This window comes from Planctomycetota bacterium (assembly GCA_039182125.1).
Taxonomy (GTDB): Bacteria; Planctomycetota; Phycisphaerae; order Tepidisphaerales; family Tepidisphaeraceae; genus JBCDCH01.
Genome location: JBCDCH010000020.1, coordinates 1 through 56,270, shown reverse-complemented (window position 1 = coordinate 56,270; position 56,270 = coordinate 1). Strand labels below are relative to the sequence as shown.

The 56,270-nt window shown below is 63.8% G+C and carries 59 protein-coding genes (1 of these 59 running past the window's edge); 20 read left to right on the top strand and 39 right to left on the bottom strand.

The genetic code is table 11. The features are described from left to right. A protein-coding gene (locus tag AAGD32_07395; GenBank protein ID MEM8874070.1) for an endonuclease/exonuclease/phosphatase family protein crosses the window boundary here: on the bottom strand, window positions 1-479 show its 5' portion. Its footprint begins 451 nt before the window's first position; the window shows 479 of its 930 coding nt (coding positions 1-479); the start codon lies at window positions 477-479; its stop codon lies off the left edge, out of view. 60 nt (window positions 480-539) lie between these two features. Here AAGD32_07395 and AAGD32_07390 point away from each other — a divergent pair, with 60 nt between their 5' ends. Beyond that, entirely contained in the window at window positions 540-1,454 is a 915-nt protein-coding gene (locus AAGD32_07390) for an HAD-IIIA family hydrolase (protein ID MEM8874069.1), read from the top strand. A 58-nt stretch (window positions 1,455-1,512) separates the two neighbouring features. Here the strand turns inward: AAGD32_07390 and AAGD32_07385 are convergent, their stop codons facing one another. Continuing rightward, a complete protein-coding gene (locus tag AAGD32_07385) occupies window positions 1,513-2,241 on the bottom strand; it encodes a thioredoxin family protein (protein ID MEM8874068.1) in 729 nt (242 codons plus the stop codon). 38 nt (window positions 2,242-2,279) lie between these two features. Continuing rightward, on the bottom strand, window positions 2,280-3,116 hold the full coding sequence (locus AAGD32_07380; protein MEM8874067.1) for a protein-disulfide reductase DsbD domain-containing protein: 837 nt from the start codon (window positions 3,114-3,116) through the stop codon (window positions 2,280-2,282). Window positions 3,117-3,284: 168 nt separating this feature from the next. Here AAGD32_07380 and AAGD32_07375 point away from each other — a divergent pair, with 168 nt between their 5' ends. Together AAGD32_07375 and AAGD32_07370 are read left to right on the top strand one after the other, a co-directional pair. Further along, the gene (locus AAGD32_07375; protein ID MEM8874066.1) at window positions 3,285-3,959 is read left to right on the top strand and encodes an HNH endonuclease; all 675 of its coding nucleotides are present in this window, start codon (window positions 3,285-3,287) and stop codon (window positions 3,957-3,959) included. Window positions 3,960-4,134: 175 nt separating this feature from the next. Continuing rightward, the gene (locus AAGD32_07370) at window positions 4,135-4,932 is read left to right on the top strand and encodes a hypothetical protein (GenBank protein ID MEM8874065.1); all 798 of its coding nucleotides are present in this window, start codon (window positions 4,135-4,137) and stop codon (window positions 4,930-4,932) included. A gap of 79 nt (window positions 4,933-5,011) precedes the next feature. On the opposite strand, the gene metK is transcribed toward AAGD32_07370, so the two are convergent. From metK to AAGD32_07335, 7 genes are all read right to left on the bottom strand, one after another. Beyond that, window positions 5,012-6,220, bottom strand: coding sequence for a methionine adenosyltransferase (gene metK / locus AAGD32_07365; GenBank protein MEM8874064.1), 1,209 nt, complete (start codon window positions 6,218-6,220; stop codon window positions 5,012-5,014). Between the two features lie 89 nt (window positions 6,221-6,309). Continuing rightward, window positions 6,310-7,347: an ADP-ribosylglycohydrolase family protein gene (locus tag AAGD32_07360; protein ID MEM8874063.1), complete on the bottom strand. Its 1,038-nt coding sequence runs from the start codon at window positions 7,345-7,347 to the stop codon at window positions 6,310-6,312. 8 nt (window positions 7,348-7,355) lie between these two features. Continuing rightward, complete coding sequence (locus AAGD32_07355) at window positions 7,356-8,570, bottom strand: LL-diaminopimelate aminotransferase (GenBank protein MEM8874062.1); 1,215 nt, start codon at window positions 8,568-8,570, stop codon at window positions 7,356-7,358. A 15-nt stretch (window positions 8,571-8,585) separates the two neighbouring features. After that, on the bottom strand, window positions 8,586-9,347 hold the full coding sequence (locus tag AAGD32_07350; GenBank protein ID MEM8874061.1) for a glycosyltransferase family 2 protein: 762 nt from the start codon (window positions 9,345-9,347) through the stop codon (window positions 8,586-8,588). 21 nt (window positions 9,348-9,368) lie between these two features. Further along, complete coding sequence (locus AAGD32_07345) at window positions 9,369-9,920, bottom strand: gamma-glutamylcyclotransferase family protein (protein ID MEM8874060.1); 552 nt, start codon at window positions 9,918-9,920, stop codon at window positions 9,369-9,371. Between the two features lie 18 nt (window positions 9,921-9,938). Then, complete coding sequence (locus tag AAGD32_07340) at window positions 9,939-10,622, bottom strand: LON peptidase substrate-binding domain-containing protein (protein MEM8874059.1); 684 nt, start codon at window positions 10,620-10,622, stop codon at window positions 9,939-9,941. A 172-nt stretch (window positions 10,623-10,794) separates the two neighbouring features. Beyond that, window positions 10,795-11,400, bottom strand: coding sequence for a response regulator (locus tag AAGD32_07335; GenBank protein MEM8874058.1), 606 nt, complete (start codon window positions 11,398-11,400; stop codon window positions 10,795-10,797). Between the two features lie 219 nt (window positions 11,401-11,619). Here AAGD32_07335 and AAGD32_07330 point away from each other — a divergent pair, with 219 nt between their 5' ends. After that, a complete protein-coding gene (locus AAGD32_07330) occupies window positions 11,620-12,993 on the top strand; it encodes a glycosyltransferase (protein MEM8874057.1) in 1,374 nt (457 codons plus the stop codon). Between the two features lie 188 nt (window positions 12,994-13,181). Beyond that, a complete protein-coding gene (locus AAGD32_07325) occupies window positions 13,182-13,892 on the top strand; it encodes a hypothetical protein (GenBank protein MEM8874056.1) in 711 nt (236 codons plus the stop codon). A 68-nt stretch (window positions 13,893-13,960) separates the two neighbouring features. Here AAGD32_07325 and AAGD32_07320 read toward each other — a convergent pair whose 3' ends face one another. Further along, the gene (locus tag AAGD32_07320) at window positions 13,961-15,457 is read right to left on the bottom strand and encodes a DASS family sodium-coupled anion symporter (protein ID MEM8874055.1); all 1,497 of its coding nucleotides are present in this window, start codon (window positions 15,455-15,457) and stop codon (window positions 13,961-13,963) included. A gap of 201 nt (window positions 15,458-15,658) precedes the next feature. After that, window positions 15,659-17,479 carry a phosphoenolpyruvate carboxykinase (GTP) gene (locus AAGD32_07315; GenBank protein ID MEM8874054.1) on the bottom strand — a complete coding sequence of 607 codons (1,821 nt, stop codon included), beginning with the start codon at window positions 17,477-17,479 and terminating at the stop codon, window positions 15,659-15,661. Window positions 17,480-17,742: 263 nt separating this feature from the next. Between AAGD32_07315 and AAGD32_07310 the strand changes: the two genes are divergently transcribed. From AAGD32_07310 to AAGD32_07295, 4 genes are read left to right on the top strand one after another with little or no spacing between them, the layout of a single operon-like run. Then, window positions 17,743-18,201, top strand: coding sequence for a hypothetical protein (locus AAGD32_07310; protein ID MEM8874053.1), 459 nt, complete (start codon window positions 17,743-17,745; stop codon window positions 18,199-18,201). A gap of 20 nt (window positions 18,202-18,221) precedes the next feature. Next, window positions 18,222-18,797: a Maf family protein gene (locus AAGD32_07305; GenBank protein ID MEM8874052.1), complete on the top strand. Its 576-nt coding sequence runs from the start codon at window positions 18,222-18,224 to the stop codon at window positions 18,795-18,797. A gap of 10 nt (window positions 18,798-18,807) precedes the next feature. Then, window positions 18,808-19,176 carry a hypothetical protein gene (locus AAGD32_07300; GenBank protein ID MEM8874051.1) on the top strand — a complete coding sequence of 123 codons (369 nt, stop codon included), beginning with the start codon at window positions 18,808-18,810 and terminating at the stop codon, window positions 19,174-19,176. Then, complete coding sequence (locus AAGD32_07295; protein ID MEM8874050.1) at window positions 19,173-19,676, top strand: DUF192 domain-containing protein; 504 nt, start codon at window positions 19,173-19,175, stop codon at window positions 19,674-19,676. The genes AAGD32_07300 and AAGD32_07295 overlap by 4 nt, the downstream gene beginning before the upstream one ends. On the opposite strand, the gene AAGD32_07290 is transcribed toward AAGD32_07295, so the two are convergent. The 3 genes from AAGD32_07290 to AAGD32_07280 form a co-directional block, all read right to left on the bottom strand. Continuing rightward, window positions 19,677-21,557: an ATP-dependent DNA helicase RecQ gene (locus tag AAGD32_07290; GenBank protein MEM8874049.1), complete on the bottom strand. Its 1,881-nt coding sequence runs from the start codon at window positions 21,555-21,557 to the stop codon at window positions 19,677-19,679. It abuts the gene before it with no gap. Between the two features lie 61 nt (window positions 21,558-21,618). Continuing rightward, the gene (locus AAGD32_07285) at window positions 21,619-22,641 is read right to left on the bottom strand and encodes a family 43 glycosylhydrolase (GenBank protein MEM8874048.1); all 1,023 of its coding nucleotides are present in this window, start codon (window positions 22,639-22,641) and stop codon (window positions 21,619-21,621) included. Between the two features lie 19 nt (window positions 22,642-22,660). After that, window positions 22,661-23,800: an ATP-binding protein gene (locus AAGD32_07280; protein MEM8874047.1), complete on the bottom strand. Its 1,140-nt coding sequence runs from the start codon at window positions 23,798-23,800 to the stop codon at window positions 22,661-22,663. Between the two features lie 63 nt (window positions 23,801-23,863). On the opposite strand from AAGD32_07280, the gene AAGD32_07275 reads away from it, so the two are divergent. Together AAGD32_07275 and AAGD32_07270 are read left to right on the top strand one after the other, a co-directional pair. Continuing rightward, the gene (locus AAGD32_07275) at window positions 23,864-24,529 is read left to right on the top strand and encodes a hypothetical protein (GenBank protein MEM8874046.1); all 666 of its coding nucleotides are present in this window, start codon (window positions 23,864-23,866) and stop codon (window positions 24,527-24,529) included. 47 nt (window positions 24,530-24,576) lie between these two features. After that, window positions 24,577-25,044 carry a polymer-forming cytoskeletal protein gene (locus AAGD32_07270; GenBank protein ID MEM8874045.1) on the top strand — a complete coding sequence of 156 codons (468 nt, stop codon included), beginning with the start codon at window positions 24,577-24,579 and terminating at the stop codon, window positions 25,042-25,044. A gap of 7 nt (window positions 25,045-25,051) precedes the next feature. Here AAGD32_07270 and AAGD32_07265 read toward each other — a convergent pair whose 3' ends face one another. From AAGD32_07265 to AAGD32_07225, 9 genes are all read right to left on the bottom strand, one after another. After that, window positions 25,052-26,140 (bottom strand): PilT/PilU family type 4a pilus ATPase, encoded by a 1,089-nt coding sequence (locus tag AAGD32_07265; GenBank protein MEM8874044.1) that lies wholly within the window; start codon window positions 26,138-26,140, stop codon window positions 25,052-25,054. A gap of 87 nt (window positions 26,141-26,227) precedes the next feature. Then, window positions 26,228-26,956: a hypothetical protein gene (locus tag AAGD32_07260; protein ID MEM8874043.1), complete on the bottom strand. Its 729-nt coding sequence runs from the start codon at window positions 26,954-26,956 to the stop codon at window positions 26,228-26,230. 78 nt (window positions 26,957-27,034) lie between these two features. Further along, the gene (locus tag AAGD32_07255) at window positions 27,035-27,691 is read right to left on the bottom strand and encodes a nitroreductase family protein (protein ID MEM8874042.1); all 657 of its coding nucleotides are present in this window, start codon (window positions 27,689-27,691) and stop codon (window positions 27,035-27,037) included. 9 nt (window positions 27,692-27,700) lie between these two features. Next, the gene (locus AAGD32_07250; protein MEM8874041.1) at window positions 27,701-29,044 is read right to left on the bottom strand and encodes a hypothetical protein; all 1,344 of its coding nucleotides are present in this window, start codon (window positions 29,042-29,044) and stop codon (window positions 27,701-27,703) included. Next, on the bottom strand, window positions 29,037-30,110 hold the full coding sequence (locus AAGD32_07245; GenBank protein ID MEM8874040.1) for a polyprenol monophosphomannose synthase: 1,074 nt from the start codon (window positions 30,108-30,110) through the stop codon (window positions 29,037-29,039). Before AAGD32_07245 ends, AAGD32_07250 begins: the two co-directional genes overlap by 8 nt. A gap of 64 nt (window positions 30,111-30,174) precedes the next feature. Continuing rightward, complete coding sequence (locus AAGD32_07240) at window positions 30,175-30,498, bottom strand: Rieske (2Fe-2S) protein (protein ID MEM8874039.1); 324 nt, start codon at window positions 30,496-30,498, stop codon at window positions 30,175-30,177. Next, the gene (locus AAGD32_07235) at window positions 30,498-31,541 is read right to left on the bottom strand and encodes a Gfo/Idh/MocA family oxidoreductase (protein ID MEM8874038.1); all 1,044 of its coding nucleotides are present in this window, start codon (window positions 31,539-31,541) and stop codon (window positions 30,498-30,500) included. Before AAGD32_07235 ends, AAGD32_07240 begins: the two co-directional genes overlap by 1 nt. Before the next feature lie 21 nt (window positions 31,542-31,562). Beyond that, complete coding sequence (locus AAGD32_07230) at window positions 31,563-32,756, bottom strand: Gfo/Idh/MocA family oxidoreductase (protein ID MEM8874037.1); 1,194 nt, start codon at window positions 32,754-32,756, stop codon at window positions 31,563-31,565. A gap of 126 nt (window positions 32,757-32,882) precedes the next feature. Then, on the bottom strand, window positions 32,883-33,461 hold the full coding sequence (locus tag AAGD32_07225) for a thioredoxin family protein (protein MEM8874036.1): 579 nt from the start codon (window positions 33,459-33,461) through the stop codon (window positions 32,883-32,885). 18 nt (window positions 33,462-33,479) lie between these two features. On the opposite strand from AAGD32_07225, the gene AAGD32_07220 reads away from it, so the two are divergent. Next, a complete protein-coding gene (locus tag AAGD32_07220) occupies window positions 33,480-34,571 on the top strand; it encodes a glycerate kinase (protein MEM8874035.1) in 1,092 nt (363 codons plus the stop codon). Window positions 34,572-34,574: 3 nt separating this feature from the next. Here AAGD32_07220 and AAGD32_07215 read toward each other — a convergent pair whose 3' ends face one another. The 4 genes from AAGD32_07215 to mutS all read right to left on the bottom strand — a co-directional run bounded on the left by AAGD32_07215 (window position 34,575) and on the right by mutS (window position 39,278). Then, a complete protein-coding gene (locus AAGD32_07215; protein ID MEM8874034.1) occupies window positions 34,575-35,285 on the bottom strand; it encodes a heme-binding protein in 711 nt (236 codons plus the stop codon). A gap of 98 nt (window positions 35,286-35,383) precedes the next feature. Further along, window positions 35,384-36,040 carry a methyltransferase domain-containing protein gene (locus tag AAGD32_07210; GenBank protein MEM8874033.1) on the bottom strand — a complete coding sequence of 219 codons (657 nt, stop codon included), beginning with the start codon at window positions 36,038-36,040 and terminating at the stop codon, window positions 35,384-35,386. Further along, on the bottom strand, window positions 36,037-36,693 hold the full coding sequence (locus tag AAGD32_07205) for a hypothetical protein (protein ID MEM8874032.1): 657 nt from the start codon (window positions 36,691-36,693) through the stop codon (window positions 36,037-36,039). The genes AAGD32_07210 and AAGD32_07205 overlap by 4 nt, the downstream gene beginning before the upstream one ends. Then, a complete protein-coding gene (mutS, locus tag AAGD32_07200; protein MEM8874031.1) occupies window positions 36,690-39,278 on the bottom strand; it encodes a DNA mismatch repair protein MutS in 2,589 nt (862 codons plus the stop codon). The genes AAGD32_07205 and mutS overlap by 4 nt, the downstream gene beginning before the upstream one ends. Window positions 39,279-39,416: 138 nt before the next feature. Here mutS and AAGD32_07195 point away from each other — a divergent pair, with 138 nt between their 5' ends. From AAGD32_07195 to AAGD32_07185, 3 genes are all read left to right on the top strand, one after another. After that, entirely contained in the window at window positions 39,417-40,373 is a 957-nt protein-coding gene (locus AAGD32_07195; protein ID MEM8874030.1) for an endonuclease/exonuclease/phosphatase family protein, read from the top strand. After that, window positions 40,370-41,092 (top strand): DUF554 domain-containing protein, encoded by a 723-nt coding sequence (locus AAGD32_07190; GenBank protein MEM8874029.1) that lies wholly within the window; start codon window positions 40,370-40,372, stop codon window positions 41,090-41,092. Before AAGD32_07195 ends, AAGD32_07190 begins: the two co-directional genes overlap by 4 nt. A gap of 73 nt (window positions 41,093-41,165) precedes the next feature. Further along, window positions 41,166-41,735 (top strand): SCO family protein, encoded by a 570-nt coding sequence (locus AAGD32_07185; GenBank protein ID MEM8874028.1) that lies wholly within the window; start codon window positions 41,166-41,168, stop codon window positions 41,733-41,735. Here the strand turns inward: AAGD32_07185 and hisH are convergent, their stop codons facing one another. The 5 genes from hisH to AAGD32_07160 all read right to left on the bottom strand — a co-directional run bounded on the left by hisH (window position 41,736) and on the right by AAGD32_07160 (window position 46,585). Beyond that, complete coding sequence (hisH, locus tag AAGD32_07180) at window positions 41,736-42,356, bottom strand: imidazole glycerol phosphate synthase subunit HisH (GenBank protein ID MEM8874027.1); 621 nt, start codon at window positions 42,354-42,356, stop codon at window positions 41,736-41,738. Further along, complete coding sequence (locus AAGD32_07175; GenBank protein ID MEM8874026.1) at window positions 42,353-43,009, bottom strand: OmpA family protein; 657 nt, start codon at window positions 43,007-43,009, stop codon at window positions 42,353-42,355. Before AAGD32_07175 ends, hisH begins: the two co-directional genes overlap by 4 nt. Window positions 43,010-43,040: 31 nt before the next feature. Continuing rightward, window positions 43,041-44,324, bottom strand: coding sequence for a S41 family peptidase (locus tag AAGD32_07170; protein ID MEM8874025.1), 1,284 nt, complete (start codon window positions 44,322-44,324; stop codon window positions 43,041-43,043). Window positions 44,325-44,341: 17 nt separating this feature from the next. Then, a complete protein-coding gene (locus AAGD32_07165; GenBank protein MEM8874024.1) occupies window positions 44,342-46,165 on the bottom strand; it encodes a bifunctional diguanylate cyclase/phosphodiesterase in 1,824 nt (607 codons plus the stop codon). A gap of 96 nt (window positions 46,166-46,261) precedes the next feature. Further along, the gene (locus AAGD32_07160; GenBank protein MEM8874023.1) at window positions 46,262-46,585 is read right to left on the bottom strand and encodes a DUF971 domain-containing protein; all 324 of its coding nucleotides are present in this window, start codon (window positions 46,583-46,585) and stop codon (window positions 46,262-46,264) included. A gap of 103 nt (window positions 46,586-46,688) precedes the next feature. Between AAGD32_07160 and AAGD32_07155 the strand changes: the two genes are divergently transcribed. From AAGD32_07155 to AAGD32_07135, 5 genes are read left to right on the top strand one after another with little or no spacing between them, the layout of a single operon-like run. After that, complete coding sequence (locus AAGD32_07155) at window positions 46,689-47,414, top strand: response regulator transcription factor (GenBank protein ID MEM8874022.1); 726 nt, start codon at window positions 46,689-46,691, stop codon at window positions 47,412-47,414. A 23-nt stretch (window positions 47,415-47,437) separates the two neighbouring features. Then, complete coding sequence (locus AAGD32_07150) at window positions 47,438-47,794, top strand: hypothetical protein (protein MEM8874021.1); 357 nt, start codon at window positions 47,438-47,440, stop codon at window positions 47,792-47,794. Window positions 47,795-47,807: 13 nt separating this feature from the next. Then, window positions 47,808-48,476, top strand: a complete 669-nt coding sequence (locus AAGD32_07145) for a CDP-alcohol phosphatidyltransferase family protein (protein MEM8874020.1) — start codon at window positions 47,808-47,810, stop codon at window positions 48,474-48,476. Further along, entirely contained in the window at window positions 48,469-49,461 is a 993-nt protein-coding gene (locus AAGD32_07140) for a phosphatidate cytidylyltransferase (protein MEM8874019.1), read from the top strand. The genes AAGD32_07145 and AAGD32_07140 overlap by 8 nt, the downstream gene beginning before the upstream one ends. Continuing rightward, window positions 49,461-50,183, top strand: coding sequence for a lysophospholipid acyltransferase family protein (locus tag AAGD32_07135; GenBank protein ID MEM8874018.1), 723 nt, complete (start codon window positions 49,461-49,463; stop codon window positions 50,181-50,183). Before AAGD32_07140 ends, AAGD32_07135 begins: the two co-directional genes overlap by 1 nt. An 18-nt stretch (window positions 50,184-50,201) precedes the next feature. Here the strand turns inward: AAGD32_07135 and AAGD32_07130 are convergent, their stop codons facing one another. The 6 genes from AAGD32_07130 to AAGD32_07105 form a co-directional block, all read right to left on the bottom strand. Beyond that, complete coding sequence (locus AAGD32_07130) at window positions 50,202-51,548, bottom strand: hypothetical protein (GenBank protein ID MEM8874017.1); 1,347 nt, start codon at window positions 51,546-51,548, stop codon at window positions 50,202-50,204. A 49-nt stretch (window positions 51,549-51,597) separates the two neighbouring features. Then, window positions 51,598-53,415, bottom strand: coding sequence for an alpha-galactosidase (melA, locus tag AAGD32_07125; protein MEM8874016.1), 1,818 nt, complete (start codon window positions 53,413-53,415; stop codon window positions 51,598-51,600). Between the two features lie 95 nt (window positions 53,416-53,510). After that, window positions 53,511-54,149 carry a hypothetical protein gene (locus AAGD32_07120; protein MEM8874015.1) on the bottom strand — a complete coding sequence of 213 codons (639 nt, stop codon included), beginning with the start codon at window positions 54,147-54,149 and terminating at the stop codon, window positions 53,511-53,513. Window positions 54,150-54,219: 70 nt separating this feature from the next. Beyond that, window positions 54,220-54,864 (bottom strand): hypothetical protein, encoded by a 645-nt coding sequence (locus AAGD32_07115; protein ID MEM8874014.1) that lies wholly within the window; start codon window positions 54,862-54,864, stop codon window positions 54,220-54,222. Between the two features lie 26 nt (window positions 54,865-54,890). Beyond that, window positions 54,891-55,802 (bottom strand): bifunctional 5,10-methylenetetrahydrofolate dehydrogenase/5,10-methenyltetrahydrofolate cyclohydrolase, encoded by a 912-nt coding sequence (locus AAGD32_07110; protein MEM8874013.1) that lies wholly within the window; start codon window positions 55,800-55,802, stop codon window positions 54,891-54,893. 28 nt (window positions 55,803-55,830) lie between these two features. Then, window positions 55,831-56,270: ATP-binding protein (locus AAGD32_07105; protein MEM8874012.1), on the bottom strand; the 440-nt coding region annotated here is incomplete at its 5' end.

Below are 56,270 nucleotides of genomic sequence, written 5' to 3'. Positions count from 1 at the left end.
ATCAAACCACGCGTGTCATCGCTCGGCCGCTGCAGCAAGAACCGCCAACCTTCCGGCGGCGTCCGTGCCAGTTCGTCCTCGGGCCGGACTTCTAGAAGAAACACCGCAGCCGCGTCGAGATCGGAGACCCATGCCCGTACTGCCGCCGGATCACATCCGCCAACGTTGGCATGAGCGAACGACGCCCCACTACCCGGCCCGTCAGGCTGAAACGCCGTCCACCCGACCGGTGCAGCATGTGCCGCGACCGCAAGCAACCCGACCGACGCCCAGCGCTTTCGCACGACCGCCAACACGATCACCGCCACGACCAGCGACACCACCGCCAGTTGCAAGCGAAAATGATTCAGCATGTCGAGCCACCACGCCCACGTGCCGAAGTACGGCAGCACCGCGAGCAGGAGCATCAAGGCCACGAGGGCGATGGCGAGTTTCTCACGCACACCACGGATGATGCCGCAGCCTGCTGAATGTTTCATCGGCGACGTTGAGCGGCACGCGGATTTGCCCCGCCCGCCGCGGTTCGTCACGATGCCCCCATGCCACGGCCGGCGATTTTCTTTGACCGCGATAACACCCTCATCCGCAACAGCGGCTACCTCCGCAATCACCGCGAAGTCGTGCTGTTACCCGGCGCGGCCGATGCGGTGGCCGACGTGCGTCGGCTCGGCTTCGCCACGATCACCGTCAGCAACCAGTCCGGCGTGGCCCGTGCGATGATGAGCGAAGCCGACGTCCGCGCGGTCAATGCACGCATGGACGAGCTGCTGCTCGACGACAATCGCGAGGCGATTTTCGACGAACATTACTTTTGCCCGTACCACCCGGACCCGGCCGTCGCGTCGGTGCGGCGGTACTGCGTCGATAGCGACCTGCGAAAGCCCAGGCCGGGCATGCTGCTGCTCGCGGCACGAGAGCATGATCTGGACCTTGCCAACAGTTGGATCATCGGCGACGCGACGCGGGACGTGGAAGCGGGCCAGACGGCCGGTTGCCGGACGATCCTCCTGCGACTGCCCGACGTGGAACCATCGCCCCACGCCGAATGTGGCGACGGCGGTGCCGACTTCGTGGCGGCGTCTCTTGCCGAAGCCGTCGATTACATCGCCGATCACGCGGAAGAGGTCCGTGAACCAACGCCGGCCGAGATTGTCGCCCCCGAGCCTGTTCCAGCGCCGGATCAAACACCGGCTGTTGCGGCAACGCCCCCGCCGGACACGTCGAAGCTCGACGACATCCTCGCCGAGCTTCGCTGTCAAACACGAAGCCTCGCGAGCCAGGATGCGTTCTCCGCGCCGTTGCTGCTGGCAGGTGTTACGCAGATCCTCGCCTTGGCGTTGCTGATCTTCGCGTACCTGCTGACCGACGATGGCGGCAGTCGGGCGAACCTTTTGATCACCGCGGTGTTCGTGCAAGTCCTGACACTCACGCTCGCGGTGGTCGGGCGCAAATGACAACGAGGCGTCGGGACATCGCGTCCCAACGCCTCGTTGTTTGGTCTTGGTAAACGGATTAGTACTTCACCGAGCAACCGTAGGCCTTGGTCTGCGGGAGGCTGACCGACTCGCCGGCGAGCAACTCGTCAAGCGCGCGGGCCACGAAGTTTTCGGCACCCGCGATGTCACCCTGGTCGGTGCTGGGCTTGCTGTCGATCGCGCCCATGTAGGCGAGGGATCCATCGGCGGCGATGACGTACATGTGCGGGGTGGTCTTGGCCTTGTAAGCCTTGCCGATCTCGCCCGACGCATCATTGAGAATGGGCCGGTCGATGTTCCACTCCTTGGCGATCTCGGCATTCTGCTCGACATTGCTGAAGTTGCTGCTGTCGATCGCGAGCCAAACCACGCCCTGCTCTTCGTACTTGTCGGCAAGCTTGTTCATGTCGCCGTTGACGTAGAACTTCTTGACGAACGGGCACTGGTCGTTGAACCATTCGAGGACGACGATCTTGCCTTCGAAGTCGTTGATCGAAACAGGCTGGCCACTCTGATCCATCAACTCGAACTCCGGAACGACCTCGCCCAATGTCGCCGTCTCGGCATGACCACCGGGGTGAGCCATGACCAAGCTGGTGCTGCAGAAGTTGCAGGAATCAGCGACGGCACAGGCTTCACCGGACTTCTCGGCGCCCTTTTGTTGGGCGTAGCCTTTGTCTCCCGGGCCAGCGAGTACGCCCAGAGCGACGGTGGTACCGAGTGCAAGGGCGGCAACGCCGCTGACGATTTTCGTGATATTTCGCATGGATGGTGCTCCAAGTAAGGGGTTTACGTGTGGGTAGTCTATTCCAGAATCAGACGGTAGGGAAGGTCGAGTTCGTAGTGTTTCGTCACGCCATCGGCGTCGGTCCAGACCAGCAGCACTTCGAGCGACGATCCCGAGAGCGGGCCGATCTTACTGGCTACCACGACGATCGGCAGCGTGTGCTCGCCGTTCATCAGATTGCGTTTGAGTTCGCCGGTCTCGATCGAAGTGACCAGCAGATTGTTCTCGGGGGCGGGCAAAATCTGGACATCAATCTCGCTGGCGACGCCGCGCTGTCGGTCGACCCAGCTCAGCTCCGCCACACCGCTGCCAGGTTTGCCGTCGATCGAGAAGCCGGCCGAGCCCGCGTCCTCCGGGAGCTTCGACTTGGCGTCGGCAAGGCGGTTGCGCTCCGTTGGCTCGTCGGTACGCAGTGTCGCGGTGGCCTCCGCTTGCTCGGGAAGACACACGTTCGGATCACATACCAAGTACTTCACCGTCGCACCGATCGTCACCGGATCGTCGGGCAGTTCACTGGGCGGCGTGATCGTCGCGAGGAATGTCACCGCATTGGAGTACCCGTAGCCGAGCGAGCCCGCACTCTCGAAGGTTTTGGGCACGGGGAACTGCAACTCACCGGCGGTAAACCCCTCGGGCAGATGCCACTCCACCCGCGGCGGCAGGCCAGCATCGCCGGGGTTCTTCCAGTAGACGTGCCAGGTCGGCCGCAACTCGAAACGCAACCCGACGATCATCGGCTCACCCGCGACAAAAGCGTCCGCATCGGCAACCAATGTCACCTCCGCCTTGGGCGCAGCGTCAGGCGGCATGGCGTATGCCAGCATCGAGATCATCATGGCGGTGAGTAAGCTCATCGTTTGCGCCGGATAGTACGAGACACCCGAGAACCGTCGGAAGTCGCAAAATCCGGATCGTTCCTTACGAAACTTTCACCCGAACCGAACCTGCCCACGGATGATTTCGGTGGCCCGGTGCGAACAATCTACTACCATTTCGCCAACACACTTCGCAGATAGATCGCCATGTCCGTCGTTTTTCCAGCTTCGCAGCCGACTTCTGACTGCCCCGCGCTCAACGCCAACGTGTTGGTGTTGAACAAGTTCTACCAAGCCTTGCGCGTGGTGAACGTACGCCGCGCCTTCTGCCTGCTGGCCAAGGACCTCGCGGAAGTCATCCACATCGAGACCGATTCGGGCGGCAAGGTCGCGCAATGGGAGAACATGACCTTCGGCAGCTGGGCCGAGCTTTCGCAGCTCAAGGCCGAGTTCGAGCCGGACGGTTTCGATTTCGTCCACACGGTGCGTTACCCCATCGCTGTGCCGCGGATCATCCGCTTGCTCACCTATGACAAGCTTCCTCGGCAGGATGTGAAGTTCAACCGCCGCAACATCTTCGCCCGGGACCACAACCGTTGCCAGTATTGCGGCGATCGGTTCCCCACGAGCGAGTTGTCGCTTGACCACGTCGTGCCGCGCAGCCAGGACGGGCCGACGACGTGGGACAACATCGTGACCTGCTGCATCGACTGCAACGTCCGCAAGGGCGGCCGCACGCCGAAGCAGGCGCATATGAAGCTCATCACCGAGCCGGTCAAGCCGAAGCGTTCGCCGGTCATCAATATCCGCCTCGCCGACCACCGTTACAAGTCTTGGAAGCAGTTCCTCGACGAAGCGTATTGGACCGTTGAGTTGAAGTAGCCCTTCTGCCGCAACTGGCCCCAACACGTGTATACAAAACTCCGCGTGGAGTGCTGACCGCGTTCAAAACACGGCCAGCTTTTCTATCGCGACAATCGTCCGCCATGCGAATAGAACATGCACGGGCGTCGTCGGATCGACGCCGGAACGTCGCACTCTGATTTGAAAGCATTCGATGACCAAACAAGCCATCATGTCCGCCGCGATCGCGGCCGCCGTATCTTCCGCGTTGCTGGCCGGGCATGCCGTGCTCGCCGACACTCCCACCACCGCGCCCACAACCAACCCGTCGACACAGCCGAGCACCGGTCCTGCCACCAACCCGACGACCGAACCAGCGGCCGCCGAACAACGTCCGCTGGCCGAGGTCATGGCCGACTTGCAGATCACGTCGACCGAACTGGGTGACGTCATCGGCGGCCCAGAGCGCGTTTTCGATGCCGACGCCCGCAAGGCGGATGCCGAGCAGGTGCTTCCGCTGGCGCGCAAGATGAAAGCGTTGATGATCGAGGCGTTGGGATTCCCGATGGTGGCTGGTCAGGTCGACCCGTCGCAGATGGACGCTTTGCTGTTGCTGTATGGCGACGAAGCCGTCCGGGCCGATCTTGATGCCACGGCCGCCGGAGACGGTGAGGAAGCACTCGCTGCCAAGACCACCATCATCGAGGTTGACTACCTCAAGTCCGAAGACGAAGCGGCCCGCCTGGCTGCGATTGACTCGCTCAACGCCGTCGCGGCGGAGAACACCGATTCGGAAAAGGTCGTGATCACCTACGCCGGCCTGATGAGTTTGCCGATGACCGGCGATGCCGAGTTCGCCCGACTCGGTGAGGGCGCGCAGGTGCTGGAAGGCGAGTTGGCCGAACGGCTCAAGGACGAGATGGCGATGATTCGGCAAGCCCGCGCGGCGGAATCGGAGACCGAGGTCGACAACGCTGGTGAAGCACCCGCCACACAACCGGCCGCAGAGTGACAACTCGAGCCATGCAAGAATAAGGACGAACGAGCGAAATCGCTCGTCCGTCCTTGTTTGTTCCGTGATTTGCGAAAAACTACAAAGCTTTCGAAAGTGCTTCGGCCTTGTCCGTCTTTTCCCAGGTAAACGTGTTCTCGCCTTCCTCACCCGGCGTGCGGCCGAAGTGCCCGTGGCGGGCCGTGGGGCTGTAGATCGGACGCAGTAGGTCGAGCGTGCTGATGATGCCGTTGGGCGTCAGGCGGAAGTGCTCGCGGATCAGGTCGCTGATCTTGTCCTCGGGCAGCTTGCCGGAGCCGAATGTGTCGACGTGGACGCTCACCGGCTTGGCGACACCGATGGCGTAGGCGAGTTGGATCTCGACCTCATCGGCGAGCCCGGCTTCGACAACGTTCTTCGCGACGTAGCGGGCCATGTAAGCGGCGCTGCGGTCGACCTTGGACGGGTCCTTGCCGCTAAACGCCCCACCGCCATGGCGACCACGACCCCCGTAGGTATCGACGATGATCTTCCGGCCGGTCAGTCCCGCATCGCCGTGCGGACCGCCGATGACGAACTTGCCCGTCGGGTTGATGTGGTAGATGACCTCGTCGGTCATGTACCCGGCGGGGATGCACGGCTTGATCGCCTTCTCGATGACCTCGGCCTTGGCCGCATCGCTGATCGTGTCGCCATCGAGGACCGACTCGTCGTGCTGCGTCGAGACCACGACCGTGTGAACCCGCTTGGGCGTACGGCCTTCGTACTCGACGGTGACCTGGCTTTTGCTGTCGGGACGCAGCCATTTCATCTCGCCACTCGCGCGAAGTTCGGCGAGTTTGGCGACGATCAGGTGCGAGAGGTGGATCGGCAACGGCATCAACACGTCGGTGTCGCGGCATGCGTAGCCGAACATCAGGCCCTGGTCGCCGGCACCCTGTAGGTCTTCGTCAACCTTGTCCGCCGCGGAGTCGACGCCGCGGGCGATGTCCTCGGACTGAGCGTGGATCGCCGAGAGGACGCCGCAGGAGTCGGCGTCGAACCGCATGCGCGGGTCGGTGTAGCCGATCTTGCGAATGGTCTCGCGGGCCAGTTCCTGCACGTCGATGTAGCTCTCGGTCCGCACCTCGCCGGCAAGCACGACCTGTCCCGTGGTCACGAGCGTCTCGACGGCAACGCGGGCATTGGCGGGGTTGGAATCCTCCCGCAGGATCGCATCCACGATGGCGTCGGAGATCTGGTCGGACACCTTATCGGGGTGTCCCATGGATACGGATTCGGACGTGAACAGGTACGGGCGGTCGGCCATGGGGAGTGTGATTCAGGGGAGGGTGGACGTAGATTTGGGAGGAAGAACGTAGACCCGTGCCGGGATAGTGGCAAGTCGCGTCCATCGTTTCAGCCGGATGAACGGATGGAATCGGCCGGCCCCAGGACGGCCCGGACGCGGTCGCCGGTGGATCGGCCGAAGAGCGTTTCGGTGCTCGCCTCGACCAAACGCAACGCCTCACCGGCTGGACCACCGCGCAGTGCCGCGTGACCGAGCCGAGCTCCCAGGATCATCCCCAGCGTCGCGGCCAGCGTGTCCGTGTCACCCGCCCCACTCGCGAGCAGCCGGATGGCCAGCAATGGCTCGTCGCCGGCATATCCGACGCAGGCCGAGATTTGGCGTAGTTGCAGCGTCGGGTCAAACGGCTTGAGATCGTGCGTCGGCGCGTCGGGTCCGTGGTAGATTTCGTCGCGGACCACGGCGAGGAACTCGGCCGGGGACAACGACCGGTGCCGCTCGCCAAACGACGCATCGCTTGGCCACCATGCGGCAAATCCTGGGTCTACCGATCGTGCGCGAACGGCCTCACTCGCAGCTCGGCCCAGCAACCCGGATACCGCCACGCCCGCGCCTTGGTCGAGCACACTCGCCACGGGTGCGTCGATCAGGCCGAGTTCGAGAAACAGGAAATTCCCGAAACACACCGGCACGCCGGGTCGGTAGAAGCATGGCGTGTCGTCGCAGCCACCACCGTTCCCCGCGGCCGTGTCGTAAAACCCGAGCCATTGCCACGCGGACTCCGCCGCCGTCGCTTCACGCCATGCGACCGACTCGGGAGCGCGTTCACGCAGCCATATCCGCCAGTCCGATTCGGTCGGTGTCACGCCACGCCGATGTGCGTCCGCGAGCCAAGGCTCGATCAACACCAAACGAACGGCCGTGTCGTCGGAGACCACGCCCCGCATGCCGGCAGTGACCTCGGGCGGTGCCCAAATGTTCCAACAGTTCGCCGCCGGCTCACGAAAGCCATCGACCACGGACAGTTCCCAATCGACCAATGGCGACACTTCTCCGCGCAGCCCCGCCGCCTCGCAGGGAAGACCGAGGACATCCCCGAGGGCCGACAAGGCGAGGGCGCCCGCGACTTTGTCGTGTAGGTCGTTCATCCGTTGCCTCAGGCCCGCAACCGACGCACCGCTTCTTCCACGTTCTCCCGGCTGTTGAACGCGCTGAGGCGAACGTACCCCTCGCCGGCCTGGCCGAAACCGCTGCCGGGGGTACAGACCAAGTGATGATCGTTGAGCAGGCGATCGAACATCTGCCAACTCGTCTCGCCGTCGGGACAACGAACCCAAACGTACGGCGCGTCGACGCCGCCGTAGACGGTCATGCCTTGCGCGGTGAGTGCTTCGCGTAGGAGCTTGGCGTTGTCCATGTAATGCGTGACGAGGTCGGCGACCTGCTGTTTGCCGGCGTCGGAGTACACCGCTTCGCAGCCACGGCTGACGATGTAACTGATGCCGTTGAACTTCGTGCTCTGACGCCTGCTCCAGAGATCGCGTAGCGCGACATCGTTACCGTCGGCGGATTTGGCGGTCAGCCCCTTGGGCACGACCGTCCACGCCGCACGCACGCCGGTGAAGCCGGCGGTCTTGCTGAAGCTGCGAAACTCGATCGCACAGTCGGTCGCGCCGTCGAACTCGTAAATGCTGTGGGGAATGTCGGGCGTCTGAATGAACGCCTCGTAAGCGGCATCGAACAGCAGAACAGCCTTGTTCGCCCGGCACCAATCGACCCACGCCTGGAGCGTCGCGCGGTCGGCGACGGTGCCGGTCGGATTGTTCGGGAAGCAAAGGTAGACCAGGTCGACCGGCTCGCTCGGCATCGGCGGCTGGAAACCGTTCTCCGCGGTGGCCGGTAGGTAAACAAGCCCGCCGTAGCGCCCGTCCTCACCCGCAGCCGATGCGTTGCCGGCCATCACGTTCGTGTCGACGTAAACCGGGTAGACCGGATCGCACACGGCGACTTTCGACGGACCGAAGATATCAAGGATGTTGGCACTGTCGCACTTGGAGCCGTCGGAGATGAAAATCTCGTCCGCATCGATCGGGCAGTTGGCGTAACTGTTATCCGCGATCGCTTCGCGGAGGAAGTCGTAGCCGGGACCCGGGCCGTAACCCTGGAACGTGTCCCGCACGGCCATCTCGTCGACCGCCTTGTGCAGGGCTTCGACCACCGCCGGCGGCAATGGCTCGGTGACGTCGCCGATGCCCATCTTGATGATCGGTGCGTCGGGGTTTGCTTCGGTGAACTCGCCGACGCGTCGGGCGATCTCGGGGAACAGATAGCCCGCCGAGAGGTTCAGGTAGTGATCGTTGATCCGTGCCATGGGCAAGACGGTAGGTCATTGCGGCCGATGCTCCACCGTGATCTCTTGTGCATCGCTTCGTCGGATGCGCTTCTTCATCCAGCGCACGGCGAGCAGGTCCCGCAACCCACCGAGCCCGCGTTGAAGAACACCGACGCCGTACTTGGTTTGACCCGTGTGACGAACGCGGTGACGCACCGGATACTCGGCGATGACCCCGCCGTGCATGGCGACCATGGCGGGGATGAACCGGTGCATCCCTTTGAGATGCAAAGGTAGTTTTCGGGCAAACTCGGCCTTGAGCACGCGAGCGGAGCAGCCGGTGTCGCGGACGGCATCGCCGATGACCGCGCGCCGGGCAAGCCGGCCGATACTGCTGGCAAGTTTCCGTGGCCCGCTGTCGGCCCGCGTCGCGCTGCGATCGCCTTGCACCAGATCGACGCTGCGTTCGTTTAGTAGGTTCATCATGCCCATCAACTCGGCCGGGTCGTTCTGAAGATCGGCGTCGAGGAAAGCCACCAACGGCGCCGTCGCCACCGACACGCCCGCACCCATGGCCGCACTCTGTCCAAGCGGCATCTCATGACGGAGCACGCGGAGCCGCGGCCAGTTTTGCAGCCAACGACATGCTTCGAGCATCTGCTCGAGGTTGTCCGGCGTCGCGTCGGTCGAGCCGTCGTCAACGATGATGACTTCCGCGGTGTCGCCGAACGCCGCCGCGATCTCTTCGACGAGCGGCCCGACGTTGTCCTGCTCGTTGAGCGCGGGCACAACGATCGAGATCACCGGGGCAACCATGTCGGACTCTACGGCCACGTTCTACGACTGACCGACCGGTGGCCGCGGCTTCTTGCCCGGCTGGGTGCGGAAGCTGCGAAGGTATTCGATCCACATGCTCGTCAGGCCGTTCTCGTAGCAACCCTTCACGAGCGAGTCGACATAGTTCTCCGTGGGTGGCACGTCGAACTTGGCGGGATCAACGCCGGCATAGGTCCATGCCAAAACCTCGGGACCACCGCCCGTGTGCCGACAACGAACTTCGACCCGGCCGTAGATGCCGATCTCCGTGCCGCTCGCATCGACCTGCCTGCCGACCTTTCGATCAAGCGTTTCGAGATCGCGGTCTTGAACTTCGAAGAGCACGCCACAAACGTATTTGCCGGGGTCGTACACCACGTCGGCGATGCCGCCACCCCAGTACTCGGAGTAGATCGGAAAGCCCATCCGGTAGTTGTCGAGGATCGCCGGCTTGCCGTTACGGAGTGCGGGCGAACGCAGACCGTAGTGCCGACACCAATCGGCGACTGCTTCGAGGTTGAGGTTGGAACCGTACGCGAAATAGTTCATGAAGCCGGCAGTCGGTGGCGGCATCGTAGCGTAACGGAACCGCTAGTCTGCAAGATTCGCCCGGCCTTCGCGGAGTGCCAACGCCTCGGCGTCGGGGAACATCCGGGTCAGGTGTCGCACGACCCGCCTCACCCGGCGAACCACATCCCGCTCCTCGAGCACCGCCTGCTTGACCACCGCGTCGGACACCATCTCGAACGCCAGCACGTCCGCCACCTCCGCGGTCGGCAACGGGCTGTCGAGCAACTTGAGCACCTGCTGCTGCAGCGGCGTCCCGGCGATCGGCTCACGATCAATGATCTCGCGAAGCTTTTCGCGCTGATCCGCAAGGTCGATTTCGAACACCTTGCTCTGAGCCACGGCCTTGAGATCGACCCGCCGGTACATCTTGCCGTTCGTGTCGGACTCGTACTCGCGCGTGATGCGAACACGCTCGGTGCCCTGCACAAGAATGTTGTAGCGCCCGTCATCGAGCCTGCGATGGTCGATGATGGCACCCAGGCAACAATGCTCGAACACCGGCGGGTCGATGCCGTCGGGGACCGATTCAAACCCTTCCTGGAGATGGCCAATTACCATGAGCTGCTCGCCTTCGAGCGCGTCGGCGGTCATCTGGCGGTACCGCTCCTCGAAGATGTGCAATGGCAGAACTGCCTTGGGCAGCAACACCATGCGCGGCAACGGAAACATCGGGATGTTCTCAAGCAAACCTGTGGCCTGGGACATGCCGGATGATACGTCGGGGGTGTCGCGACCGTTCATTTCTCACGGACGCCCGACATACCGAATCAACCGAAGTGGCCGAGGGGCCTCTGCGTATCTGTGACTGATTCGCCCACGGATACGGAGAGGCCCCTCGGCCGCGTTTTGGAACAACTTGCCCGCCGTGTGTTACCGCTCAGTACAAGACTTCGCTGGCTTTCTCGATGGCCTCGATGACCTGGCGGACATGGAACGGCTTCTTGAGGTAGCCGTCGAAGCCGTTGCCGACGAGCTTGCCGCCCTCGTCGTCGCTGAGCTTGCCGCTCATGGCAATGACCTTGGTGAGCTGGAGGTCGGGGTTGTTCTTGACGGCCTTGGCGATCTCGGAGCCGTCGACGTCCTTGAGGTGCATGTCGACGAGCATGACGTTGGGCCGGAAGCGGTCGGCGAGCACGCCGGCCTGGAAGCCGCTGCGGGCGACCTCGACCTCGAACTTCGCCTCGTCCTCGAGAATCTTCTCCAGCACCTCGACAATGTCGTGCTCGTCATCGACGATGAGCACCCGCGTCGCACCGGTCATCAGCCCGTTGAGCGGAATGCCGTGCTGCTTCATGAAGCGGATCAGTTGGTTCAGCGGGATGCGGCGGTCCTTGGAGCCCGGAATGCGGTAGCCGGTGAGCTGGCCGGAGTCGAACCACTTGCTGACGGTGCGCGGGGCCACGTTGCAGATCTTGGCGACCTCGCCGGTGGTCAGGACGTCGTTGTGTCGGAATTCTTTCGAGGTTTTGGTTGTCACACTCATGATGCATTGTCTCCTTCGGACGCCGACGACCGGCTGCCGAAATGTTCCCCGTAATGACATCGGCGAAGAGAACGGTCGGCTTTGGTGGCGTGTTTGGGAATGCCGGTAAAACCCGACGTCCCAGCACCACCACGCCCGCCGTCAGACCCGGCACACGCAGTATGACACCGGTTATCAGGCTCGGCAAAACCAAATTCGCCGTTAGACTCCCCCCTCCACATGCACGTCCTCTACGTCCACCAGAACTACCCGGCCCAGTTCGGCCACATCGCCCACCACCTCTCCGACAAGCTCGGCTGGAAATGCACCTTCGTCTCCGAGACGCCCGCCGGCAAGGACGGCAACATCGAGAAGATCCAGTACAAACGCCTCGGCGGTGCGACGCCCAAGAACCACTTCTGTTCTCGGACCTTCGAGAACACCGTCTGGCACTGCGACGGCGTGTTTCGCGCACTCGCCGATCGGCCGGACGTGAAGCCGGACCTGATCGTCGGGCACTCGGGCTTCGGGTCGACGCTGTTCCTGCGGGAGCTGTTCCCGGACGTGCCGGTGATCAACTTCTTCGAGTACTACTACCTCCCGCACGACGCCAACAGCGACATGGACTTCCGCCATGACCTGCGCCAGCTCGGCTGGGAGGCGGGCGTGTGGAAGTACCAGCGCAGCCGGTGCCGCAACGCGATGATCCTGCTGGACCTGCAGAACTGCCAGCACGGCTACTGCCCCACCGCTTTCCAGCGCTCGCGCTTTCCCGACGAGTACACGAAGAAGCTGCGCGTGATCTTCGACGGCATCGATCGCGGCGTCTGGCACTCACGCAACGACGAACTCCGCCCCGAGCCGGGATCGCGGACCACCCGCACCTTCGCCAACGTCGAAGTCGCGTCCGACGACAAGCTGGTGACTTACGTTTCGCGCGGCTTCGAGTCCATGCGTGGCTTCGACATCTTCGCCAAGGCCGCACGACGCATCCTCGACCGGGATCCGAAGGTCCGCATTCTCGTCGTCGGCACCGAACGCATCGCCTACGGCGGCGACGAATCACACACCTCGGGCAAGACATTCAAGCAGTGGGTGCTCGATCAAGACGAGTTCAAGAACGCCGACCTCTCGCGTCTGCACTTCGTCGGCCGCATGGAGCCGATGCAGTTGAGCGAGCTCCTCGCGGCGACGGACCTGCACATCTACCTCACCGTGCCGTTCGTGCTCAGTTGGTCGAGCATGAACGCGATGAGCTGCGGGGCGATCGTTCTCGGGAGTGACACGCCGCCGGTGCTCGAGATGATCGAGCCGGGCGTGAACGGACTGGTCGCCGACTTCTTCAACCCCGACGAGTTCGCCGACAAGGCGTTGGAAGTGCTCGCAGACATCCCCGGCCACCGCCACCTCGGCCAAGCCGCCGAGCAGATGATCATCGACCGCTACAGCCTCGACGCGGTTCTACCGCAGATGCTCACGCTCTACGACGAGGCGACCAAGACCACCACCGGCCTCGAAGCCGCCCGGCCAAGACCGGTTGTACCGAAAGTCGCGGTCCCACCGCCACCGCAGCAGCAGAAGCCGCGTAGATCCACCGGACCGTTTGCGGGGTGAAACGATTTTCTGTTGCGTGACGTCGTTATCGGGCCATGCTTACCACGATGAAGTGCCCAGCCCGATCCACGTTACTCGCTCTTGCGATCACTACCGCACTCAGCTCAACCGCTTACGCCGGCATTACCCTGCTCTCGGCCCGGCAGTCTGCCCAACTTCAAGTGGGTGGTTTCACCGAAAGCTTTATCGTGGACGAGATCGTCGATCTCGACCGCGACTTGGAAGGCTTGGACACTGGCTCGGGCAACCTGTCGTTCGAATCGAGCATCAGCGACGAGCAAATCGCCACCTCTTTCGACGGCAGCTACACCGTGGTCGAGGGGTTTGGTTCCATCTCGAGCAGCGTTCGAGTTGCGTTTGCCGTCGATAGCGCGATCGACTTCATGCTTCAGCTACCGACCGACAGCAGTTACAGCTCCCTCGGCGGAGCTGACAGCAGTGCGATCATCACGTCGCTCTTTTCCACATCGGACTCGGTGTCCGTCTTCGACGTTCTGAACGACGCGAGTCTGGGGATGGCTGCGAACGACCTGGACATTCCGCTCACGATTTCACGACTGGGGTCAGGTGTCACGTTCGACGAGGATGCACAGACGTTGAGCGGCCAACTTCAACCTGGCGAGTATGAGTATTCGACGGAGTACTTTCTCGTCGAAGAAGGCTTCGACGCGGGCGACAACGTCGCGCTAGCGATCCTTCGGAATCTGGACTTCACGCTGAGCTTCAGTGAACCGGACGATGACGACCTTCACGGCATGAACGACGACGGTGATGACGGCGGCGTCGGCGGTGGACCGGGCGGGGACGGCGACCCGGCGGTGATACCGCTGCCCGCGACGGCGTGGGGCGGGCTTGGCATGTTCGTCGGCGCGTTCGCGTGGCGTCGGTTGAAGAAGTGATCGTTTTCCCCCCTTGAGCAGCGACCGGCGGGAGCCTTGTCCAAACTCCCTTTGGTCGCCGCTCAACGTCAGAACGCGTTTGCCCAGAACCGCACGACGGCCCCGCCGCCGAGGACGAGGGCGGCCAGGCCAACGCCGCCGATGGTCGCGCCCCAGACGGCCATCTGGCGTGTCGTCACATGACCGGTACTGAACGCGATCGCGTTGGGCGGGGTGCTCATCGGCATGGCCATTGCGATGCTCGCCGAGAGTGCGACGCAGACGGCTGCGGTGATCGCCGGCGTTGCGTTATCACTTCCGGCAAACAGACCGATCGCGATCGGTAAGAAAAGGTTCGCCGCAGCGGTGTTACTCATGAATGTGCTGAGCAACAGCGTGATCACGGCCAGCGAGCCGACCAGCAGCACGCCCGGAATCGCCGAGAGTTGATCGGCGATCACACCGTCGAGTCCGGCAGCCTGCATCCCGGTGCCTAGCGCGATGCCGCCAGCGATGAGGATCAGAACGTCCCACTCCAGTGTGTCGATGTCGTGCCGGGTCAAGACACCGGTCGCGGTCAACGCCAGTGCGGGCAACAGCGCGATGACACCGCTGCTCAGGCCGTGCAGGCTCGTCGTGAGCCAGCCGACCACCGTCAGCGCGAAAATCACGATGACGAACCAGCCGCGCGCGTTGAGCGGCGTCTTCTTCGGCTCCATCTCCAGTTGCTTCGCTTGGGGCTTGAACACCGTCGCCAGGATGAGCCAGGTCAGCGTCAGCAGCGCCACCATCAACGGCAGACCGATCGCCATCCAGTTGAGGAAGCTCACATGAACGCCCGCCTTGCCGAGCGCCGCAACGGCGACGGCATTGGGCGGCGTGCCGATGGGCGTGGCCATTCCGCCGACGTTGGCCGCGAACGCGACACCGAGGATCAGCGCGACGCGGAACGGATCGGTCGCCTCGGTCTTGGCGATCATCGGCGCGGTCAGTGCGATCATGAGCGCCGTCGCGGCGGTGTTGCTCATCCACATGCTCATCACGGCCGTGACGACCATGACCGCCAGCAGCGCGATGCGTGGTTTGTTGGTGAACGGTCGAAGCACCTTGCCGGCCACGACGCGGTCGACACCCTGCCGCGTGATCGCATGCGCTAACAAGAATCCACCGAAGAACAGGAAGATGACCGGGTTGGCCGCCACCGCGAGGATGTCCTGATAGCGCGGCGCATTGTCCGAGTTTTCGAACCCGAGCCAGGGCCAATCACCCGGATTGGCCAGGAAGATCACCATCAGCGCGAAAACGGAAATGCTCGTGGCGAATAGCGGGATCGACTGGGTACACCACAACGCCGCGGCGAGCGTGAAGATGCCACTCATCCACACGCCTTCCCGAGGCACGTCGGTGAACGAAAACATCATGGACACGACAAGGCCGCTAAAGACCAGACATGCCAGCGCCGGCGCTGCGTTTCGGAACATGCCGGCCGCGATCTCGCGGACGGCGAACTCGGTCCTGTCCGAGACGCCCGGCTCGTAAATGACGGCCAGATCCGTCGGATGGCGTTCGGCCGACTCAAGATCCATGGGAGCCCTTTCAGATCGGGCTTGGTTGTCAGGAACGGATTCGGACGGGGAAACCGATGCCGGCTTGACGGGGCCGGCGTCCTCGTTGGGACGGTGCATGCCACACCTCGATGCGCGTGTCGCGCGGGTGAGTTTGAAGCCTCCGCGAATGGGTAAAACAGGTGTCGGCAGCGAACGCCTCCACGTCCGGCGTCACCTGACTTAAAGGCGGCTGATGAGCAACTCCCGTTGGAAAACCATTTCCTTGGGCAGATCACCGGCGAGCCGCAAAAGCAACTCTTCCTGGCTGAGCATCTCCTGCTTGAACGCATCGCCATCGACACGTTCGAGGGCCTGAAAGTCCTTGGCATCGAAGTCACTGCCGTCGACGTCCCGGAGACCTTCCAGGTCGATGTCCATGGGCCGGGGCATCCAGCCAAGCGGCGTCTCAATCGCACCTGCACCGCCGTGGCAGCGGGCGATGATCCACTTCAGAACACGCATGTTTTCTCCGAACCCTGGCCAGAGAAACTTACCCGTCTCGGGGTCCCTTCGGAACCAGTTTACGTGGAAGATACGCGGACAATCGGTCATCTCCTTACGCATGCGGAACCAGTGGATCAGGTAGTCGCGAACGTTGTAGCCGATGAACGGAAGCATCGCCATCGGATCACGGCGGACGCTGCCGATTTTGCCTTCGGCGGCGGCCGTCCCCTCGGACCCAAGTGTCGCACCGACATAAACGCCGTGGATCCAGTTGAATGACTGGAACACAAGCGGGATTGTGTTGGAGCGTCGGCCACCGAAAATGATCGCACTCACCGGCACACCCGCCGGGTCGTCGGCGGCTTCATCGAGGACCGGGTTGTTACGCATCGGCGCGGTAAATCGGCTGTTGGGATGGGCTGCCTTTTCATCAGAGTCGGGCGTCCATTCATTACCGAGCCAGTTGATGATCTTGCCCGACGGCGGCTCTTTGGTCTTACCTTCCCACCACACATCGCCATCCTCGGTCATGGCGACGTTCGTGTAGATCGTGTCCCGGCTCATCGACTCCATCGCGCTGGCATTGGACTCGTAGTTCGTACCCGGCAACACCCCGAAGTAACCGTTCTCGGGGTTGATCGCCCGCATCTTGCAAGTGACCTGATCCGCCCACATCCACGCAATATCGTCGCCGACCGTGGTGACCTTCCAGCCCTCATCGACGTACTTCTGGGGCGGCTGTAACATCGCGAAGTTGGTCTTACCGCAGGCACTGGGGAACGCACCGGTGACGTACGTCTTTTCGCCATTGGGATCGGTGACCCCGAGAATGAGCATGTGCTCCGCCATCCAGCCTTGTTGCTTGCCGAGGAAGCTGGCGATACGCAGCGCGAGGCATTTCTTGCCGAGCAGCGCATTACCGCCGTAACCGGAGCCGTACGACATGATCACGTTGTCGTAAGGGAAGTGGGCGATGTAGCGATCGTTCGGATCGAGTTCGCCGGTGTTGTGCCAGCAACGGGTGAACTCGTCGGACTGTCCGAGCTGCTTCCACGCCAGAAGGCCCATGCGTGTCATGATGCCCATTGATTGCACGACGTAGATGCTGTCGGTGATCTGCACGCCGACTTTGGCCAGCGGCGAACCGGGCGGCCCCATGATAAACGGGATGACGTACATCGTCCGGCCCTCGAAGCTGCCCTCGAACTCCTCGTTGAGCTTCGCGTAGGCCTCACGATCCTGCCACCAGTTGTTGGTCGGGCCGGCGTCGTCCTCGCTGGGCGTGCAGATGAACGTGAGCTTCTCGACCCGGGCCACATCGCTTGGGTCCGAACGATGCAAGTAACAACCGGGGAGCTTCTCCTGATTCAGCCGAATGAAAATGCCTTCTTCGATCCCCTTCTCGTAGAGCGCATCACGCTCGGACTCCGTGCCGTCGCAGAAATGAACCTTGTCGGGTCGGCACTTGCTGACCGCGCTCCGAAGGAACGCCAACACATGCGGGTTGTCGGTCGGGCAATCCGCCAAGTGGTCTTCGACTGCCGGATCGTTCGTCATCTGCGTCATGGTTCTGTCCTGCCCTTAATTGCAACCTCGATGGGACCTGGTCCCGGAAACGATGATGTCGACACGCTGTCGGCTCCCCGTCCCATTGTTCGGATCGTCGCGCAAGGTGCAAAGTCGTCAGACCAATTCGCCGCATGCGGCGTATCACCGCAGGGAATGGACATTTTTTGCCGCATGTCTCGTGATGAACGGCCCGTTGCCGTGCGGCGCGTTGGTACTTGCCAAGCGGGGGCGGTTCGGTGTCTACTAGCGGGATGCGAAGCTCTTTGGTTGCCGCCGGCCCCGTTGTCCTGACCGCCGCTGTCCTGTCCGTGGCCGTTGTCGGCTGCAAACCCAAAGCCGAACCGCCGGTCTCCACGGAGATGCCGACCGAAATGCGGGCCTCAGCGATCGACCGTGCCACGCAACTCCAGGCGGTCTACGGCCGCGACGTGTCCGGGGCGAAGGTCGGGGCCATCACCGAGGTCAAAACGATCGACGGCGGCGTCTTCATCGCCGCCGAGATCACCGGCATCCCCAACGGCGCCCTCGCCCTCATCATCGACGGCAACGAGCAACAGGTCGGGCTGGTCAAGGCGTTCAACGGAGCCGGCGGACAGACTTTCTTCGAGGTGCTCGACTCGAACCGGCCGATCGCGCCCGGCGACTTCGTCGTCCGTTTCCCCGAGGGTACCGCCGTTGAGTTGCGTCCCGTCGACGGCCCCAGCACGTAAGTACGAGCGGACACGCACCGATGCCGAGATTGATCCTTGCCAGCGCATCGCCGCGTCGCCGTCAGTTCCTGACCAACGCCGGCTACAACTTCGATGTCGTCCCGGCCGACCTCGATGAGGCGTCCTTCCAGGCGGACGGGGCCGAACAGTTGGCACAGGTGCTGGCCCGTGAGAAGTGTGCGGCGATCTCCGCACACTTCCCGGAGGCCGTCGTCATTGGTGCCGACACGACCGTGGCCGCAGCGGACGGAACGCTTCTTGGCAAACCGACCGACCGCGCCGATGCCGCCCGGATCATCCGCAAACTCACCGGCCCGCCACACCTGGTCGCTACCGGCGTCGCCGTCGGCTTCGGCGACCGGCTCGAAACCTCCGTCGACGTCGCCCGCGTCACCATGCGCCCGCTCTCCGACGAGGAACTCGAACGCTACCTCGACAGCGACGCCTGGGATGGAAAGGCCGGCGCGTACGGCATTCAGAACGATGATCCGTTCGTCACCGACCTGGACGGCCGACGCGATACGGTGATGGGCTTGCCCATGAACAAAACGCAAATGCTCCTGGAGCAACTCGGCGTCACACCGGTCGGACCGTAACATCGGGCCGGTGTCCATGATTCCCGGCATTTTCGCGGTGCTGCTCGCCACGATCGGCGGGTACTACGTGTTTGTCAGCCCCGCCGCGAGCCGGCTCGCCGAGTTCGAGGACGCCCGCACCAACCGCTTGCGTGTTCGCCTTCGACAAGCGGGCGGGATCACGATGATCCTCATCAGTGCGAGCATCTTCGCCATTGATTTCGGGTACAACAGCAAGAGCCGATGGACCATGCTGATCGCGCTTGCAGCGGTCTTTATTCTGCTGATGACCCTGATGATCCTCGCACTGATCGACATCCGGCTCACCCAAAAGCTGCGCGACAGCCAACGCAAGCGCCTCGCGCAAACGCCCCACCAGACCCCGGACCAAGCACCATGAAGTGGCTCACCATTCCCGCGCTGTTGCTCGCGTTGTCCGTCGCCTGTGATCAGGCACCGGCGGTCGAGACGGTCGCGGCGGAACCCGAGACCCGCGCCCCCGCCGGTGAACCGCAAGACCTGCCGACGACCCAGATGCGGCTCGGCAACCTGCGGTTCAACTTGCAGATCGCCAACGATCCGACCGAGCGCGAGATCGGCCTCATGCATGTGACGGAGATGGGCAAGAAGGACGGCATGATCTTCGTTTTCCCCAAGCCGGGCCAACTCAGCTTCTGGATGGAAGACACGTTGATCCCGTTGGACATTATCTTCGTCGATGCGACCGGCACGGTGACCAAAATCGCTCAGATGACGCCACTCTCTCGAGACCTGACCGATAGCGACGGGCGTTGTCAGTGGGTGATCGAACTCAACGCGGGTATGGCCGGCGAAGCGGGAATCAAGGTCGGTGACGTGCTGCTCATGCCCGCTGAAGTTCGCCCGGACACTGCCGAGTGATCAGCCCAACGCGTCGAGAATCGCATCGCCGTACTGGGCGACTTTCTTCGGGCCCATGCCAGGGACGGACTCCAACTCCTCGGGCGTGGTCGGCTCGGCGGTCGCGATGGCCTCGAGCGTTCGGTTGCTGGCGATGACGTAAGGCGGCACCGCCGCCTCCGACGCCAGGCGTGTTCGCATCTCGCGCAGCCGTTCGAACCGCTCCCGCGCTTCGGGCGTGTAGTCGACATCGAACTCGTTCTCGACCGACCGCCGAACTGGGGCGACCGCGAGCTTTCGCTGACGCGGGATCAGATCCGCCAACGACACCGGCGGCGGCGTCTGGCCCTTCATCACCGCGAGCCCGGCGTTGCTCAGCTCAACCACCGGCCGCCGCGCGTTCTCCGGGTCCACCTGCCGGGCGAGCCCGGACTCCATCACCCGATGCAGCATCGCGATGATCTGCTTGATCTGCCGATCCCGCATGAGCCCGAAGGTCGGCAGTTCATTCAAGCCCCAGCGGCGCATCTTCTCGTTCTCGCTACCGGCGAGCACTTCCGCGACGCTGCCGAGTCCGAACCGACGGTGCAGCCGTGCGATGGCGCTGAGCATTTGACGGATCGCAAGCGTAACGTGCTCGGGCACTTCCACGACGTCCTCGGCCACCGGTGCCCCGCCGCCGCAGACGTCGCAGTTGTGGCACTCGATCTCCGCGTCGTCGCCGAAGTAATCAAGGATCATCTGCCGGCGACAGCGACGTTGGCGTGCGAAGCGGATGACGCTCTCGAGCTTGGCGTTCGCACGCTCCTGCAGTTCGGCGATGCGTTCGGGCTCAACCTCGCCGCGGTCGCCGATCTTGCTGATGAAAAAGTCCTGCGTGCGTTTGTCGGCGAAGCTGTAAAGCAGTGTGCAAACTGCCGCCCGACCATCGCGGCCGGCCCGGCCGGCTTCCTGGTAGTACGCCTCCAACGTGCCGGGCAGGTTGTAGTGAATGACGAACCGGATGTCCGGCTTGTTGATGCCCATGCCGAACGCGTTGGTCGCCACCGCGACCGCGTCCGGGGAGTCCATGAACGTCTCCTGATTCGACTTACGCGCGGCATCGTCCATGCCGGCGTGGTAGGCGACGACCGTCCGCCCCGGACACGTCCCGGCCAGCAGCGACGTGACCTCGTCGACGTTCTTGCGTGTCGAGCAGTAGACGATGCCGCTGCCTTTCTGCTCCCGCACGAGCCGCATGAGCAGCGTCTGTTTCTCGGCGACCTTCTGTGCGGTGACGGTGTGGTAGCCGAGGTTGGTGCGGTCGAAGCCGGAGACCTGCACGAGCGGATCGTCGAGGCCGAGCGAGTTGCGGATGTCGTTGCGGACATCGGCGGTGGCGGTGGCCGTGAGCGCGATGCACGTCGGACGACCCAGCCGATCCACGACCGGGCCGAGCTGCTGGTACTCGGGCCGAAAGTCGTGACCCCACTGGCTGATGCAGTGCGCCTCATCCACGGCGAAAAGTCGGAGGTCGCAACCGGCGAGCAGGTCGACGAAGTTGTCGTCGTTAAACCGTTCGGGCGCGACATAGAGCAGGCCCTCGAAGCCGTCACGAATCCGGCTGATCACGTCACGTCGCTCACCAGCGGTAAGCGTCGAGTTGAACAGCAGCGCGTTTTGCCCGCGTTCTTCCAACTGCCGCACCTGATCCGCCATCAGGGAAACCAACGGCGAAACCACGAGCGTCAGCCCACCCTTGACCAACGCCGGCAACTGATAGCAGAGTGACTTCCCCGCTCCGGTCGGCATGACGCACAGCACGTCCCGCCCCGCAATCGTCGCCTCGATGACCTTGCGCTGGCCCGGCCGGAACTCTTCCAGGCCGAACTGCTCCTTCAGTACCGCATCGAGATCCGTCATGCACCGTTACCTTACGGACCAACTCGGCCGACGTCTGTCGGGCTGCAAGGTGCTCCAAACATCAGCGGCCGGGTGATTCGCCCGGTTTCAGATCGATGTAAGTCGGTGCGTTTCGGTCGGTCGTCAAACGTCCGTCTTCGAGGCTTAGCTCAGTGACATGCATGACGCTGCGGCGCTGGGCGGGGCTGACGAAACCGACGCCGCCGCGTCGACCGGGGTGCGTGAAATAGAAAAGGTAGGCACGATCATCGCTGACCAAGACATCGGGGTGGCTGCCTTTGACCTTGTCCTGTGGCCCGGTCCCGGGCTGGCTCAGAAGGCGCGGCCCTTCCTGGCGCGTCCACGTGGCTGCGTCATCGCTGTGATAAACACCAAGTCCGGACCACTCATCCACAATCAGCCAGTACCGGTCCTTCCATCGGAACACGACCGGCGCTTCCGAAGGCGGGCCCTCGGTGGCCCGCCCAACCACTTGCCAAGTTTCGAGGTCGCGGCTGTCGGCGTAGAACGTCGCCGCCTTTTGCATTTCGTCCTTGTACCACAGCCGCCACGTCCCATCAGCCAGGGGAAACACGCCCGCATCGATCACGCGTGTCGAGTCGAGGTCGAGCGTCGAGTGGAACGTCCAGTCGCGCAAGTTCTCGCTCGTCAGATGCACGATCGAACGGGAATGCTTCCAATTCGTGAAAATGCCCGGAACGTGCGTGAGAAACATGTGGTAGCGGCCTTGGCGGTGAACGACCGCAGGCGCCCAGTGCGTCTGTGGGCCGCCGTCTGCAAGATCAATGTTGGCCTCGCCGACGTACTCCCACGTCGCGCCACCGTCGGCCGATTCGGCGATCCCGATGCGCGTGCCATGCACCCATTCGACACCGTCCGGTTCCTCCATGTTTGCCCGACGATTGGTGTAGAACATGAACCACGTCTCGGTCTCGCGATTCCAGATGATCGAAGGATCGGCGGCCCCATCGAAAACCGGATCCTCGAACAACGGCTTGTCCGCCACGCGAGCGGTGCCAGGGTTCGTCGCGGGTGCGGTGCTCTGCATGGCAAAGGACAAGAGTGCGATAAAGACAAAAGTCATGCCGCTCAATATACCAAAGTCAGTGTGCCGCGGCCCATTCGTCGAAACGGGCCAGTGAATCGCGACGAACCGACGGCGGGGTCGCGGCGATGACTTCCTCGACCACCTCGGCCGTGATCTCCCCCGGCTCGCCACTGGCGACGCTGCGCATGAACGGAATCACCGCGCTGCGGTCGGCGATGTACTTGATGTCAGCCCCGCTGTAGCCGGCGAGCTTCGACGCGAGACGATCCAGGTCCACGTCGTCGGCAAGCGGGCGGTTGCCGAGGTAGATCTCCAGCATTTTCACCCGGGCCGCGTCGTCGGGCAGCGGCACGTAGACCTTCTCATCAAACCGCCCGGGCCGCAGCACCGCGCTGTCGAGCTGCCACGGCACGTTCGTCGCCCCCATGAACAACACGGGATGCCCGGCCTTCTTCTCGAACCCTTCCATGCCCTGAAGTATCTGCGGCACCACGCGCTGCATCACACTCGTCCCGCCGTCATCGCGTCGAGCGGGAACCAACGCTTCGATCTCGTCGATGAAGATCACCGCACGCGGCTCATCGGCGGCTGCGTCGAACAGCGCTTTCACATTCTGCTCGGCCTCGCCGACCCACTTGCTCAGCACCTCGGCGGGACTGACCTTGAAGAACGCCGCGTCCAACTCGCCGGCGGTTGCCTTGGCGAGCATCGTCTTGCCTGTGCCCGGCGGCCCGAACAGCAACACGCCCCCGCCGGCGCGGATGCCGAACCGCTCGGCGAGCTCAGGATGCTGGAACGGATAAAGCATCTTGAGCCGGATGTCTTCCTTCACGTCTTCGAGCCCGGCGACGTCGGCGAAGGTGATGCCCGGCTTTTCCTTGACGAGAAACTTGTCTCCGTCGATGTCCTCTTCGCCTTCGGCGCTGGCTGCCTGCTTGCCGCTGCCGCGGTCCACGCCGGGCGCCTTTCGGCCCGATTCCTTGGCGTCGGCACAATCCTTGGCGAGTTCGAGCAGCTTCGCCGCAGTGTCACGACGGGCCGCCGCGATCGCGTCACTGTCAGACTGACGCGCAAGCTCCACCATCGCCCGGCTGGCTTCGAGCAAGTACGTCCGCGCTGATTCCCACTGCCCGGCCCGCCGCGCGTCTAGACCCCGCTGCTTGTACCGCTCGAAACTCGCCCAGCTGACTGCCATGATCCGATCCTACACCGTCCGTCGAAGTTGCCCGCACCGCGATGTTGGGGTTACAAATCGGGCATGACTTTCGTCCCACCCGCTGCGGGAAGCCCGGACTATGAACTTGCCCTTCGCAAAGTACGTCGATTGCGATCGCTTGCGTTGCTGCTGCTTGCCGTTGTGCTTTTGATGCAGTTGGTGATCTTCTTTCTTGCGCACTATGCGACGATCGAAGTCATCCAGAGCGATGCCATCGGTTACACCACGGCCGAACTTTCCGGCGGCGAACAGGTGTTGCACTACTTGTTGGGAGCGACCACATCGCTCGGCGTCCTGGTGTCGATCGTTCTCGTCGTGGCGATTCTCGCCCAGGCACTGCTGATCACCGCCGACCGGCGCCTTGGCGTCGCACCGGCGGTAGCGGCACTGGGTTGGTCGCTGGCACTGCTGGTGCTCACCTTCCCGACGCAGTTGTTTCTTACCGAAGCGGCGCTCACGCGAAGCGTGTTCGCCCTGCCCGGCGTCCTGTACACGTTCGGCGAGTTGCGAATGTTCGGCGTGGCCTCCGACGATTGGGGATCGACATCGACCTATCTCAACTGGCTGCGGTTCGTCGTAGCTCCGCTGGCGACCTTGCTGGTGGTGGTACTGGTGCTGCTCAAAAGCGGGCGTGGGTTTAAGCTCGCGTTGGGCGAGCTCGGAACCGCAGACCGCATTCACACCGAGCCTTCGGACACCGTCGCGTAAACGGAATGGCTAGACTTCGCGAACACTTCGCGGAAGGCCGAGAAAAGATGGCAGATCAAGAGAATCAATCGACCAAGGAAGAGCGCGGACGGATTCAAGGCGACGCCGTCATCGCCGAACGCTACGTACTCTGGGGCACGATCGTCGGCGACGTCCGCGTCCTCGACGGAGGTAAGTTCTGGATGCGCGGCAATGTCCAGGGCGATCTGATCGTCGAGTACGGCGGGCGCGTCCATGTCTTCGGCCAAGTCAGCGGCAGCCTGTTCGTCGCACGCGGGGCCAAAGTCATCGTCTCCGGCCTGATCCACGGGCCGGCGACCAACGATGGCGGGCGCCTTTTCATCGAGCCTGACGGACGCATCCTCGGCAAAATCACCACCAAGCGTGGCGACACGGTCAAGAAGGACAATCTCACCTTCGGCGAAGACGATCTACCCAACAACAGCGGAAGCGTCCGCGACTGGAAGCCGGTCAAAAAACCCGGTCAGGACGGTAAGTCGGTTCATGATCGGTAACATCTGGTTACGACACCAAGCCGCCCGCGAGGTCGCCGCCGCGTAGGCCGCGGCTGCTCATGCTGACGGCTTCGGGACTCGTCGCCAAGTGCTGCGCTTCGGCGAGCGTGATCTTCTTCTGCTGCATCAGATCGGCCAAGTGCTGATCGAACAACTGCATCCCGTTCTCACGGTTGGCGATGAGTTGGTTCAGTCCGGCCGGCTTGTTTTCGAGGATGAGTTTGCGCGTGATGGGTGACTGCCGAAGGATCTCGACGGCCGGCAGTCTGCCATGTCCGTCGGCGCTGCGGGCGAGGCGCTGGCTGATGATCGCGACGAGGTTGTTGGCCAACTGACCCAACAACATCTCCTTACGGTCCAACGGGAACAGCGCGACCAAACGTTGGAGTGTTTGGCTCGCGCTGGTGGTGTGGACCGTGCTGAAGACGAGGTGCCCGGTGTCGGCCGCCTGAAGAGCCGTCGCGAGCGTCTCGGGATCGCGCAGTTCGCCCACCAGAATCACGTCCGGGTCTTGCCGAACGGCCTCACGGAGCGAGGCGAGGAACGACTCCGCGTCATGCCCAACTTCTCGCTGTGCGATGAGCGACTGCTTGTTCTCCTGCACGAACTCGATCGGATCCTCGATCGTGATGATGCGATAGGCGTACTTCTCGTTCTGATGGCGGATCATCGACGCGAGGGTCGACGTCTTGCCCGAACCGGTCGTGCCTGTCACGAGCACCAATCCGCGCGGCGTCTCGGCAATGTCCTTGATCACCGGCGGCAGTTGAAGCTTATCGATCGTCGGGATCTCGTGCGGGATGGCACGCAGCGCGGCCGCCTTGTGTCCACGCTCGTGGAACATGGCGACACGAAAACGCCCCAAGCCTTCCCGCGTGATCGCAAAGTCCACCGCGCGGTGTTCGGCGAGGTGCGCGAGTTGTCGCTCGTCGCAAAGCTCACCCGCAAGCACATCCATTTCCTCGGGCGAGTTGGCCGGCGTGTTGAGCGGGTGGAGCTTGCCGTCGATCCGCACCGTCGGCACGGCGTTGGATTGCAAGTGCAGGTCGCTCGCCTTGTGGTGAATGACCGCCTCGAGTAACTGCTGAAGATTCATGGAAGACTGCCCCGGTTGAATGCCGGTGACAGCATACCAAGTTCATGCCGTAACGCAGGCGTGGTGACGTCTTGCCCGGTGCGACAATCAGCGACGCCGCCGAAAAGCGGCAAGCACAAATCCAACCCAAGCCATCACGGCCGGCTCCGGCACACTCACGGCACGGACCAGGTTGTTACCCGCCAACCCGCCGAAGACCGCCGGATCGCCGACGTTGATCCCGACCGGCAAGGCGGCCAAATCGTTCAAGTCCGTCTCGTTCCCACCGCCGAAGAAGAACCAACCCGCACCGTCGGCCGTGTCATCATCACGCCGGGCCGGCGCGTCGCGCAAACCATTTTGCCCGGGTCGCGGATTGAGCGCGTCGAGGTCATTGACCAGCACGCCGACGAAGAAACCGCCTTCAACAAATCCGAGCGACGTGCCCTCTGGACCGCCGGTGATGTCGTAGTCCACGAACGTGTCGAACTCATCGGCGTTGTTGGCGTTGGTCGTTGTGACAAGCCCCACGCCCGTCCCGGTGACGACGCCGTTGGTCGGGTCACCGTCGTTGTCCGGATCGTTCAACACGAACACGGTGACCGATTCATCCTCGGCGATTCGGCCGAAGGCGACCGAGATCGACGCGATCCGCGTCGGCGTGTCGGTCGTGAAGTAGTTGCCCCAGACGACATCGACGCTCTCGAACGCGCCGGGCCCGGTGTTGATCGAGCCCCGACCGTCGTCGGCGACGAAGGTCGTCGGCGCTGCCGATGCCGCTGTGATCAAACCCAAAGACGAAACGAACCCCACCGCCAAGACTCTGCTCAGACGCATAACTGCTTCCTGGATTGTGCCAGCCCCTGCAAGAGCCCGCAGCATACCACGTCCACGGACGCGGAACAGGCCGATCGATTATCGGACGTCCAGCACTTCCGAAAGATCCCGCCGCGCCAAAGCCTTAACCGGTACCCGGGCGTCGGACGCCGGGTAGCCGACCGGGATGAGCAAAAACGCACGTTCATTTTTTGGGCGTTCCAACACGTCGGCGAGAAACCCCATCGGGCTTGGCGTGTGGGTCAGCGTCGCGAGACCGGCGTGATGTGCCGCCGCCAACAGCAACCCGACCGCGATGCCAACCGACTCGTTCGCGTAGTACACCTGTGAACCGTCGTCGCCTTTGGCAAGCTTGAACACAGCGATGAGCCAGGGTGCAACGTCGAGGTACGGCTTGCTCGCGTCGGTGCCGAGAGGCGCGAGGTCGTCGAGCCAACGGTCCGACGCGCGATGTTCGTAAAACGCCCGCTCCTCGTTTTCCACGGCGACGCGAATTTTCCGCTTCAAAGCAGGTTCGCTCACGGCAACGAAACGCCAAGGCTGTTTGTTCGCGCCGTTGGGCGCGAGCGTGGCCGCACGGATGATCTGCTCGATGGCCTCGCGCGGGACCGGTTCGTCGGAAAAGTGCCGCACGCTACGCCGCCCTGCCATCGTGTCGGCGAAAACCCGAGCGCCCGCAACGGGATCAACGTCGGGGTAGCCGGACCGGTCCAACGGCGTTTGAGTCTCACTCATGCAATCACGTTACGGCAGTCGGCGGAAGAAGCGATACCCCTCAGGCAACGCCACCGGCGCGTGCAGCTCCTCGCCAAGCTCAAGCTCGGCCTCGCCGATCGTTTGCCGCCCGGTCGAGTTGAACCTGCTGTAGATCGGGTCGACAACCATCACCGTACCCGGCTCGGCGGCGGCCCAGGCACGCTTCGATGCCGCGTGTGGCCAAATCGGCACATCGAGGAAATGCGCCACCGACGGATCGCTGAACAACAACGGTGGCGGATTCTCAACACTCTCGTACCACGCCGCGATCCGCTCGGCGGCCACGAACTGCGTCGACGCCTCGATCGGCAAGACCGGCCAATACAACGGCTGAACCATGATCACCGGCGCGAGCAGCGTGGCCCCCGCCACCGTCATCGGACGGCCAAACCAAGCCGCGCGCTGTTCGATCCGCTCCCAACCACGCCCTGCCAGCACACCCCACAACGGCAGCATCACCAACAGGTATCGCAACTCGCCGTTGCTTGCCATTTTGCCCAACGCGTAGAGCACGCTGTGTCCGACAAGGACGCCGAGCGGGAGCAATGTGATAAGCCACGCCGAACGTGATCGGTGTGTGTCTTCCGACGGTTGCGGTCGCAAGCCGAAGATCAGCGGCGCGATCATCGCCGGCCCAACGATCACCGGAAGACACACCACGAAATGCCAGACCGGCCCGGCCGGGTAAAGCGAAGTTTCGGCGTACGGCCAGAGCAACGGCATCCCCAACCACCGCGCCGCGAGCCACCACGCAAACGTCGGCACCGCGAGCAAGGGCAACACCAGCCACTGCCGATGCAACGTCAACGCCACGGCAACCGCGATCAGAAGCGGAAAGCCCTCCGGCCGGGTCGCCGGCATCAAACCCACCACCAACGCCAACACCCACCACCGCCGGCGCAAGTACGACAACGCCATCAGGCCGACCAACAGCGCGAACGGCACTTCGGTCAGCACCGCGAAGCTGTGCAGAAACGCCAGCGGCGACGCGAGCACTGCGGCGAACGCCAACACCGGGCGCCGATGTCCCAGCTCCACCGCAATCCGCCACGCACACCACCCGCAAGCCAACACCAACAGCAACGACGCCACCCGTGTCACGAATAGCCCGCCCAGAGCGGCGAACGGCGCGTGAAACAACGTCACCACCGGCCGACCCCAGACGTCCACGAACAATCTCGGATCCTCGAACGCAAACCGGGCGTACATGTAATGCGTCACACCGTCGGCTTCGACGAACCCTTTCGACCACAACGCGCACAACAGCGACAACACGGTAAACATCACGCCGACGAACCACGCCAACCGTCGGTCCAGACCGGGATCAGTCACGACCCACCTCCGCCGCCCGCGGCTCGAAGCGCAAGCCGCGCACGTCGAGCATCAGCTCCTTCCGCAACACATAACGGACGACCGTCGCAACGGTGAAGCTGATGCCGAACGTCTCCCACGGCGGTGCCGCGTGACGTGTCCCGATGTACAACGAGGCCGCAACCGCCCATGCCCATTCGGCAGCGGCGCTGAGAAGAAAATCCACCCAGGGTCGCTTGCGTTTGAGAAACGGACGCTGAGCGCGGACGTATCGGAAGTGAAACAATGCCGCCACCGCGATCGCAACGGGATAAGCAAGCGCAACGGTGTGCGTCAGCGCGAACGCCGCCGCCCCAAACAACCACGCCAACGCCACAACGACGGCGAACTTCAGGATCGGTGCAAGCCGGGGGTAGGTGAAGTCGTACAGCCGGCTGAGGTGCTCGAGGTAACGAAACTGTTCGGCGATCGTCAGCTTGCTCGTGCCGTGCTTACGGATATCGAAGTGGATCGGCACCTCGCGGATGCGTCGCGGGTTGGTTTTGCAGAGCAGTTCCAGGCCGACCTTGTACCCGAGCGGCGAGAGAAACCTCGCCTCGTCGACGGCCGACTTGCGGAGCGCGAAGAAGCCGCTCATCGGGTCGTGTACGCCACCGCTGAACGGCAACGCGAGAACCGTGGCGAGCTTGCTGTTGAGCCGGCGGGCCATGCCCCACTTCTCGCCGACCGTGCCGCCCGACACGTAGCGGCTGCCGATGACGAAGTCAGCTTCGTCCGCGACGATCGGACCGACGATCGCGGGGAGAACCTCGGGGGGATGCTGAAGGTCGGCGTCCATCACACACACGACATCGCCGCTCGCCTCGGAGATGCCACGCAGCACCGCCCCGCTGAGCCCGTCGGAAGGATCGTCCCGCACGATCAGCCGAACGGGCAGGTCCGCCGCGACGCGGGCCGTGTCATCGGTCGAGCCGTCGTCAACGACGAGAATCTCCGCATTCGGCAACGCGGCGGTGATCCGCCCCACCAACTCCGGCAAGTTCGCCGCCTCATTGAGCGTCGGGATGATGAGCGAGACGGTCGGCAAGCGCAAGCGTAGGGCAGGTACTGCCTGCCATCGGGCGTCGGCGAAATGGCAGGCAGTGCCTGCCCTACAACTTCAACGACAGATCCGCCTGGACAAACGCACCATCGATGCGTGCCGGATAGGTCCGCACGGCCGCCCCGCCGTCGGGCATCTCGCCAGTGTCGAGACGGAACGGCCACGCGTGCAACGGGCAGATCGCGCACGCATGTCCGCCGTCTTCCTCGACCCAACCGTCCGCGAGTTCGCCGCCGGCGTGCGGGCAGAGGTTGTCCAGCACGAAGGGCGAGCCGTTGTGCAGGAACACCGCCAACGGTTTACCGTCGATGTCGACGTACTTCCCGTTGCCTTCGATAAGTTCATCAACCTGGCAAAGTGTGGTCCAACTCATCAGTACGCGATGTCGAGAATCTTGCCCTGCTCGGCGGCCTGCACGGCGGTGAGGATGACCTGAAGGGCGCGATACCCTTCGTCGCCGTTGATGGTCGGCGGCGTGTTCGTGAGGATGCAATCGGTGAATCCGTCGATGACGCCGGAGGCCACTTGCTTTTCGTTGGTCGACATTTCACCCACGACATGGCGTTCCTTGCAGCCGTTGCTCATGTCGACCATGACGCCGTACTCGCCGGCCATGCCGATACGCATGACACCGTTCTCGGCGAAGATCGTGGTGCCGTTGTCTTCGATTCGGCCAAAGTTGGTCCACGAGATATGGATCGAGCCGATCACGCCGGACTCGGTTTCGAGCTCGAGGAACGCGTTGTCGTCCACGGGGATGAGCTTGCCGTCGGGGGTGGTTTTGCTCAGCGTCTTGACGAAACCACCGACCCGGGCGAACTCCTCGCCGAGCAGGTAACGCATGAGATCGGCCTTATGGATGCCGAGATCGCCGTTGACGCCCAACACCGCACGCTCCTTGACGAAGAACCACGAGTGGGCACCGTCGAGACTCCAGCCGTCGGGGCCGGGGTGTTTGAAGTTCGTCTCGAACGTCAGCACCTTGCCGAGCTTGCCAGTGTCGAGGATCTCCTTGGCCTTCACGTGCGGCGGCATCAGGCGCTGATTCATGCCGATCATCAGGAACTTCCCGGCCTTCTCGGCTGCGGCGACCATCGCCTTGGCTTCATCGGTCGACGTAGCCATCGGCTTCTCGACCAGCACATGCTTGCCGGCTTCGAACGCCTTGATCGTCTGCGGGGCGTGGTCGGCGTTGGGCGTCGCGACGACGACGGCATCGCACTCGGTCTCGGCGAGCATCGCGTCGAAGTCGGTGAACGGACGGGCGTTGTACTTTTCACCGACTTCCTTGGCGCGCTCCTCCAGCGGGTCGCAAATGGCAACAATGCTTGAGTTCGGGTTGGCGTGACCCTCGGGCAGGTGGCGGCGTTGGGCGATGGCCCCGCCGCCGGCGACGGCGTAGCGGACGTGGTTCATGGTGATCGGTTGGTTGAGGTTCTAGGAAATCTCGGCGAGTTGCACGGTACGTCCGTCGGCGGCACTTTGCTGGACGGCCGCGAGAACCTTCTGCGTTTCGTAGGCATCGATGAAGTCCGGCAACGGTGAAACCGGCTCGACGCCGCCGAGGTCGCGGAGCATGTCGGCGGCTTGGTTGATGAAGCCGTGCTCGTAGCCGATCGAGTGGGCCGTCGGCCACCACGCCTCGGCGTACGGATGTCCCGCGCCGGCGTCCGACACGTTGATCGTCGACCAGCCCTGCTCGCTGGGCGGGAGCGTGTTGTCGTACCACTGCAGCTCGTGAAGCTTCTCAAAGTTCCAGCGGATCGCGCCCTTGTCGCCGTGAACTTCGAGACGGTTACCATTCTTGTCGCCGGTGGAAAGGCGCGTGGCTTCGAAGGTCGCGACGGCCCCGCCGGTGAGGCGTGCGGTGAACAACGCGGCATCGTCGACGGTGGACTTCTCGGTCTTGTCAGATGCGACCGCACCGTGACCCGAGATCTCACCGCCGCCGCCTTCCATGACTTTGCGCTCCTTGATAAATGTCTCGAGGATCGCCCCGCTGACGGATTCGAACTCCTCGCCGGTGACGAAGCGGGCTGCGTCGATCGAGTGGGCACACAGGTCGCCGAGCGACCCGCTGCCGGCGATGTCGCCTTGGAACCGCCAGACCATCGGCGTGTCCGGCCCGGCCCAGTCCTGCAAATAGAAGCCGCGTACATGGTAAAGCCGACCGAGTCGGCCTTGCCGCACGAGCTGGTGCGCGAACGTCAACGCCGGGCAACGGCGATAGTTGTACCAGACATACGTCTTTTGATTCGGTCGGGCCTTCGCGGCTTCGACCATTTCCCGAGCTTCGTCGAGCTTGCCGGCGAGCGGCTTCTCGCACGCCAAATCTCTGCCGGCTTCGAGTGCGGCGATGGCCATGTCGCGATGCACATGATTGGGCGTGCCGATGTCGACGAGTTGAATGTCGGGATTGCTGATCGCCGCCTTCCAGTTGACCGACGCATTCCGCCAGCCCCAGGCTTTGGCGAATGATTCAGTCTCTTCCGGGTTGCGGCCGCAGAGCGTGTGCATCACCGCCTGGCGCGGCAGATCGCCGAAGAACTTGTTCACCTGGCTGTACGCGTTGCTATGCGTTCGGCCCATGAACTTGGTGCCGATGAGGCAGATGTTGAGAGGCGTCGGCATGGGGCGGAACGTACCAATCTCGACGTGAAGTCGCAACGAAAGCCCACGCCTTCAGGCGTGGGTCTGCCGCAACGTCCGAGCGCAGGTGCGGCCCCACGGCTGAAGCCGTGGGCGTTGGGGGACACCTCACACAAGGTCACACGCATCCGCCGGCATCCAGTGGGCGTCCTGACCGTCCCACTTGACATTGCAGCCGATCGGATTGGTCAGCGGCTGAGCGACCTCGCGGCCGGCGAGCAGGTCGTCGACGGCGTCGCGCAGTTCGTGCGTGGTCTGCTTGCTCGGGTCACGCGGGCTGTCGTCCATCCGGCCGGTGTACTTCAGCGTGCGGTCCTTCCCGAACACGTAAAAGTGCGGCGTCCGCAGTGCCCCGTACGCCTTGGCGACCTCCTGCGACTCGTCACGCAGGTAGTCGAACTCGAAGCCCTTGTCCTTCACCCGCTGCACCATGTGCTCGAAGCTGTCCTCGGCGTAGGTGCCCGTCGAGTTACTGTTGATGCAAACCAGCTGAACACCCTTGTCGCGGTAGTCCGTGTGAAACGCTTTGATGCGATCCTCGGACTCGATGACGTACGGGCAGTGGTTGCAGGTGAAGCCGACGACGAGGATGTCGGCGTCGTAGTCGGCGAGCGTGTGGTTCTTGCCATCGGTACCGGGCAGGTCGAAGGCGGGAGCGGGATCGTTGAGTTGGAGCGTAAATGCCATGGGCGATAGCGTAACGGGATGCGTGTGCTGATTGCACCGGACAAATTCAAGGGCACGCTGACAGCGAAACAAGCGGCGGCCGCGATGGCCGAAGGCGTGCGGCGGGTCTGGCCGGACGCGGAGATCGTGCAGTGCCCGATGAGCGACGGCGGCGAAGGGTTCGTCGACGTTCTGTGCGACGCGTTGGATGGTCGGCGACTCACGCGGACGGTGACCGGGCCACTGCCGGATATGCGCGTGGACGCGGAGATGGGCTTGCTGCCCGACGGCACCACCGTGATCGAGATGGCGTCCGCCGCAGGGCTGGCGTTGCTCCGCGAAGACCAACGCAACCCGATGAACACCACGACCTTCGGCGTCGGCGAGCTGATCCGCTTCGCCGTCGGCATGGACGCCCGCCACGTCATCCTCGGCCTCGGCGGCAGCGCAACGATCGACGCGGGGATCGGATGTTTGCAGGCGCTGGGCTGTCCGATCACGCTGGAAAAAGGCCAGATCGTGACGGCAGACGATGACCCGCTGTGCGGCCGGGACATCGGCCAAGTCATCGCGATTGGTCGGCCGGGATTGGCGGACGGACTGGCATTGGAGATCGCGTGCGACGTGACCACACGTCTAACCGACGCTGCTCGTACTTTTGGTCCGCAGAAGGGCGCGACCACGGATCAGGTCGATCACCTCGACACGGCTCTGCGGCAACTCGCAAAGCGCTTAGGTAACGGCGATATGGCAGGCACGGGCGCGGCCGGCGGCCTCGGCTGGGGTTTGAGCCTCGTGCTCGACGCGACACTTACGCCGGGCATCGAACTCATAGGCAATCACGGCCATTTCATGGCAGAAGTCAGCAGCGCCCAACTCGTACTTACCGGCGAAGGTTGTTACGACGCAACAAGCAGCGACGGGAAGGTCGTCGGGTACGTTGAGTTGGTGACACGCGCCAAGACCGGCGTTGACGTCATCGCATTTTGCGGTAGTCGAACACCGACCAAAACAGACGTGTGCGAGGTCGTCACGCTTACCAGCCGCGTTGGCAAAGATGCCGCGCTGGCGGAACCGGCGCGGCATCTGGCTGATGCGGTGGCGGAACGACTTGCGTCTTCCGACACGTGAGTGTTACTCCACGGGGATTTGCACTTCGTAGTAGCGCATGTCTCCGCGGACGCTCGGGCTGTTGTAACCCATCACTCGCATCGGTCCTGCGGCCGTGAGGCCGCGCTCCTCGATCGCGTTGCGAAGCATCGACTCGACCTCGTCGACATCGCTGGTCCGACGATTGCCTCGCATGCCAACGGTAATCACCTTTGTCGGGGGCACGTCGATCACCTCAACATCCAGCGCCGCTGAGCCGAGGCTGCCGGTGTCACTGTCGGGGTACATGAATCCCATCATCGCCTTGCCGTTGTCCCGGCTCATCTCGACGGGCGCGGTCATCGGGATGTCGTTGGTCGAGATGTGGTTGAACAACCGCCAGAACAAGCCGTTCTCTTGCAGCCCCACTTCGCTCTTGGCGATGGCCATTCGGTAGGTCGGGTATTGCTTGATCTCGATCTCGCCGACAGGCGTCCAGTCGGGGAAGTTCGGCGGAAACTCGGCCTCCAGGATCGGCGTGAACGCGAGACGATCGTGTACCGCTTGTACGTCGGCGATCGACCCCGCAGACAGCAGTTCGGCGGAAGCGATCCACTCGGGGCCGAGAAGGTCTGCGGCAGCCTCGGCGGCGGCCATCGGATCGCCCCCGTTGAGCCCCGCCGCGAGCACACCGACGGCCATCGCCTTCACCGGGGCATGGGCGGTGACCTCGGGCGCGTCCGTGATGTCAACCATGGATTGAGCCGAGGGATTCATTAAAACAGCAGCGAGCGTGAGTGCGAGCATGACGTGAGATACCTCTGACAACGGTCGCCGGCAGCGCTCATTTCCTTTCAGGATTTTCGAGAAATCAGGAGGTACCGATGTCCAAAGCACCGCTGAACGCGAAAATTGGGCATTTCCGCACGCTCGGCGAGGGTTTCCGCCTCATCCAACGTCCATCCCTGCCGCACGCTCAGGCGAGCGTCGTGGCGCACCATTGGTGACGCAACGGCGGTAAAGAGCGTGATCCAGGCGAGAGCTCGACGATTTCGCAGCAGGTCGGCGACGACCACGCCACGCCGGGCGACGCGGCGCATCTCCCGCAGCACGGCGACGGCGGTGTCGTTGTCGAGGTGGTGCAGGAAGAGATTGGCGGTCACGAAGTCGACCGAGGCGTCGGCCATCGGCAGCGCAAGTGCATCGCCACGGATCAACGGCACGTCCGTCCACTCATCGGCAATCGCCAAGGTCTCGGCATGCAGGTCGACCCCAACTGCATGACAGCCGAGCGTGTTACGGAGCAACTGCGGCAGGTCGGCCGACCCGGTCGCGACGTCGAGCACGGTGCTGCCCCTCCCGCAACCGAGTTCCCGCAATGCCGCAACGACGGCGGAATTGTATCGGAGGGCGGTGTTGATTCGCCGGATGAAGCGCAGCGCTCGACGCAGCTCGGCGGGATCGGCCGACGCATCGTCCATCAGCTCCGGCTGTGGCGGCTGACGGTTCACGCGACGCCCTTGCCGAGGAACCGCCACACGCGCTCGGCGACCGGTGCCGGATCGTGCTCGGCGTCCCAGGTCACCTGCTCGACCGACGCCCCGTCGACACGCAGCGCGTCGGCGAACGCCTTCGCGCTCTTGACACGGCTCTCGACATCGCGTCGGCCACAGCCGGTTTGCCAGCGGATTGGTTGCCAACCGTTACACGCGGGTTGCTCGCCGGCGGCGCGGATGGCGGGGTCGGCGAACTCGGGCCGAGTGAAGTAGTCGTCCTCGACCATCATGCCGATGAGCGTGCCGTCAGGCAGCGTGTATGAGCCGGCTCCCAGTGCGCTACACGCGGCGACACGATACGGATGGCGAAAGGCGAAGCGGTGGGCGAACTGTGCGCCGCCGGAGAAGCCACGGATGAGCATGCGGCTGCTCACGCCCAGCTCGCCGTCGATGAAGTCGAGTACTTTGCGGTCCGCATCGGGCAGCAGAAACTGGTACGGCGTGCGAAACTGCGGGCAGATGAACAGCGCGTCGAACGGGATCAGGTGGGCGAACCGTTTGGCCTCGCTGGCCTCGTGACGGGCGTCGCCGTCGGTGCCGTGGACGCTCACGATCGGTACCGGCGTGGCACCGGTGCGACGGACCATGCTCGCGTAAATCGGCGTCACGACTCGCCCCACCGATTGCACCATTGCGCGAGCTGATCGAGCGCCTCGCGGGGCGACATGTCATCGCAATCGATCGCGGCGAGGGCCGCGCGCATCTCCCGGCCGAGCTCGGCGTCTGGGTCGGTGAACAGCGACATCTGCGGGCCGACCTGTTTCTCCTTCGCGTGATGCACCGCGAGGTCGGCCAGCAGCGTCTTGGCCCGACCGAGGACGGGTTTGGGCACGCCGGCGAGGCGGGCGACGTGGATGCCGTAGCTCTTGTCGGCCCGGCCCTCGACGATGCGGTGCAGGAACACCACGTCATCCTGCCACTCACGCACGGCGACCGAGAGGTTTCGCACGCCGGGTAGTTGGTCCGCGAGGTCGGTCAGCTCGTGGTAGTGCGTGGCGAAGAGCGTGCGGGCCTTGACCTTCTCGGCCAGGTGCTCGGCGATGGCCCAAGCGAGGGAGAGGCCATCGAGCGTCGAGGTGCCGCGGCCGATCTCGTCGAGGATGATCACGCTGCGGTCGGTGGCGTTGTTGAGCAGGTTGGCCGTCTCGGTCATCTCGACCATGAACGTCGACTGGCCGGCATGGATCTCGTCGTTGGCACCGATGCGGGTGAAGAGCCGATCGGCGACGCCGACGGTCGCAGCCTTGGCCGGGACGAAGCTGCCGATCTGCGCGAGCAGGACGATGAGCGCCACCTGGCGGATGTAGGTCGACTTGCCGGCCATGTTGGGGCCGGTGATCAGACCCAGCGCGTCGGTGTCGGTCATGGCCAAGTCATTCGCGACGAACTCGCTGCCGAGCTGTTGCTCGAGAACGGGATGCTTGCCCTCTTCGATCTTCAGCACGCGGTCATCGGTGATCGCCGGGCGGCAATAGCGACGTTCCCGCGCGAGCTTTGCCAAGGCCGCGAGGACGTCGAGCTCGGCGAGAGCGGCGGCAAGAGCTTGGAACTCCCGCACCGCCGGCAGCAGATCCCGCCGCACCTGCTCGAAAAGTTCCGCCTCGAGCGCGATCGACTTTTCCTTAGCCCCTAGTGCCTTGTCCTCGAACTGCTTGAGCTCGTCGGTGATATAGCGTTCGCAGTCCTTGAGCGTTTGCTTACGAACCCACGACGGGTCGACCTTGTCCTTGTGGGCGTTGGTGACCTCGATGTAGTAGCCGAAGACGCGGTTGTAGCCGACCTTCAGGCTACCGATGTCGTTGTTGGCCGAGAGGTGTTGTTGGTACTCGGCGAGCCAGGTCTTGGCGTCGGTACCGAGGCGGCGGAGTTCGTCGAGGTCGGCGGAATACTTCTTCGCGATGACGCCGCCCTCGCGCAGGTGCGGGGCAGGCTCGTCGAGGATGGCTGCCTTGAGTTGTGCGGCCTGGTCCTTGGCGAACTCGACATGCTGTTGCAGGTTTTCCCCGACGCCGATCGGCGCTAACTCGGCCGCGATCATCGGTACCTGACGCAGGCAGTCGCGCAAGCTCGCAAGGTCCCGCGGGTTGACGCGGTTGACGGTGATGCGGGTGACGATCCGTTCGATGTCACAAACGCCGGCAAGCAGATCACTGACGGTTTCGAGTTGTGTCGGATGATCGAGCAACGCGGCGACGGCCTGCTGCCTTGCGACGATCGGCTCGACGGTCGCCAGCGGCGTGCGCAGCCACTGACGCAGGAGGCGTTTGCCCATCGGGCTGCGGGTGCGGTCGATTGCGTGGAGCAGCGAACCCGCCGCCGCGTTGCCACGGACGGTGCGGTCGATCTCCAGCGACCGAAAACTGTCGGCGTCAATGAGCAGGAACGCCGACGGGTCGTGCCGACGCGGCGTGTGCAGGTGGGTGAGCGAAGTCTTCTGCGTTTCTTCGAGGTACGCCAGCAACGCCCCGAGCGCGACAACGGCGGCGTCGTCATCGTCGAAGCCGAATCCGCCGGCGGTCGAGACGCCATAGTGCTTTTGCAACTGCTCGGCGGCGTGGTGCGGCGCGAACTGCCAGCCGGGCCGCGTCACGACGGTCTTCACGCCGGCCATTCGAAACCGCTCGGCTGCGGGATGCTCCTCGCCGCTGGAGAGTTCGGGCACGAGCAGTTCGGCGGCGGTGAGCCGGGCGGCTTCGTCACGGACCGTCGCCTCGCTCCCTTGCACGCAACCGACCTGGCCCGTCGAGAGGTCCGCGTAGGCCAGTGCCCATTTGTGGCCGGAGTTCTTGCCGGTGTGCTCGGCGACGACCGCGAGCAGGTTCTCGGCCGCGCCTTCCATCAGCCCGTCGTCCGTGAGCGTGCCGGGCGTGACCAGCCGCGTCACGTCGCGCTCGACCACGCCCTTGGCTTCTTTGGGGTCCTGCACCTGCTCGCACATCGCCACCCGATGCCCCGCCGCGATCATCTTCCGCAGGTACCCCTCGACCGAGTGGTGCGGCACCCCCGCCATCGGCACGCCGGACCGCGCCGTCAACGTCACGCCCATCACCTCGTGGGCGAGCTTGGCGTCCTCGTGGAACATCTCATAGAAGTCGCCCATGCGAAAGAACAGCACATACTCGGGGTGCTGCTGCTTGAACCGCTGGTACTGGGCCATCGCGGGAGAGAGCTTTTTGCCTTTCGCCTGGGGCATGGGTGGAGAGGCAGGTTAGGTGCCGCAGGGTTGCATCGGAAATTGCACCAACGCCCACGCCTTCAGGCGAGGGTCGGCGGGGACCGCGCGATCCGTCGGACCCACGCCTGAAGGCGTGGGCGTTCCCTACCATGGCCTATGCACACCGCCCTGCTTGCTCTCACGTTGTTGCAGCCGACCACGGCACCGGCCGATGTCGCCGTTGAAGCCGACACCATCCGCGTCGTCTCGTACAACATCGAAAACTTCACGCAGAACTTCACGGCCTACGCGCTCGATCGGAAGTACCGTCAGAACGAAGCGGTGCCCGAGGACATCCGCGACTTCATTCGTTACGAGCGCCGGGCGGACCGTGAGGAGAACTGGGAAGTCGCCGAGACGATCAAGGCGATGCAGCCGGACATCCTCGCGGTCCAGGAGTCGGCGAGCCTGGAGAATCTCGCGTACTTCAACGAGAGTTTCCTCGACAACTACTTCGGCACCATCCAGAACCTGCCGACCAACACGACGCGCGAGCAGCACCTGACGATCATGCTCCGGCCGGGGTTCGAGATCGTCGAAACGGTCACGCTCTACGAAGTGCCCGACGTCAACGATTACAACGACCGCGGCGATCGGCTCTTTGCCCGCGGGGCCGGGTTCGTGCTGATCAAGACGCCCGATGGTGATCAGTTCTGGGTCGGCAACACCCACCAGAAATCCAAGGGCGGCAACAGCGTCCGCACCACCCGCTGGCGGAACCTCGAAGCGACGACCACGCGGGACAAGGCGATCGAACTCTCCGAGCAGCATCCGGTCCTGCTCGTCGGCGACATGAACGACACGCTCGGCATCGACGAACACGAGGACGAAGGTGGCGGCGACGTGATGACCAACATGAGCCAGGGCCTGATCCTGCTGACCCGCGAGCTTTCCGACGACGGCGTGGAGACGTTCAAGGGTTACGGCGGTGCCCGCTACGGCGGCTTCATCGACCACGCGCTGGCGACGGACAACATGCTCCCGTTCGTCGTGGACGTGTCGGTCTTCACCGGCGGGATGACCGACTCGGCCAGCGACCACCTTCCGGTCGTCGTGGATGTGAAGTTCGAGTGACCGGCACCCTCATCAACACCGCCGCGGTCCTCGCGGGCAGCGGCATCGGACTGGCCGTCGGTGCGCACTTGCCGAAGCGCATCAACGACAGCGTGATGCTCGGCCTCGGGTTCGTCACGCTGACCATGGGCGTCGCGCAGGCCGTCCCGGCGTTCAATGACGGCAAGCTGATGGTCACGCCGGCCGCGCTCATCCTCGGCGTAGTGATCGGCGAGCTCCTGCGCCTGCACGGTCGGCTCGAATCGGTCGCCGAATACCTGCGCAAAAAGTTCCGCTCCGAACACGGTGATTTCATCACCGGGTTCGTCACTGCGTCGCTGCTGTTCTGCGTCGGACCACTCACGCTGCTGGGGGCGACGTTCGAAGGTGTGGGCAATCCGCAGGGACTGCGCTACCTGCTGCTCAAAAGCGCGCTCGACTTCTTCGCGTCGATCGCTTTGGCCTCGACGTTCGGCATGGGCGTGCTTGCGTCGGCGTTGTTCGTGCTCGTGTTTCAAGGGGCACTCACGCTGCTCGGCTTCCTTGCCGGTGACGTACTGACACCGGCGATGCAGTTGGAAATGGTCGGCGTCGGCGGGCTGATGCTGCTGGGGTTGTCGCTCGTGCTCTTCGGCCTGAAGCGGTCGGAGGAGGTCCGCGTGATCAACTTCCTCCCGGGCGTGCTGCTCGCGCCGGTGCTGGTGTTGGTGTTCGACTTGGTGATGCGTTTGATCCAGTAGCGGCGGCCCAACGGCTCTGGAAACGGGGGACGAACTGTCGCACCTTCCCGGATTACCGACGTAACAATCTCGTATGCGTAAGTCCTGGAAAATCGCGGCGGCGGTTATGTGGTCGCTGGTGATTGTCGTTAGTGCGTTCGCGTTCATGGCGAGCCGAGACACCCCGGCCGAGCCGGAGCGGTTGTTCGAACTCGACGACTTCACCCTCACCACCCACACCGGCGAAACGCTCGACACCGCCGAGCTCGAGGGCGATCCTTGGGTGGCAATGATCTTCCTAACCGAGTGCCCGACCGGGGCGTGCCCGATGATGATCTCGCGGATGCACGCGCTGCTCGAAGCGGTCGAGGATCCGCGCGTGAAGGTGGTCAGCATCGCGGCCGACCCAGTCAAGGACACACCCGAGCAACTGGCCGAGTACGCCGAGCTGATCGGCGCGGACAAGGATCGCTGGATCTTCGCGACCGGCAGCATGGACGAGGTCCGCGATGCCGTGGGGAAGCTCTACCTCGTGCTCGAACCGTCGCACGACGAACGCTTTTTGCTCTTCGACGAGAAGAACCGCGCGGTCGGCACCTACCACCGCAGCGACGACGAGGAGATGGCCCAACTCAAAGCCGACGCGGCGGCGTTGGTAAACTAATCACATCCGCAGGAAGTTCTTCAACATCGTCAGCCCGACCGCCTGGCTCTTTTCCGGGTGGAACTGGGTGGCGACGATGTTGTCGCGCCAGAGTGCGGCGGTGAAGTCGATGCCATGGGTGGCGCTGGCCATCACCACGGCGTCGTCTGCGGGCACGGCGTGGTAGCCGTGGACAAAGTACACGTGACAGCCCGGCTCGAGCCCGTCGAGCAACGGGCAGTCCGGCCGGTCGAAACGCAAGGCGTTCCACCCCATGTGCGGCACCTTCAACCCGTGCGTGCGGTCGACCGCGAAAGCAACGACCTCACCCGCGACAACACCCATGCCCGGGTGTTCTCCGTCCTCCCGGCCGATGTCGAACAGCAGTTGCAGCCCGAGGCAGATACCCAGCATGGGCCGACCCGCGTCGACGTGCGCGGCCACCGCAGCGCCCATGCCGCTCTCACGCAAATGCATCGCCGCATCGGCGAATGCCCCCACGCCTGGGAGGATCACCCGGTCGAAACCCGAAACCGCCGACGCATCCCGCACGACCTCCACGTCACCGCTGGCGTGCTCCACGGCACGCGCGACGCTGCGCAGGTTGCCCATCCCGTAGTCGAGGAGCGCCGTCTTGCTCATCGCGTCACGACGATGATTTCAACGCGCCGATCGCCGGCCTTGTCGCCGCCACGAGAGACGTTCATGCCGTGGCCGACGGCGCTGAGCCGTGCCGGATCGACGCCCTGGCTTTGCAGGTAACGCATCACCGTCAGGGCACGAGCGGACGACAAACCGAAGTTGTCGGTGAACTGCGCCTTGGTTTTGGTCACCGGGTCGGAGTCGGTGTGCCCCTCGACGCGCACCGGCATGCCGGCGTACTCGGATTCAAGGACGCGGGCCACCTCGTCGAGGGTCGCCTTTGCGTCGTCCTTGATCTCGGCGACGCCCGAGGCGAAGAGCACGTCGCCCGGCACGCGGACGGTCATCTCGCCAGTCACCGTGTCCATTTCGGTCTCGAGCCCGGCGATGTTGTCCATCGGCGTCGACGCCATCTGGGCACCGTCGAGTTGGGCACGCAACGAGCCGATCTCGGCATCCTTCAGGGCAAGTTGATCCTGAAGGTCGATGACGGTCTGGCCGTCCACGGTGCCGGCTTGTTGCTGGGAGAGGCGCTCGCGCAGGGCTTTGTTCTCTTCGAACAGTGCTAGGTTCTCGTCGTGCAGACGGTTCTGGCAGCCGGCGGCGGTGGCGATGAGCGCGACGGCGGCGATGAGGGCGGGGGTCTTTCGCATGGGCGCGATGCTAGCAAGGATGCCCGCGTTCTCAATCCGTCAACCCGGCCGGCGTTGGCTTCGGCAACGCCAGCAACGCCCGTAGCGCGTTCGCCGCCGCCTCGGTTTGCGGATCCCCCGGGGCGAACGAGCGACGCAACTCGATGATTTTCTCCTGGGGCACGATCACCTCGACATCGGGATCAACGCCCCACTGCTCCTCGCCGGGCTTGCGATGCACCAGCCGGCCGCTGGGCAGGTAATAGTACGCGTGAGTCATTTTCAGGACGCCGCCGTTGGGTAGCTCGGAGGTGACCTGCACGCTGCCCTTGCCGAAGGTGCGCGTGCCGACGAGGAACGCCCGGCGATGATCCCGCAACGCCCCGGCCATGATCTCGCTCGCGCTGGCCGTGCCGCCGTCGATCAGCACCGCGATCGGAATGTTCGCATCCAGCAACGGCTCCCGCTGCGAGAAGGCGCTGCGCCTCGGGGAGGATGCTCCGCCCTGGGAGTAAAGCATCGCGCCGGGCGGCAGCAGCACATCGAGCACATCCTCGGCGGCATCGACGAGCCCGCCACCGTTGCCACGCAGGTCGATGACCAGCGCGTCGAGGTCATCTCGGATTAGCGTGGCAAGCCGTTGCTCGAAGAGCTTGGCCGTGTCGGGCGTGAACTGGGTGATGCGGAGGAAGCCGATGCCCGCGTCTAGATCGATCCAGTCGCTCCACGCGCCGGTGTTGGTCCGTTCATAGCCGCGAACGGTCGGGGAGGTCACACGGGCACGGGTGATCGTGGTGTCGACGGTGGAGCCATCGGGGTGCTCGAAAGTGATGGTCACCTCGGTTCCCTCGGGGCCCATGATTTTGCGCTGGAGGTCGGTGATCTCGTCGTCGCGAACGTCTTCCCCATCGACGGCGAGGATCAAGTCGCCGGGTAAAACACCGGCCGCCGCGGCCGGCCCACCCTCGATCGGAGCAATCACCTGCACAGGGCTGGGTCCGTCCTCATCGCGGTCGGCAATCTCAACGCCGATGCCGACGATGACGCCGTCGATGCTATTCTGAAAGTCTTCCGCATCGGCCGGCGGAAAGTACTGCGTGTACTGGTCGAGCGTCGCGGTCATCCCCATCGCGGCGCCGAACTGCAAACGGTCCGTTTCCTCAGCGGCGATCCGTTCGACATACCCCGCATCGAGCCGACGTTTGACCTCGACCAGTGGCGCGACGAACTCCAGTTCGTCGCTGGTGAGGGTTGTGGCGCCAGGGTTGAGCAGGACCGCGACGGTGACCGCCAATAGACTCACGCCGAACGCCATGTGCTCGCGATGCCGCTTCACGACGAGAGCTTATGCGTTCAGGCGGCCGACCGCATCAGCAACGTGTCCGCGAGATATTGCTCGACCTGCAACGGCGGTAGCGGCTTGCTGAAGTGATACCCCTGCAGCACCTGAGCGCCGAGGCCGGTGCAGAAGTCGCGCTGAAACGCCGTCTCCACGCCCTCTGCCACGAGCTCCAGGCCCAGCGTGTGGCCGAGCGAACAGACCGAGCGGAGGACGGCGGTCTTGGATTTCTCGTTCCGTGCCTCATCGACCGTCTGATCGTCGATCTCCATGACGAACGTGCGGTCGATCTTCAGCGTGTTGAGCGGCATCTGGTGCAGGTAGGCGAGTGACGAATAGCCGGTGCCGAAATCGTCAATCGCAATGCGGATGCCCGCGTCTTGCAAGCCGTGGAGCTTGTCGACCGCCACGGCGGTGTCGTTCATCAGCACCGACTCGGTCAGTTCCAGTTCCAAGGCATCGGGGGGCAGGTCCGACTCCTCGAGGGATTGGCAAACATGTTCGAGAAGGTCCGCCCGCGCGAACTCCAGCGCGCTGACGTTCACGGCGATTCGTAGTGGCTGGTCGTTGGGTCCACGCAGTCCGGCGCGATACCACAAACCGCCCTGCCGACAAGCCGTCTGCAACGCCCACCGCCCGAACGCCACGATCTGCCCGCACTTTTCGGCCGCGGGAATGAACTGCATCGGGGGCACCATCTTCCGCGTCGGGTGTGGCCAACGGGCCAATGCCTCGAAGCCGATCGGGACGCCCGCGCTGTTCACCTGCGGCTGCCAGTGCAACTCGAACCGGCCGAACGGCGCGTCTTCCGACGCGCACCCGGCTTGGAAGAAAGTCCACGTCGACTCGAACGCACAGCGCAGCTCCGACTCGAGTTTGAGCTGATCCAAGGCGGCGGCACCGGTGGCGGTATCGTATATGGAATAGGTGTTTCGGCCGCTGGACTTGGCCCGACGCAACGCGACGTCGGCCTCGCGACGAAGCTGGGTCGGCCGGGCCGGCTTGTTGTCGGTCAGTGCGATGCCGATGCTCGCCGTCACCGCACTCACGCGATGCCGAACGCCTTTCTTCTCACCGTCCAGATCGAACGGCTCGGCCAGCACTTCCATTAATCGCTCCGCGACCACCTCGGCGTCGTGCTGGCCCTTGATCTTGGTGCAGACCAGAACGAACTGATCCCCGCTCAGGCGGAAGATCGAATCGGCCCCGCGAAGCGTGCGACGCATCCGGTCGGCTGCTTCGGCGAGCAATGCGTCGCCGACCTCGTGACCATGCGCATCGTTGATCAGGCTGAAACCATCGATGTTGAGCACCATCACCGCGATCGCGTCGTCACGGCGACCGACGGCCTCGCGTGTCCGCTCTTCGGCCGCGCGGATCGCTTTGTTGATGACTCGACGGCTCGGTAGTCCCGTGAGTGGGTCGCATGTCTCGGTCGGCTTCGGCGCGGTCGATGTGCTCTCGCGTTCGACGGCAATCGCCAGCAGTTGGCAAACACTGCGGATGCGACGCCGCTGCTCGGAAGTCGGCCGGGGCGTGTCGATCGGCAGTTCGAGATGGCCGAGCACTGCGCCGGTGGAAGACCGGATCATGCACCGGCGATCGGTGCGGATCGGCGCTTCGCCAATGGGAGCGTCGCCGCTACGCAAGCGGATGACAATGCCGGCCATGCCCAAAGCAGGCTCTACGGCCGGCCAGATTTGTTCCAAGGGTGCGGCCGACGCCACACGACTGATCAGCGGGCCGACGTCGAGCACATCCGTCGGGCCAAGCTCATTTTCGAGCAGGTCGGACCGGCCGACTGATTCCGCGATATCCGCAATGCGGGCAATTCTCACCTCAACTGTCTCGGACCGATCGCGACGCAGACCCACCCCGGTGGATACTGAAAACGGCCTATTTCTCAGGATTCGGGCGTTAACGGACGTGGGGATTCAACCCAGCCCGCGCAGGCCGAACAAGTAGGACCATGAGAAGATGCCGCTGGCGTGGCCGTCGCTGAAATACAGCCGCAGCGCGTAGTTCCCGACCCGCTCGGCCCGTTCGACGGTCAGCTCGCCCGAAAAGTTGCCCGGCAGAATCGCCAACCGGCTGGCAGGCTTCGCCGATTCACTCGTGCGATGCTCACGACAGAGGGCACACGGACATTGCGTGCGAAGTTGAGAGATCGTCCACCGGTCCGATGAGCCGTCAGACCAGGCGATTTCCAACGCCTGGTCCTTCTGGAGCTTGAGCTTGGTCGGGGTCGGTTCGGCCACGAGACGATCGTACGGCCAATTGCGCTAAGCCTCTGCTAAAGGTCGCCGCCAGTGCTGCGGAAGACTTGACGAGGACACCCGCCGCCGGTCGGATACTCGCTCCATGACCGCCCCCTCCGCCGCCGACGGTAAGCTCGTGCTGATCGTCGATGATGAACGCGATCTCGTCGAGCTCGTCACTCACAATCTGAATCGCAACGGTTACCGGACGATCGCGGCCAGCGACGGTCGGTCAGCGCTGGCCATGGCCCGGAGCGAACAGCCCGACCTGATCGTGCTCGACGTGATGATGCCCAACCTCGACGGTCACGAGGTCGCCCGCCGGCTCAAGGCCGAACCCAGCACGGCGACCATTCCGATCATCATGCTCACCGCCAAGGCCGAGGAAACCGACGAGATCGTCGGCTTGAAGATCGGTGCCGACGACTACGTCACCAAACCCTTCAGCATGAAGGTGCTCATGGCTCGCATGGAGTCCGTCCTGCGCCGCGGCGGCACCGACGCGGGTTCCGAAAACGAAAGCCAGCTCAAGGCCGGCCCACTGCTCATCGACCACGCCAAGCACGAGGTGTTCGTCAACGAACGCCAGGTCAAGCTCACGCTCACAGAGTTCAAACTACTCGCGGCATTGGTCGAAGCCGGCGGTCGGGTGCTCAGCCGCGACCGGCTCATGGACAAGGCCATGGGCACCGACGTCTTCGTCACCGACCGCGCGATCGACGTGCATGTCACCGCGATCCGAAAGAAACTCGGCGACGCGAGTTGGCTGGTCCACACCGTCCGCGGCGTTGGCTATCGTCTGCAGGACAGCTCCGAAGACGCGGGCTGAGCGATCCGTTACACTCGGCCGCGATGCCCGAGCCGACGCAGGGACAGACGCTACCGATCACGCTGTTCGCCATCGCCGCCTTTGCCGGCGCGATCGGCCAATGGCTTTACAAGCGCGGTGCCGACGCGGCGGTGAGCGGTTGGACAAGCTACCTCAACTGGCAGGTTCTTCTCGGCATCGTCTGCTACACGGCGGTGATGGCTTTGTTCGTCGCCGCGTTCAAGCTCGGCGGTAAGCCCGTTGTGGTGTACCCGGTTTACGCGAGCACGTTCATTTGGGCGGCCGTGCTTGCGTGGTGGCTCGAGGGCACACCGATCCGCCCGGTCCATGTCGCGGGCATGGGAACGCTGGTGCTGGGCATGTTCCTGATGGGTCGATGAACCGGGGGACGCGATGGGCTATCAAGTCAACGACCGTCGGCCGATCCGCTCGCGCAAGCTCGGCGTCTTCAAGACCGCAGCGACGACGCTGGCCAATGCCGGCGTTTCGGCGAACGCGATTTCGATCTTCGGCATGGTCGCCGCCTGCGCCGCCGGCGGGCTGCTCGCAACGACCGTCCATGTCGAAACCGTCTGGCAGCGGGCCTGCTTCTGTGGTGCGGCGTTACTCGTGCAAGCGCGACTCCTGTCTAACTTGCTCGACGGCATGGTCGCGGTCGAGTCCGGCACCGCCAGCGCGACCGGCGAACTCTACAACGAGGTGCCCGACCGCGTCAGCGACACGGCCGTGCTCGTCGGTTTCGGATATGCCGCCGGCGCGCTTTGGCTCGGCGCGCTTGCAGCGTTGGCGGCGATCTCGACGGCGTACATCCGCGCGCTCGGAAAAGCTGCGGGCTTGCCGTCGGACTTTCGCGGCCCGATGGCCAAGCAGCAACGCATGTTCCTCGTGACGCTCGTCGCACTGAGTGCCGTCGTCGCACCGGGATTCGTGGGGGCGTATGCCTTGGCCTGGTGGGTCTGCCTGCTCATCGCGGTCGCGTCAGCGGCGACCTCGGTCCGGCGTTTGGCCGGCATCGCCAAAGGGTTGCAGGCCATGGCAGCGAGTGAGGCGTCCGATGACTGACCGCGACGTGGCCCGACTCTTCGATCCGCGGGTGTTGCTCGGCGAGCCGACGACGCTTTGGCTTCTGGGCGGTGCCGTCGCGCTGCTTGCGATCGCGCCGTTGGCTTTCCTGATCGCGCCCAAGTCCCTTCAACCGGAGTTGTGGCAACGGTGGCGAACCTGGCTCGTCATCGCGGCAGTCACCCTCGGGCCGATCGCGCTGGGGGCAGCCGCGACGATCCTCAGCGTGGCCGTGCTCGGCTTGCTCTGCTACCGCGAGTTCGCCCGGGCTACGGGGCTATTCCGCAACCGCCTGACCTCGGCGACGGTCGCCCTCGCGATCGGCCTGACTTTCTTCGCCGCCATCGACAACTACTACGCGTTCTTCGTCGCGTTGTTTCCGCTGAGCGTCGGGGCGATCGCGCTCGCCGGCGTCCTGCCCGATCGGCCCGACGGATTCATTCAACGCACCGCGCTGGCAACCCTCGCATACGGCCTGTTCGGCAGTGGCCTCGCACACCTGGCGTTCTTTGCCAACAACTACGACTACCGGGCGCTGCTGATCTGGCTACTCGTCGCGACCGAACTCAACGACATCTTCGCATTCACCGCCGGGAAGGTCATCGGCGGCCGTAAGTTCGTACCGCGGACAAGCCCGAACAAAACGCTCGGCGGTGCGGTCGGGGCCGTGGTACTAACGAGCGCGACCGCAATGCCGCTCGCCATGTGGGTTTTCGCCGGTACCGTCGCCGGGCAGTGGTATCACGCGCTGGTGCTCGCGGTGATGATCTCGGTGCTCGGGCAGTGCGGCGACCTGCTACTCAGCAGCGTAAAGCGTGACCTGGGATTGAAGGATTTGGGTACCCTGCTCCCGGGCCACGGAGGACTGCTGGACCGTTGCGACTCGCTTGTGCTGGTCGCCCCGGCGGTGTTCCACTACATCGGCTACCTGCACGGTATCGGCGGCGACGAAACGCAACGACTCTTCTCGGCCGGGCTCTTCTGATGGACCAGTGGACCTTCCAACCCGCGAGCGATCTGGACGAATCGGTGACCCGCCGGCTCGGCAGCGTGAGGCGTGAGCCGGGGCTGTTCGGCTGGGCGGTTCACGCACTCACCGCCTCGGCCGCGGCCGGTTACATGCGGCTTTACCACCGCCTGACCGTCCGGGGCTCCGAGCACCTGCCCGACGACCCGCCGGCGATCATCGTGGCCAACCACACCAGCCACCTCGACGCTGCGGCGATCACGGCGGCGCTGCCGCGATGCCTGCGGCGCGAGGCGTTTTCGCTTGCGGCGGACGACTATTTCTTTCGTACCACCTTCCGCTCGGCCTGCGCCGCGATCGCGATCAACGCCCTGCCGATGCGCCGTGGCAAGGCCGTTCGGCAGGCACTGGCCGACCTGCGTCGTCGAATGGAAAACGGCCACTGCCTGCTGATCGTTTTTCCCGAAGGCACGCGTAGCCGGACCGGAACGCTGGCGGAGTTCAAGTGCGGGGTCGGCATGCTCGTCGCCGGGCTGTCGGTGCCAATCGTGCCGGCGTGGATCGACGGAGCACACCGGGCTCTACCGCCGGGCAAGCGTTGCCCACGACCGGCAAAACTGGAGGTCCGATTCGGCCCCACGCTCGACTTCGCCGAGACGCCGAACAAACGGGACGGTTGGCAACACGTCGCCGACCGTTGCTTCGACGCCGTGCATCAGCTTTCAGACGCCGTGAACTGACGGTCCACGGCCCTGCTACTACCGCGGTGGGTCGAGCGGATTCACCGGCGGGCTCAGAGGATTGATCGGCTTGGACCGGAGGTCGGGCCGGACGCCGGCAGGGACATTTTTGATCCCGTCGGCCGGATCGCCACCAATCCAGAGCGTGCGCTCAAGCTTGCCGGTGTCCCGGTCGGTGTGCTCGGTGATAAAGATGTCCCAAGCCCGCGTGCTGCCGTCGGGACGCGTGATGGTGAGGACACCGCCGTTGACGTCGTACGTGCCGATCTCCGGCTCGTTGTCGCGGAAGCTGCCGAAGGAGACGCCGGAATCAAAGCTCCCGCTCGCACCGGACCAGCGATCGGATGTGACGGTGCCATCGAGCTTGAAAACGTAAGTCGCTCCCCCGGAGACGGTCGTGGTCGACCCCGGATCAATGCCTGCCGACATGGAGGCGTAAAACGACACCGACCGTTCGCCCTCGAACCGCCAACCGTCCGGCGGGATGTTGACCGGCTGCAACATGGCCATCCCGTCTTTCATGATGCCGTCTTCGTAGTCGAGCGTCTCGATCTCGCCCGAGGCATAGCGGAGGATGACGGCGTTGCCATCGACGAAGTAGTTGCCGACAAAGTGCGTGTGGGAATCGGCGAGCTTGTCGTAATCGAAACCGGTCACGCCGCCGGGTGGGATGTCCTCGCAGAATCGACCGTCGGGAAAGAAGACGTAAGTGTGGTGCCGGAGTTGCATCTGGAGCATGCCATCGAGGCCGAGGGTGTGGCCCAACCATGTGCCCCAATAAATGCCGTTGAACGGACCGGGCCGGGATTGACCCTCAAGGGGCGTGGTGCAGCGGTTGATGAAACGAAAGCTCTGCACGAGTTCGAGCATGGCTTCGACCGACGCCGTCGCCGCGTCGGGCTCGTCGAACTCGATGAAGATCAGGCCGGCGTGACCGTCGACCGTGAACGCAAAGCCCGCCATGCCGCGATCGAACCGGCCGCTCTCGCGGTGGACCACGCCCATGCCGAACATCATGTTCACAAAGCCCTTGGCAGCGAACGCCGGGTCGTCGACGCCCTGCCACTGTTTCCACGTCAAGACATCATCCTCGTCGTCGTCTTTCACGACGGCATCCATTCGCTGTAGGGCCCAACGCTGCAGGTCGGCAGGGTCCGGACCGATGTGTTCGCCGGAAACGATGTACAGATCGGGGTAGGTGTCACGGTCAAGCCAGTCTTCGGGACGGACGTTGTGAAACAGCCCGTCCCTGTCGCGCGTTTCCCATCCGGCGGGCAGTTCGTAGACGATGTTGCCAGTCCGCCGCGGCTCGGCATGAGCTACAACGGCAACCAATATGGTGACAACGAAAGCGAATCGGCGCATGGGACAAGCTCCAGCATGGTGGACACAGCAAACGAACCCCGCGTTGGGCTCAGAAGTTCGGCTTTTCGAGAAACGCCGCGAGCTTGGTCGAATGGTCAGGGTTCCGCAGCAGGATGAGCATCGAGTTGGTGCCCTGCCTGAGTTCCGCCTCGATCTGGGCCCGGCCGCCTTCGTCGTGAACCTGCGTGCCGTTGATCCAGATCACGCAGTTCTCGCCGGCGGCGGTTCGGATGCGGGCCGACCGGGCATGAACGCTGTCGAACTCGGTGTAAGCAAAAGCCGGCCTGCTCTTCCACTGCAGTTTCAGCGTGTCGCCAACCATGACCTGCTCTTTCCCCGCGGCAACCTCGCCCGCCGCCCAGCCGGACACGTCGAGCCTGCCATTTCCCGCATAAGTGTCTCGCACTGCTTCGACGTCCTCGACCGGGCCGAGCAAATGCCAGCGGCTGAGCACGTCCTCGTCACTCGTGTGCTGCTTGGCTTGGTCCCAACTCGCGCGCAGTTCCTCGGGCGTGGGAGGCATGAACGTCTTGCCACTGCCGGGCGTGCGGCTTGGCGTGCGATCAAGGTCGGGCAACAGATCGCCGTGCGCGGTGATCAGTTCGTCGCACATGTCGACGATCTTGTCCATCGGCAACGTCGCCGCGGTCAGCGGATCGGCGAAGCATGCCTGGTACACCGCGTCGCGTCGGCCCTCCATCGCGGCGGTGATGAACAGTTCGTGCTGCATGAGGTGCGGCGTCACGTAGTTGACCAACTGTGGCGGCAGCGGGTCCACCCGCGTGGGGTGGCACCCGTTGGCATCAACGAGCGTCGGCGTCTCGACGATCGCCGTGTCGGGCAGGTTCGGGATCGCGCCGAAGTTGGGCAGGTTGCCGTACACCACCTTCGGCTCGCCGGTCACGATGCTGTTGGCGATCACACTTCCGTACTCGTGGCTCTTCTTGATCTTCTCGCGTGGCATGGGCTCGTCGCTCTTGGAAAATGCCACGAGCCGCGCGAACTCGTCGACGATGCCGTCGCAGCGCCTCAGATACTCGTCGATCGGCACGTCGAACTCGGCCGCGTAGCCGTCGTGAGGCAGGAAGTGGGCGGAATACTCGGCGTTGTGCTCGGAACTTTCGGTGATGAAATAGCCCAGCCGTTTCATCAACTCGTAGCGAACCTTGTTCTTGCCGGCGGCGATGAACTCGTCAGCCCGGGCGAAGAGCTCATCGTAAAGATCACGGTCCTTGTGCCGAAGTTCGAGGAAGAACGCCATGTGGTTGATGCCCGCGACCTTAAACCGGCCCTGATCCTCGGGAATACCGAGATCGCCCATCAGTTCGCCGTAAGTGCCCTGCACGCTGTGACAGAGCCCGACGGCGTTGAGCGCGTGGTCGTTGGGCCGTAGCAGCGACTGCATGTTCGCGCTCATCGGGTTGCTGTAGTTAAGCAGCCAGGCGTCCGGCTTGGCGTAATCGAGGATGTCGCGCGCGAGCTGCTCCATGAACGGATAGGTCCGTAGCGCGCGGAAGATCCCGCCAGGGCCGGTGGTGTCGGCGATCGTGAAGTTGAGCCCGTAACGACGGGGGATTTCGAAGTCGACGAGCGTGGAGCTGAAGCCGCCTATCTGAACCATGCACACGACGAAGTCGGCACCCTCGATCGCCTCCCGCTGGTTCATCGTCTTTTCGATCGTCGGCTTCACGCCCAACGCATCGGCGACCTTCCGACAAAGCGCCGCACCAACATCGAGCCGGTCGGCGTCGATGTCCATGTAGGTGAACGTCGCATCGGCGAAGGCCGGATACTGGAGCAGGTCTCCAGTGAGGTTGCGGCTGAACACGACCGAGCCGGCACCGATGAATGCGATCTTGTGGGACACGCCGACAGCGTAACGAGTGAACGCGGACAGACCACGAGCCGACGCCGGTCGTAACCCGGCGTCGGCTCGGTCAATCGCGCCCGGGGAGTTGGCGGTTACTCGACATTGATCTCGCCGATTTTCACGCCGCTACCGAGCGTGAAAACCTGCATCTCGACGACCACCTCGACGGTCTTGGTGCCATTGGCACCGTTGATCGTCAGAACAAACGGCAAGTAAGCCGTTTGACCATCGGGCGATTGTGTCTGCTGACCTTCGGAAACGACCACGCCGTTGATCGGCGCGATCTCGTCGATCTCGGCCTGGATGGCATCGATTTCAGCAGCGGAGAGATCGGAGTATTCGGCGAGCGTCGAGAGATCCCCGTTGCGAATGCCTTGCTCCACCTCGGTGATGGCGTTGACCGCGGCAACACCCTTGTTGCCGAGCCAGCCACCGATGGCGACCTGGTACCCGCCGCCGACGAGTGCGAGAAGCACGCCAACAACCGCCATCCAACGACCCTTGACGCTCGGCTTGCCGGCAGTGAAGAAGCCGATCAGGCCACTGATCAACGCGATCGGCGCGGTCAACAAGCCGAGGCACGGAATCAGCGACACCGCTCCGGTGATGAGTGCGATGATCCCCGCGATGCTGTTCTTGGGAGCGGCCATGGTCTGGTCGCCGTAGTTGGTGTTCGCGTAGGGCTCGAAGCCGCCGGGATGTCGTGGGTCGTAGTTGGGGTCTTGGGTCATGGTCTTTGTGTCAGTTGGAGCAGAGAAAAATGTCGCGAGATGGTGCTTCGAAACCGACGTCGAAGCGATCCTAATCGCGAACTTGTAAATCCGTGACGTTCATGTCGGAAAGGTCGGAAGAGCCTTCGACTTCCGATGTAAACGAAAGTGTCTTCCCGTCACCGCTGGCAGTCCCGGAAATGGTTCCAATGGCCTCCGCGTTGACAATCTGCAAGTTGAAGCCGTTCATCGTGACATCGACGGTCGCGGCATCGCCCACGGCATCGAACTGTAACGCCAGCTCGTTCAGTTCAGCATCGGAGAAGCCCGAACTGATCTCTCTCGCGGCGGAGATGTCGTTGTCGATCAGCGCTTGCACGAAAGTCTCGGTCGGTACCGACACCGCTTCCATGCCCTTCTTGAAGAAGAAGAACCCGCCGCCACCGATCAGCGCGATGTTGACGCCGATGAAGCCGACGATCGCAAGAACAAACCCCAGCACGGCCATCCAGCGGCCTTTCACATTGGGCTTGCCGGTCGTGAAGAAACCAATAACCGATGAAACCAACCCGACCGGTCCGGTGACAAATCCGAGACACGGGATCAGCGAGGTCGCCCCTGTGATGAGGCCGACGATTGCGGCAACGCTGTTCTTCGGGGCGCTGATCGACGATTCGGAGTAGCCCCCGCCTTGGGTCGGGTCGAAGCCATGAGGTTCGTTGGTGTCTTGCGTCATCGCTCACCATCATGCCGCAAACGCCGTTAAGTCGCACCCACATCCGCGTTAGAAAACCACGGCTTTTCGATACCCGCCGCCAACTCGGCGGCGCGGACGGTGTTACGCAAAAGCATCGCGACGGTCATGGGTCCGACGCCGCCGGGGACGGGGGTGATCCGGCCGGCCTTGTGTTGAACGCGATCGAAGTCGACATCGCCGACGGTCTTCTTTTTGCCATCGAACGTCATGACGCGGTTGATGCCGATGTCGATCACAACGGCCCCTTCGCGAACGTGGTCGGGGCCGATGAGATTCGGATACCCGGCCGCGACGATCAGGATGTCTGCCTTGCTTGTGTGGGCGATCAGGTCCCGCGTGAGCTTGTGGCAGATCGTGACCGTCGCCTCGGCCTGGGTGAGCAGGAGCGACACCGGCTTGCCGGCAATCTCGCTCGCGCCGACCACCGTCGCCTCCGCACCACGCAGGTCGATGCCCGTGCTCCGGACCAACTCGTAGGCAGCCAACGCGGTGCACGGTGCGATCAGCGTCCGGCCGTATACGACGTGCCCAATGTTGGCCGGCGTCACACCTTCGACATCCTTGGTCACGCGGATATGCCCCTGCAACGCGTAGTGATCCAGCGCCGGCGGCAACGGCAAATGCACCATGATGCCGGTGACGTCCGGGTCATCGTTGAGCGTGAACAGCTCGGCTTCAGCGTCGGCTTGCGTGATGTCGGCCGGGAGTTGCTTCAGTTCGTAGTCGATGCCGACTTCGGCGCACGCTTCTCCTTGACGTTGGGCATAAATCTGCGCACCGGGCGGGCTGCCAAAAAGCATCGCGACGAGGCGAACCGGCTTGCCGAGCGAACGGAGATGGGCGACACGTCCCTTGACCTCGCGGCGAGCCTCGGCCGCGATCGCGGTGCCGTCGATGATGTGCGCCGGGTCGGGCATGGTCGGAGCTTAGTCGCCGAAGCCTGGACTAGGCATCGGCCATCTCCAACGCGGCCCCATCCTCCTGGATTGGAGCTGGCTGTGGGACGACGATCGTGACGGTGGTACCGCGACCGAGCAACGAGTCGAGCCGGACCTTGCCGCCGAGCGCGACGGCGGCGTGCTTGACAATCGCCAAGCCCAGCCCGGTGCCGCGGCCGTCAGCGGTCGTACGGGCCTGATCGACCTGGTAGAACCGCTCGAACACGCGATCCTGCTGCTCCGGCGAGATGCCGATGCCGGTATCCGCGACCGACAAAACCAACTCGGTGGCAGCGTCTTCGGTGTCGCGCAGCTCCATGCCGACACGCACCTCGCCACCCTCGGGCGTGAACTTGATCGCGTTCTCGATGAGGTTCTTGAGAATCAGGTCGAGCAGCCGAGCGTCGCTGTGAATGTCGAAGTCGCCGGCCCCCTCTTCGATGACGA

Bases quoted from the DNA above. Each gene is read 5' to 3' on its own strand.
- AAGD32_07390 (MEM8874069.1), top strand. From the start codon at position 540: ATGCCACGGCCGGCGATTTTCTTTGACCGCGATAACACCCTCATCCGC.
- AAGD32_07385 (MEM8874068.1), bottom strand. From the start codon at position 2,241: ATGCGAAATATCACGAAAATCGTCAGCGGCGTTGCCGCCCTTGCACTC.
- AAGD32_07380 (MEM8874067.1), bottom strand. From the start codon at position 3,116: ATGAGCTTACTCACCGCCATGATGATCTCGATGCTGGCATACGCCATG.
- AAGD32_07375 (MEM8874066.1), top strand. From the start codon at position 3,285: ATGTCCGTCGTTTTTCCAGCTTCGCAGCCGACTTCTGACTGCCCCGCG.
- AAGD32_07370 (MEM8874065.1), top strand. From the start codon at position 4,135: ATGACCAAACAAGCCATCATGTCCGCCGCGATCGCGGCCGCCGTATCT.
- metK (MEM8874064.1), bottom strand. From the start codon at position 6,220: ATGGCCGACCGCCCGTACCTGTTCACGTCCGAATCCGTATCCATGGGA.
- AAGD32_07360 (MEM8874063.1), bottom strand. From the start codon at position 7,347: ATGAACGACCTACACGACAAAGTCGCGGGCGCCCTCGCCTTGTCGGCC.
- AAGD32_07355 (MEM8874062.1), bottom strand. From the start codon at position 8,570: ATGGCACGGATCAACGATCACTACCTGAACCTCTCGGCGGGCTATCTG.
- AAGD32_07350 (MEM8874061.1), bottom strand. From the start codon at position 9,347: ATGGTTGCCCCGGTGATCTCGATCGTTGTGCCCGCGCTCAACGAGCAG.
- AAGD32_07345 (MEM8874060.1), bottom strand. From the start codon at position 9,920: ATGCCGCCACCGACTGCCGGCTTCATGAACTATTTCGCGTACGGTTCC.
- AAGD32_07340 (MEM8874059.1), bottom strand. From the start codon at position 10,622: ATGTCCCAGGCCACAGGTTTGCTTGAGAACATCCCGATGTTTCCGTTG.
- AAGD32_07335 (MEM8874058.1), bottom strand. From the start codon at position 11,400: ATGAGTGTGACAACCAAAACCTCGAAAGAATTCCGACACAACGACGTC.
- AAGD32_07330 (MEM8874057.1), top strand. From the start codon at position 11,620: ATGCACGTCCTCTACGTCCACCAGAACTACCCGGCCCAGTTCGGCCAC.
- AAGD32_07320 (MEM8874055.1), bottom strand. From the start codon at position 15,457: ATGGATCTTGAGTCGGCCGAACGCCATCCGACGGATCTGGCCGTCATT.
- AAGD32_07315 (MEM8874054.1), bottom strand. From the start codon at position 17,479: ATGACGAACGATCCGGCAGTCGAAGACCACTTGGCGGATTGCCCGACC.
- AAGD32_07310 (MEM8874053.1), top strand. From the start codon at position 17,743: ATGCGAAGCTCTTTGGTTGCCGCCGGCCCCGTTGTCCTGACCGCCGCT.
- AAGD32_07305 (MEM8874052.1), top strand. From the start codon at position 18,222: ATGCCGAGATTGATCCTTGCCAGCGCATCGCCGCGTCGCCGTCAGTTC.
- AAGD32_07295 (MEM8874050.1), top strand. From the start codon at position 19,173: ATGAAGTGGCTCACCATTCCCGCGCTGTTGCTCGCGTTGTCCGTCGCC.
- AAGD32_07290 (MEM8874049.1), bottom strand. From the start codon at position 21,557: ATGACGGATCTCGATGCGGTACTGAAGGAGCAGTTCGGCCTGGAAGAG.
- AAGD32_07285 (MEM8874048.1), bottom strand. From the start codon at position 22,641: ATGACTTTTGTCTTTATCGCACTCTTGTCCTTTGCCATGCAGAGCACC.
- AAGD32_07280 (MEM8874047.1), bottom strand. From the start codon at position 23,800: ATGGCAGTCAGCTGGGCGAGTTTCGAGCGGTACAAGCAGCGGGGTCTA.
- AAGD32_07275 (MEM8874046.1), top strand. From the start codon at position 23,864: ATGACTTTCGTCCCACCCGCTGCGGGAAGCCCGGACTATGAACTTGCC.
- AAGD32_07270 (MEM8874045.1), top strand. From the start codon at position 24,577: ATGGCAGATCAAGAGAATCAATCGACCAAGGAAGAGCGCGGACGGATT.
- AAGD32_07265 (MEM8874044.1), bottom strand. From the start codon at position 26,140: ATGAATCTTCAGCAGTTACTCGAGGCGGTCATTCACCACAAGGCGAGC.
- AAGD32_07260 (MEM8874043.1), bottom strand. From the start codon at position 26,956: ATGCGTCTGAGCAGAGTCTTGGCGGTGGGGTTCGTTTCGTCTTTGGGT.
- AAGD32_07255 (MEM8874042.1), bottom strand. From the start codon at position 27,691: ATGAGTGAGACTCAAACGCCGTTGGACCGGTCCGGCTACCCCGACGTT.
- AAGD32_07240 (MEM8874039.1), bottom strand. From the start codon at position 30,498: ATGAGTTGGACCACACTTTGCCAGGTTGATGAACTTATCGAAGGCAAC.
- AAGD32_07235 (MEM8874038.1), bottom strand. From the start codon at position 31,541: ATGAACCACGTCCGCTACGCCGTCGCCGGCGGCGGGGCCATCGCCCAA.
- AAGD32_07230 (MEM8874037.1), bottom strand. From the start codon at position 32,756: ATGCCGACGCCTCTCAACATCTGCCTCATCGGCACCAAGTTCATGGGC.
- AAGD32_07225 (MEM8874036.1), bottom strand. From the start codon at position 33,461: ATGGCATTTACGCTCCAACTCAACGATCCCGCTCCCGCCTTCGACCTG.
- AAGD32_07220 (MEM8874035.1), top strand. From the start codon at position 33,480: ATGCGTGTGCTGATTGCACCGGACAAATTCAAGGGCACGCTGACAGCG.
- AAGD32_07215 (MEM8874034.1), bottom strand. From the start codon at position 35,285: ATGGTTGACATCACGGACGCGCCCGAGGTCACCGCCCATGCCCCGGTG.
- mutS (MEM8874031.1), bottom strand. From the start codon at position 39,278: ATGCCCCAGGCGAAAGGCAAAAAGCTCTCTCCCGCGATGGCCCAGTAC.
- AAGD32_07195 (MEM8874030.1), top strand. From the start codon at position 39,417: ATGCACACCGCCCTGCTTGCTCTCACGTTGTTGCAGCCGACCACGGCA.
- AAGD32_07185 (MEM8874028.1), top strand. From the start codon at position 41,166: ATGCGTAAGTCCTGGAAAATCGCGGCGGCGGTTATGTGGTCGCTGGTG.
- hisH (MEM8874027.1), bottom strand. From the start codon at position 42,356: ATGAGCAAGACGGCGCTCCTCGACTACGGGATGGGCAACCTGCGCAGC.
- AAGD32_07175 (MEM8874026.1), bottom strand. From the start codon at position 43,009: ATGCGAAAGACCCCCGCCCTCATCGCCGCCGTCGCGCTCATCGCCACC.
- AAGD32_07155 (MEM8874022.1), top strand. From the start codon at position 46,689: ATGACCGCCCCCTCCGCCGCCGACGGTAAGCTCGTGCTGATCGTCGAT.
- AAGD32_07150 (MEM8874021.1), top strand. From the start codon at position 47,438: ATGCCCGAGCCGACGCAGGGACAGACGCTACCGATCACGCTGTTCGCC.
- AAGD32_07145 (MEM8874020.1), top strand. From the start codon at position 47,808: ATGGGCTATCAAGTCAACGACCGTCGGCCGATCCGCTCGCGCAAGCTC.
- AAGD32_07140 (MEM8874019.1), top strand. From the start codon at position 48,469: ATGACTGACCGCGACGTGGCCCGACTCTTCGATCCGCGGGTGTTGCTC.
- AAGD32_07135 (MEM8874018.1), top strand. From the start codon at position 49,461: ATGGACCAGTGGACCTTCCAACCCGCGAGCGATCTGGACGAATCGGTG.
- AAGD32_07130 (MEM8874017.1), bottom strand. From the start codon at position 51,548: ATGCGCCGATTCGCTTTCGTTGTCACCATATTGGTTGCCGTTGTAGCT.
- AAGD32_07120 (MEM8874015.1), bottom strand. From the start codon at position 54,149: ATGACCCAAGACCCCAACTACGACCCACGACATCCCGGCGGCTTCGAG.
- AAGD32_07115 (MEM8874014.1), bottom strand. From the start codon at position 54,864: ATGACGCAAGACACCAACGAACCTCATGGCTTCGACCCGACCCAAGGC.
- AAGD32_07110 (MEM8874013.1), bottom strand. From the start codon at position 55,802: ATGCCCGACCCGGCGCACATCATCGACGGCACCGCGATCGCGGCCGAG.